The organism is Methylophaga sp. UBA2689, assembly GCA_002354555.1.
Taxonomy (GTDB): Bacteria; Pseudomonadota; Gammaproteobacteria; order Nitrosococcales; family Methylophagaceae; genus Methylophaga.
The window spans coordinates 1-52,818 of record DELT01000055.1; the positions used below are offsets into that span (position 1 = coordinate 1).

Annotated in this window: 53 protein-coding genes; 31 read left to right on the forward strand and 22 right to left on the reverse strand. The window is 41.3% G+C overall.

What is annotated here, in order from left to right; all coding sequences use genetic code 11:
* From B3M51_RS05610 to B3M51_RS05625, 4 genes are all read left to right on the forward strand, one after another.
* A partial coding sequence (locus tag B3M51_RS05610) for an ATP-binding protein (protein ID WP_292757443.1) occupies positions 1-1,110 on the forward strand: 1,110 nt, incomplete at its 5' end.
* Between the two features lie 484 nt (positions 1,111-1,594).
* Positions 1,595-2,224: a DUF5666 domain-containing protein gene (locus B3M51_RS05615; protein WP_292757445.1), complete on the forward strand. Its 630-nt coding sequence runs from the start codon at positions 1,595-1,597 to the stop codon at positions 2,222-2,224.
* Positions 2,225-2,631: 407 nt separating this feature from the next.
* A complete protein-coding gene (locus B3M51_RS05620; protein WP_292483689.1) occupies positions 2,632-2,952 on the forward strand; it encodes a hypothetical protein in 321 nt (106 codons plus the stop codon).
* A gap of 265 nt (positions 2,953-3,217) precedes the next feature.
* Complete coding sequence (locus B3M51_RS05625) at positions 3,218-3,517, forward strand: hypothetical protein (RefSeq protein WP_292757447.1); 300 nt, start codon at positions 3,218-3,220, stop codon at positions 3,515-3,517.
* Between the two features lie 129 nt (positions 3,518-3,646).
* Here the strand turns inward: B3M51_RS05625 and B3M51_RS05630 are convergent, their stop codons facing one another.
* Genes B3M51_RS05630 through B3M51_RS05640 form a run of 3 tightly spaced genes read right to left on the reverse strand, consistent with a single transcriptional unit; the run spans position 3,647 to position 5,004 of the window.
* On the reverse strand, positions 3,647-4,105 hold the full coding sequence (locus B3M51_RS05630) for a hypothetical protein (protein WP_292757449.1): 459 nt from the start codon (positions 4,103-4,105) through the stop codon (positions 3,647-3,649).
* 42 nt (positions 4,106-4,147) lie between these two features.
* Positions 4,148-4,504, reverse strand: a complete 357-nt coding sequence (locus tag B3M51_RS05635) for a hypothetical protein (protein WP_292757451.1) — start codon at positions 4,502-4,504, stop codon at positions 4,148-4,150.
* A 35-nt stretch (positions 4,505-4,539) separates the two neighbouring features.
* Positions 4,540-5,004 (reverse strand): hemerythrin domain-containing protein, encoded by a 465-nt coding sequence (locus B3M51_RS05640; protein ID WP_292483681.1) that lies wholly within the window; start codon positions 5,002-5,004, stop codon positions 4,540-4,542.
* A 380-nt stretch (positions 5,005-5,384) separates the two neighbouring features.
* Between B3M51_RS05640 and B3M51_RS05645 the strand changes: the two genes are divergently transcribed.
* The 4 genes from B3M51_RS05645 to fae all read left to right on the forward strand — a co-directional run bounded on the left by B3M51_RS05645 (position 5,385) and on the right by fae (position 8,394).
* Positions 5,385-5,828: a DUF2383 domain-containing protein gene (locus B3M51_RS05645; protein WP_292483679.1), complete on the forward strand. Its 444-nt coding sequence runs from the start codon at positions 5,385-5,387 to the stop codon at positions 5,826-5,828.
* Positions 5,829-5,902: 74 nt separating this feature from the next.
* Positions 5,903-6,196: a hypothetical protein gene (locus B3M51_RS05650; RefSeq protein WP_292757454.1), complete on the forward strand. Its 294-nt coding sequence runs from the start codon at positions 5,903-5,905 to the stop codon at positions 6,194-6,196.
* Between the two features lie 455 nt (positions 6,197-6,651).
* Positions 6,652-7,560, forward strand: coding sequence for a KPN_02809 family neutral zinc metallopeptidase (locus tag B3M51_RS05655; RefSeq protein WP_292757456.1), 909 nt, complete (start codon positions 6,652-6,654; stop codon positions 7,558-7,560).
* Positions 7,561-7,842: 282 nt separating this feature from the next.
* Entirely contained in the window at positions 7,843-8,394 is a 552-nt protein-coding gene (gene fae, locus B3M51_RS05660; RefSeq protein ID WP_292357016.1) for a formaldehyde-activating enzyme, read from the forward strand.
* Between the two features lie 81 nt (positions 8,395-8,475).
* Here the strand turns inward: fae and dacB are convergent, their stop codons facing one another.
* Both dacB and B3M51_RS05670 read right to left on the reverse strand, forming a co-directional pair.
* Entirely contained in the window at positions 8,476-9,882 is a 1,407-nt protein-coding gene (gene dacB / locus B3M51_RS05665) for a D-alanyl-D-alanine carboxypeptidase/D-alanyl-D-alanine endopeptidase (RefSeq protein ID WP_292757458.1), read from the reverse strand.
* Positions 9,883-10,010: 128 nt separating this feature from the next.
* Positions 10,011-10,382 carry a DUF4870 family protein gene (locus B3M51_RS05670; RefSeq protein ID WP_292757460.1) on the reverse strand — a complete coding sequence of 124 codons (372 nt, stop codon included), beginning with the start codon at positions 10,380-10,382 and terminating at the stop codon, positions 10,011-10,013.
* 820 nt (positions 10,383-11,202) lie between these two features.
* On the opposite strand from B3M51_RS05670, the gene gnd reads away from it, so the two are divergent.
* The 3 genes from gnd to B3M51_RS05685 all read left to right on the forward strand — a co-directional run bounded on the left by gnd (position 11,203) and on the right by B3M51_RS05685 (position 14,973).
* Entirely contained in the window at positions 11,203-12,663 is a 1,461-nt protein-coding gene (gene gnd / locus B3M51_RS05675; RefSeq protein WP_292757462.1) for a decarboxylating NADP(+)-dependent phosphogluconate dehydrogenase, read from the forward strand.
* A gap of 200 nt (positions 12,664-12,863) precedes the next feature.
* Complete coding sequence (gene trkA, locus B3M51_RS05680; protein WP_292757464.1) at positions 12,864-14,237, forward strand: Trk system potassium transporter TrkA; 1,374 nt, start codon at positions 12,864-12,866, stop codon at positions 14,235-14,237.
* A gap of 112 nt (positions 14,238-14,349) precedes the next feature.
* Complete coding sequence (locus B3M51_RS05685; RefSeq protein WP_292757466.1) at positions 14,350-14,973, forward strand: LysE family translocator; 624 nt, start codon at positions 14,350-14,352, stop codon at positions 14,971-14,973.
* A gap of 16 nt (positions 14,974-14,989) precedes the next feature.
* Here the strand turns inward: B3M51_RS05685 and B3M51_RS05690 are convergent, their stop codons facing one another.
* Positions 14,990-15,319, reverse strand: coding sequence for a hypothetical protein (locus tag B3M51_RS05690; protein WP_292757468.1), 330 nt, complete (start codon positions 15,317-15,319; stop codon positions 14,990-14,992).
* 151 nt (positions 15,320-15,470) lie between these two features.
* On the opposite strand from B3M51_RS05690, the gene B3M51_RS05695 reads away from it, so the two are divergent.
* Positions 15,471-15,926, forward strand: a complete 456-nt coding sequence (locus B3M51_RS05695; RefSeq protein ID WP_292757470.1) for a hypothetical protein — start codon at positions 15,471-15,473, stop codon at positions 15,924-15,926.
* A gap of 8 nt (positions 15,927-15,934) precedes the next feature.
* Here B3M51_RS05695 and B3M51_RS05700 read toward each other — a convergent pair whose 3' ends face one another.
* Entirely contained in the window at positions 15,935-16,654 is a 720-nt protein-coding gene (locus tag B3M51_RS05700; protein WP_292757472.1) for an SDR family NAD(P)-dependent oxidoreductase, read from the reverse strand.
* Positions 16,655-16,970: 316 nt separating this feature from the next.
* On the opposite strand from B3M51_RS05700, the gene B3M51_RS05705 reads away from it, so the two are divergent.
* Genes B3M51_RS05705 through B3M51_RS05740 form a run of 8 tightly spaced genes read left to right on the forward strand, consistent with a single transcriptional unit; the run spans position 16,971 to position 25,255 of the window.
* On the forward strand, positions 16,971-17,621 hold the full coding sequence (locus B3M51_RS05705) for a hypothetical protein (RefSeq protein WP_292757474.1): 651 nt from the start codon (positions 16,971-16,973) through the stop codon (positions 17,619-17,621).
* On the forward strand, positions 17,608-18,843 hold the full coding sequence (locus tag B3M51_RS05710) for a hypothetical protein (protein WP_292757476.1): 1,236 nt from the start codon (positions 17,608-17,610) through the stop codon (positions 18,841-18,843). The genes B3M51_RS05705 and B3M51_RS05710 overlap by 14 nt, the downstream gene beginning before the upstream one ends.
* A gap of 27 nt (positions 18,844-18,870) precedes the next feature.
* Complete coding sequence (locus B3M51_RS05715) at positions 18,871-20,307, forward strand: hypothetical protein (RefSeq protein WP_292757478.1); 1,437 nt, start codon at positions 18,871-18,873, stop codon at positions 20,305-20,307.
* Entirely contained in the window at positions 20,294-22,300 is a 2,007-nt protein-coding gene (locus B3M51_RS05720) for a PEGA domain-containing protein (protein WP_292757480.1), read from the forward strand. Before B3M51_RS05715 ends, B3M51_RS05720 begins: the two co-directional genes overlap by 14 nt.
* Positions 22,300-22,440, forward strand: a complete 141-nt coding sequence (locus B3M51_RS05725) for a hypothetical protein (RefSeq protein WP_292757482.1) — start codon at positions 22,300-22,302, stop codon at positions 22,438-22,440. Before B3M51_RS05720 ends, B3M51_RS05725 begins: the two co-directional genes overlap by 1 nt.
* A 2-nt stretch (positions 22,441-22,442) precedes the next feature.
* Positions 22,443-23,231, forward strand: a complete 789-nt coding sequence (locus B3M51_RS05730) for a MotA/TolQ/ExbB proton channel family protein (RefSeq protein ID WP_292757484.1) — start codon at positions 22,443-22,445, stop codon at positions 23,229-23,231.
* 6 nt (positions 23,232-23,237) lie between these two features.
* Positions 23,238-24,308 carry a VWA domain-containing protein gene (locus tag B3M51_RS05735; RefSeq protein WP_292757486.1) on the forward strand — a complete coding sequence of 357 codons (1,071 nt, stop codon included), beginning with the start codon at positions 23,238-23,240 and terminating at the stop codon, positions 24,306-24,308.
* Positions 24,305-25,255 (forward strand): hypothetical protein, encoded by a 951-nt coding sequence (locus tag B3M51_RS05740; protein WP_292757488.1) that lies wholly within the window; start codon positions 24,305-24,307, stop codon positions 25,253-25,255. The genes B3M51_RS05735 and B3M51_RS05740 overlap by 4 nt, the downstream gene beginning before the upstream one ends.
* 88 nt (positions 25,256-25,343) lie before the next feature.
* Here the strand turns inward: B3M51_RS05740 and B3M51_RS05745 are convergent, their stop codons facing one another.
* The 6 genes from B3M51_RS05745 to B3M51_RS05770 form a co-directional block, all read right to left on the reverse strand.
* Positions 25,344-25,679, reverse strand: coding sequence for a hypothetical protein (locus B3M51_RS05745; protein ID WP_292483648.1), 336 nt, complete (start codon positions 25,677-25,679; stop codon positions 25,344-25,346).
* Between the two features lie 140 nt (positions 25,680-25,819).
* Positions 25,820-26,563: a dienelactone hydrolase family protein gene (locus B3M51_RS05750; RefSeq protein ID WP_292757490.1), complete on the reverse strand. Its 744-nt coding sequence runs from the start codon at positions 26,561-26,563 to the stop codon at positions 25,820-25,822.
* A 345-nt stretch (positions 26,564-26,908) separates the two neighbouring features.
* On the reverse strand, positions 26,909-28,999 hold the full coding sequence (locus B3M51_RS05755; protein ID WP_292757492.1) for an EAL domain-containing protein: 2,091 nt from the start codon (positions 28,997-28,999) through the stop codon (positions 26,909-26,911).
* Between the two features lie 319 nt (positions 29,000-29,318).
* Complete coding sequence (locus B3M51_RS05760) at positions 29,319-30,287, reverse strand: sensor domain-containing diguanylate cyclase (RefSeq protein ID WP_292757494.1); 969 nt, start codon at positions 30,285-30,287, stop codon at positions 29,319-29,321.
* Positions 30,288-30,467: 180 nt separating this feature from the next.
* Complete coding sequence (locus B3M51_RS05765; protein ID WP_292757496.1) at positions 30,468-31,097, reverse strand: hypothetical protein; 630 nt, start codon at positions 31,095-31,097, stop codon at positions 30,468-30,470.
* Positions 31,098-31,383: 286 nt separating this feature from the next.
* Positions 31,384-32,790: a TonB-dependent receptor gene (locus tag B3M51_RS05770; RefSeq protein WP_292757498.1), complete on the reverse strand. Its 1,407-nt coding sequence runs from the start codon at positions 32,788-32,790 to the stop codon at positions 31,384-31,386.
* A gap of 361 nt (positions 32,791-33,151) precedes the next feature.
* Between B3M51_RS05770 and B3M51_RS05775 the strand changes: the two genes are divergently transcribed.
* From B3M51_RS05775 to B3M51_RS05820, 10 genes are all read left to right on the forward strand, one after another.
* Positions 33,152-34,939: an ABCB family ABC transporter ATP-binding protein/permease gene (locus B3M51_RS05775; RefSeq protein WP_292757500.1), complete on the forward strand. Its 1,788-nt coding sequence runs from the start codon at positions 33,152-33,154 to the stop codon at positions 34,937-34,939.
* A 607-nt stretch (positions 34,940-35,546) separates the two neighbouring features.
* The gene (locus B3M51_RS05780) at positions 35,547-36,146 is read left to right on the forward strand and encodes a DUF4142 domain-containing protein (RefSeq protein ID WP_292757502.1); all 600 of its coding nucleotides are present in this window, start codon (positions 35,547-35,549) and stop codon (positions 36,144-36,146) included.
* A 36-nt stretch (positions 36,147-36,182) separates the two neighbouring features.
* Positions 36,183-37,010 carry a TIGR02587 family membrane protein gene (locus tag B3M51_RS05785; RefSeq protein WP_292757504.1) on the forward strand — a complete coding sequence of 276 codons (828 nt, stop codon included), beginning with the start codon at positions 36,183-36,185 and terminating at the stop codon, positions 37,008-37,010.
* A 25-nt stretch (positions 37,011-37,035) separates the two neighbouring features.
* On the forward strand, positions 37,036-37,425 hold the full coding sequence (locus tag B3M51_RS05790) for a hypothetical protein (RefSeq protein ID WP_292757506.1): 390 nt from the start codon (positions 37,036-37,038) through the stop codon (positions 37,423-37,425).
* Positions 37,426-37,494: 69 nt separating this feature from the next.
* Complete coding sequence (locus B3M51_RS05795; protein WP_292757508.1) at positions 37,495-37,773, forward strand: hypothetical protein; 279 nt, start codon at positions 37,495-37,497, stop codon at positions 37,771-37,773.
* A gap of 74 nt (positions 37,774-37,847) precedes the next feature.
* Positions 37,848-38,201, forward strand: coding sequence for a PRC-barrel domain-containing protein (locus tag B3M51_RS05800; RefSeq protein WP_292483631.1), 354 nt, complete (start codon positions 37,848-37,850; stop codon positions 38,199-38,201).
* 101 nt (positions 38,202-38,302) lie between these two features.
* Positions 38,303-38,707 (forward strand): hypothetical protein, encoded by a 405-nt coding sequence (locus B3M51_RS05805; protein ID WP_292757510.1) that lies wholly within the window; start codon positions 38,303-38,305, stop codon positions 38,705-38,707.
* A 219-nt stretch (positions 38,708-38,926) separates the two neighbouring features.
* Positions 38,927-39,412, forward strand: coding sequence for a pyridoxamine 5'-phosphate oxidase family protein (locus B3M51_RS05810; RefSeq protein WP_292757512.1), 486 nt, complete (start codon positions 38,927-38,929; stop codon positions 39,410-39,412).
* A 302-nt stretch (positions 39,413-39,714) separates the two neighbouring features.
* On the forward strand, positions 39,715-40,962 hold the full coding sequence (locus B3M51_RS05815; RefSeq protein ID WP_292757514.1) for an efflux RND transporter periplasmic adaptor subunit: 1,248 nt from the start codon (positions 39,715-39,717) through the stop codon (positions 40,960-40,962).
* Positions 40,963-40,964: 2 nt separating this feature from the next.
* On the forward strand, positions 40,965-44,105 hold the full coding sequence (locus B3M51_RS05820; RefSeq protein WP_292757516.1) for an efflux RND transporter permease subunit: 3,141 nt from the start codon (positions 40,965-40,967) through the stop codon (positions 44,103-44,105).
* 192 nt (positions 44,106-44,297) lie between these two features.
* Here B3M51_RS05820 and B3M51_RS05825 read toward each other — a convergent pair whose 3' ends face one another.
* From B3M51_RS05825 to gntA, 3 genes are read right to left on the reverse strand one after another with little or no spacing between them, the layout of a single operon-like run.
* Positions 44,298-44,486 carry a tautomerase family protein gene (locus B3M51_RS05825; protein WP_292401565.1) on the reverse strand — a complete coding sequence of 63 codons (189 nt, stop codon included), beginning with the start codon at positions 44,484-44,486 and terminating at the stop codon, positions 44,298-44,300.
* 36 nt (positions 44,487-44,522) lie between these two features.
* On the reverse strand, positions 44,523-45,131 hold the full coding sequence (locus B3M51_RS05830; protein ID WP_292757518.1) for an urea carboxylase-associated family protein: 609 nt from the start codon (positions 45,129-45,131) through the stop codon (positions 44,523-44,525).
* Positions 45,124-45,831 carry a guanitoxin biosynthesis heme-dependent pre-guanitoxin N-hydroxylase GntA gene (gene gntA / locus B3M51_RS05835; RefSeq protein ID WP_292757520.1) on the reverse strand — a complete coding sequence of 236 codons (708 nt, stop codon included), beginning with the start codon at positions 45,829-45,831 and terminating at the stop codon, positions 45,124-45,126. The genes B3M51_RS05830 and gntA overlap by 8 nt, the downstream gene beginning before the upstream one ends.
* A 466-nt stretch (positions 45,832-46,297) precedes the next feature.
* On the opposite strand from gntA, the gene B3M51_RS05840 reads away from it, so the two are divergent.
* Positions 46,298-46,912: a hypothetical protein gene (locus B3M51_RS05840; protein ID WP_292757522.1), complete on the forward strand. Its 615-nt coding sequence runs from the start codon at positions 46,298-46,300 to the stop codon at positions 46,910-46,912.
* 15 nt (positions 46,913-46,927) lie between these two features.
* Here B3M51_RS05840 and B3M51_RS05845 read toward each other — a convergent pair whose 3' ends face one another.
* The 6 genes from B3M51_RS05845 to B3M51_RS05870 all read right to left on the reverse strand — a co-directional run bounded on the left by B3M51_RS05845 (position 46,928) and on the right by B3M51_RS05870 (position 52,374).
* On the reverse strand, positions 46,928-47,458 hold the full coding sequence (locus B3M51_RS05845) for an REP-associated tyrosine transposase (protein WP_292757524.1): 531 nt from the start codon (positions 47,456-47,458) through the stop codon (positions 46,928-46,930).
* Between the two features lie 152 nt (positions 47,459-47,610).
* The gene (locus tag B3M51_RS05850; protein WP_292757526.1) at positions 47,611-48,561 is read right to left on the reverse strand and encodes a serine hydrolase domain-containing protein; all 951 of its coding nucleotides are present in this window, start codon (positions 48,559-48,561) and stop codon (positions 47,611-47,613) included.
* A gap of 376 nt (positions 48,562-48,937) precedes the next feature.
* Positions 48,938-49,711: an NERD domain-containing protein gene (locus B3M51_RS05855; protein ID WP_292757528.1), complete on the reverse strand. Its 774-nt coding sequence runs from the start codon at positions 49,709-49,711 to the stop codon at positions 48,938-48,940.
* A 245-nt stretch (positions 49,712-49,956) separates the two neighbouring features.
* Positions 49,957-50,610 carry a hypothetical protein gene (locus tag B3M51_RS05860; RefSeq protein WP_292757530.1) on the reverse strand — a complete coding sequence of 218 codons (654 nt, stop codon included), beginning with the start codon at positions 50,608-50,610 and terminating at the stop codon, positions 49,957-49,959.
* Positions 50,611-50,703: 93 nt separating this feature from the next.
* Complete coding sequence (locus B3M51_RS05865; RefSeq protein WP_292757532.1) at positions 50,704-51,006, reverse strand: hypothetical protein; 303 nt, start codon at positions 51,004-51,006, stop codon at positions 50,704-50,706.
* 18 nt (positions 51,007-51,024) lie between these two features.
* Entirely contained in the window at positions 51,025-52,374 is a 1,350-nt protein-coding gene (locus B3M51_RS05870; RefSeq protein WP_292757534.1) for a DnaB-like helicase C-terminal domain-containing protein, read from the reverse strand.
* Positions 52,375-52,818 lie beyond the last annotated feature (444 nt).

Sequence of the window (52,818 nt, forward strand, 5' to 3'; positions counted from 1 at the left end):
GTGGCACATGATTTTAATAATCTGCTCACGGTGGTTATTGGCAACTCGCAAATCCTTACAGAATCATTTGAGGATTCCAACAGACTCAAACCGTTAGCGGATATGATTTTACAAGCCGGTTACCGAGGCGCGGACTTAACCCGCAGTCTATTAGCCTTCGCCCGTAAACAACCGCTTGACCCCAAGCCAGAGAGTATCAAACAACTTATCGATCAGCTCTGGCCGTTATTGGAGCGAGCTGTTGGGGAAGGGATTGCAATCAAGTTTATTGCTGAAGGTCCATTAAAGCACGTCTTGGTCGATGCAGGACAGTTTGAAAATGCTCTGCTTAATTTGTCATTAAATGCAAAAGATGCAATGCCAAAAGGCGGACAACTGGTCATTGAAGCCAAAAATACCCATTTACCGGAACAATATGCTCAAAATAATGACATCAGTTCAGGTGATTACGTTGTGCTTGCCGTTTCGGATTCTGGCTGTGGTATTGATGCAGAAAAACTTGATAAAGTATTTGAGCCTTTTTACACCACCAAATCCAAAGACAAAGGGACAGGCTTAGGGTTGGCAATGGTTTATGGCTTTATTAAACAAAGTAACGGTCACGTTAATATCTATTCCGAGCCTGGACAGGGCACAACAGTAAGACTTTACCTGCCAGTCGCAATTGATAATACACTCCAGCGTAAAGTTAATACTCAAGAACCCAACAACTTACAGATTGGTCATGAAACTATTTTAGTGGTTGAAGATGATCCTATGGTAAGGGAATATGTATTAACGCAATTGACAGCTTTAGGTTATGACGTATTGTCAGCCGCTGATGGCAAGCAGGCAATGGATATTCTGCAATCTGAACAGAAGATTGATCTGCTATTAACAGACGTTGTGCTACCTGAAGGATTTAATGGCCGAAAAATAGCTGAGCTGGCACTGAAGCTGAGACCATCATTGCGTATTTTATATACTTCAGGTTATACCGAAAACTCTATTGTTCACCATGGTCGACTTGATAAAGGGGTATTACTCCTATCTAAACCCTATAAGCGTGAAGAGCTTGCCAGTAAAGTCAGAATGGCGCTTGATGGCGAAGGACAAGTCTCATCGGATTAAACTAAATCAAGTTGATCTATAAAAGTACAATCCTGACAGAATCCTTAGTCTAGTTTTTGTTTGTATTACAAATTCCTTTTTTTGTATGACTCATGTGAAGTTATCTTTTTTACAGTTATTTGTAAAAATTTCATGACGCTTTCGAAATTTTATTTACCTCATAATTCACTCAATTACCTCGCCAGCTACACGTTCAAATCTGTCAATGCCCTATAGCAAGAATTAATGCCAAGTGTGACGTTTCGCAGTTAATTTTTATTCGGATTGGCATAACGGTTGCGTAATATTTTGTGCGAGGAATAATGAGATTAGTGCGCTAAATCTAAAGCGTTTTTAATCATTAAAGTAATTGAAAAGTCGGCTTTAGTATTAATAGTGGTGACTCGTTTGAGGATTGCTAATTTAGAGCCATCAAAAGTATTCCTTGTAAATATATGACTGTTTTTTTACTCAGACTATAGAAGGCATTTATTAGGAGGAAGCCATGAAAAACACGAGAATCCTGACATTTGCTTCTTTTACTCTATTTGCATTGCCAGCAGTCGCTGTAAACCCTTATGCAATGGAAGATAATAGCTGGATCAGTATTAATGGTGAAGTTACCTCTGTCACCGCTGATGCGTTTGAATTGGATTATGGTGATGGTCAGATCACTGTAGAAATGGACGATGGTGATCGTGATGCGGATGGTTACAAGTTAATGATGGGAGATGAAGTCAGAGTCTCAGGCATGATTGATGATGATTTTTACGATCTGACTACTATAGAAGCCAGCAGTGTTTACGTAAAAAATATTGATACCTATTTTTATGCGAGTGCAATGGATGAGGAGGATATAGGTTATTCCATAATCTCACCCAGTGTAACGGACACAGTAGTGCAGGGGACCATTACCAGCGTAGATGTGAATGGAGAGCAATTTACGCTGGATTCTGGACTTCAAGAGCTGACTGTCGAAGTGGATGAGTTGACATACAATCCACTTGATGACGAGGGATTTCAACAGCTGGATGTGGGGGACAGAGTAAGTGTGCAGGGAAGCATTGACCACGACTTTTTTGAGGGTCGAGTTTTTGAAGCGAATTATGTAACGACTCTTTATAGCGCTTCATAATCTTTTTAAATACAACAGGCCATGCTGGCTCAGTCGGCATGGCCTTATTTCTAATGTAACGTTTCAAGCGATTATTCTAGAGTTTTATTTTAGTAAGCCGCTTTTATTGTATTGGCTAAACACCTAAAAAATTTAGAGGTGATTGTAAAAATTACATGACTTCGTCATTGGCTGTACATGAAAAATTCATAAGAGAATTTGATTATAAAGTTAATGTGTTTTGTGTTAATTCTATTTCAACATACTGATTTTAAATAGTAATTATTTTAGTTTTTCCGTGTATTTTATAGTAATAATTATTTTGGCATGAGGCTTGCGACATTGTTTAATACAAGGAAAGCATTCGGCTCTTTCTTTGATTTAATACTTGAATACAAAAATTGCCGTTAAATAAAAAGGAGAATGAAATGTTTAAGCAACTATTTCTTTCAACTGCAATTGCTACAGCTTTTGCTGTTACACCTGTCTTAGCAGATGATCATGAAAAAATGAATAAAGATGATCCTGAGTGGGAACAAAAAGTTAATAAAACCAAACACGACATGGACAAAGATCACAAGAACAAAGATCATAAGGATAAAAGCAGTCAGGATGGTAAAACTGTGACCTATGACGAAATGGATGAAGACATGGACGTGGTGCCTGACAAAGAGGCCTATGATAAGAGTAAGAATGGAAACGATAAGCACCCAGCGCATAAAATGGGCGAGGAAGGATATCCTCAATAAAGTAACTTGAGCGCTAAATAAAATTCTAAGTTCAATGGGAGCGTAGCGTTTTTAATGGAGTAAGTAGCTGGTTGATTTCTCAGTGTTGACCAACTAATTTACTATGGAAGTAACGCTACGTTTTCATTTTTTTATCAAGCTAATTTTTCACCTAAGCACTTCATTTTTAGCAAATGAAATGTTAAATCCTTAAGACATTTAACTTCATATTCTTATTTAACATAAGCCTTAATGCTTTCTTTAGCATTTTGGATAGGAGTTTAAAATGGCTACACAACTCATTAAAATGACGATTTTTGCCAGCATGATTACGAGTCTGCCTTTATTGGCAGATGAAATGAATGATGTAAACGAGATAGAAAATCCTGTTACTCATAGTAATAATATTTCAAGTGACAAATCTAGCCGGGGTACTGTGACACAAGGAGTAATAGGAGCTGAAGCAGATGAAAACAAGAAGCTGGTTCCAGAATCATCCCCCGCTGCGACGGAAAAGGATACTGATCCCAATATCCGTCTGAAAGATGAGATCACTGAAGATATTGAAACATTTGAAGCGGAATAATGATTTAGGGCTTGTTTATCTTTCATATCCACCACTGCTGGCGGCTATTTTGTGTCCGACAAGGCGGAAAGCACGCCGTGTAGTCTTCCTACATAAGTGATTTACAACCCAGGCGGCCAATAATTTATTTTATAACTGTTTAAGTGTCTGACAGGCATTATGTCCCTCACTTAGTAAAATGATGTTTTTGTGTATACAAGCATCGTTCCAGCCATTTACATTATCCGGAGCGGCTCGTTTGGAAAAAAATTCCAAGTCTACGGCCACTGTATCGGTAAATTGATACAGTTCAATTCGTTCACTCTTCCATTGGCCAACCCAACCACCTTCAGCATTTTCAATCAAGGTTTGGCGTTGATACTGCTTTTCAAACCCGGCCGCTTCAACATCTGCAATCTGGATTAACTGATCATTAAACGAGATTTTATAGAGTAGCATCAGGCCTAGTAAAAGTGCCGCAAAACATAGGGTATTAATAAAATGATCTGTGGTGGTTAAACCGGGATTTTTGATATGGCATTGGACACAATTATTGGCTGTTCGTGCTACCTGATATTCACAGTTTCGACATTTAACCAGTTTTGCCATTGTAAATTCCCTTTTTTATATTGTTGGTCAGAACAGGAAAGGTCAGCTGGCAAGCTTGCGATAGTTATCTAAAATCCAATGCACTCTTTCACAGGCTTGAATGTAATCCACGATCATCGAAACAGGGGGGGATTGGATGCCCTCGATACTCATACGGGTATATTCAAGGCTGTGGATTAGACTTCCCAGTCGGGGATCCAAAACTGTGATTTCACCAATATTAAGCCTGCCCTGTTTAATTAAATCATTGTTTGGCTTGTCTGAAGATGCAGATAAATAATTGATTTCCTTTTCTAAAACATCCCAGGCTTTACGCATGGAATAAATGGGGAACACTGTGGCTTCTTTTTTCAGTGACATCCATTCCTTCTCTGCTTTCTTTGCATGATTGTTATTCATAATCATTATTCCCAAATGGGTTTATAAGGCTTGGCCTAGGTTTTACTAAGCTGTTGTTTACGTTCTGTAATTTTTTCACCTAGTAATGCAAGATCCACACTGCTGTCTTGCATTAAAGGAAACATTTCGTCTTCTTCTTCCTTAACATGATGTTCGATGTACTCAGAGAGCACTTTTACTTTGGCATCAAACAATTCTTCATCGGCCTGCATTTGCTGAATTTGCTTGATTAACATCTTGGCACTGTCGTGTTCAACCTGTGCTTCATCGACCAGATCTTTTGCATCAGCAAGTTTTTCACGAAAAGCAGGGTAGATAATTTCTTCTTCTAATTGGGTATGCAGTGTAAGTTCTGCACAAATTTCATCTGCCAGTTTTTTCTTATGAACAAACGCATATGGCCCGAGCTCTTCGTATTGGGCAAACGCCTGTTTAACTTTCTGATGATCTTTTTTCAATAAGCTTATGGCGTTGTTCTGTGTCTCTTTTGCATCAGTCATGTTTTAAAACCTTTCGATTTATGGAAGTAAGTATCAGTCCTTTTGCAAATTATGTACCTGAGATAAATAAATCTTTGCCACAGCTTGGTGCGCTTGAATATAGCGGTGAGTTTTATAAGGGTTATGTGAATAAAAGAAAATAAAATATGGGTAAAAATTACTGGCAGTTACAGAAAAAATTATAGGGATAAAACTGAATTTACTCTACGAGTCCAAGACTGAAGTTTCCCTAACCTCATTAAGGCTTACTTTCGATGTCTGGCATAAGGCTTGCTGACAGTGATTAACATGCACTTCTCAAGTGTGAGTTAAATCAGGTAGGAATTTCCAAAGTTTGTATTGAACGATAAGTTAAATGTAATGCTGAAAGGAAAAACATAATGACTGAAATGAACTCGGAAGATCTAATCAAAAAGCTCAATAATTTAATTGAACTCGATTACGATGCCATTGCTGCCTATAAAGCAGCGATTGAGCGTCTTGAAGACATGCAATTTAAACAACAATTAGCCGCATTTATGGAAGACCATCAAAACCACATTACGGCTTTAAGTGAATCAGTACGCCTAGAGGGTGGTAATCCGGCTGATGGCGGTGATTTAAAACAAATACTGACCAAGGGCAAAGTAGTGATAGCAGAATTAGGTGGAGATGATGCGATTCTTAAAGCAATGAAAATGAATGAAGAAGTTACTAATAAAAGTTATGAAGAAATGGTTAATGAGCCCTTCCCGGGAACAATAAAACTCATTTTACAAAATGGTTTGGCAGATGAAAGACGTCATCGAGCATGGCTTAATGCAACGCTCGAGCAAATTTCTTGATTGCGTACAAATAAACTCAATTCGTTAACTAATCAGACCTCTATGGCAAAGATTAATCATTAGGAGTTAATACTATGTGGAAAGCACTTTTTTTGACCATGACACTAGCTTTCTCGTCGGTCATATTATCTGGATGTTCAGATGAGCAGGATAATCAGATGGGGCAAGACTCTGAGCTTGATGCTGACCCACAGTGGAGCGAAAACCCCTATGGTGACGAGGATGTGGAGGAAATTGAAAACCCTCAATCAGCTGAAGAAATCAACCGCAACAAAGATGATGACGATTTAACAGAACCTCCTCCTTATGATGAAGAAGAAAGTGGTTTAGATGAGGCAACTGAACAAGGTGTTGGGCAGCAATATTAAGATTGCTTCACCGAATTCTGTCTTATCAACGAGAACCCAATAAATCATAGAGGTTTATTGGGTTTTCTTTTAAATTAATGAATTTTTGACCCCCTTTGGACACCTGATTGATTCTGTCTCCATGGTTTACCCTCACAAAAAGCATAATTTTTACAGTCTGCAGTGCAACCACGGCAAGGTAACCGTTTCGATTGCAGGCTGTGTTTCAAATTTGGCTCAGATTTACTATTACGCATATTTCCAACTCGTTTAATAATTGATTATTAAAGTAGCGTTTTCCAGGTGAATATGTCGTGAAAAATTTATTCTTCTGCAAAAAGTAAGCTTTCAAATAAAACCATTGCCACTTATTAAACTGCTTTAGCTTCAGCTCTGGAAAAGACTATGATGTCTGCAGAATTAAATAGCGTTATTTTCATCGACAATTCAGCCGATATAAATAAGGATTTATAACAATGCGTTGGAAGGGAAGACCCAAAAGCAGCAATATTGAAGACAGACGGGCCATGCGAAGTTCAGCCGCAGGTGGTTTTGGACGTGGTGGTTTACGATTATTACCGTTGGTTTTTCGATTTCTTGGTTTTAAAGGTACTTTGTTTGTTATTGTCTGTGTGGTTGCATATGGTTTGTTTACCGGCAATTTAGGCAATATGCTGTATGCGCTAGGACTAGGAGATAGTCCGCCAACCAGTGTTGCTACAGAAACGCTTAATCAAACGCCACAAGAAAAGGAACTGGTGGAATTTGTTTCAGTAATCCTCGCCGATACCGAGCAGACGTGGAGCAGTATCTTTCAGGAAAATGATGAGCAGTATCAGGAGCCTCGTCTGGTATTGTTCAGAGGAGCGGTACGATCGGCCTGTGGAACGGCTCAGTCAGCAATTGGCCCTTTTTATTGTCCAGCGGATCAACAGATTTATCTGGATCTGAATTTCTTCGATCAACTCAAAAACCGATTCAAAGCTCCTGGTGATTTTGCTCAGGCTTATGTAATTGCCCATGAAGTAGGACATCATATTCAGACCCTGATGGGAATTTCAGAGAAAGTTCATACTGCCCGCAGCCGGTTAAATGAAACAGAAGCCAACAAACTCTCTGTCAAACAGGAACTGCAGGCAGACTGTTTTGCCGGTATCTGGGCCAATCATGCAAATGATCAACGTCAGCTTTTGGAAACGGGTGATATCGAAGAAGGTTTAAGAGCTGCCAGTGCGATTGGTGATGATGCTTTGCAAAAGCAGTCCCAAGGCTATGTTAGCCCTGACTCATTTACCCATGGCAGCTCGCAACAACGAATGCAATGGTTTAAAACGGGATTTGAAACTGGAGATATCGCGCGTTGTAATACATTTGCAAACGGTTAATCTCTTTAGGAAAGAATTTTTTATTTTAAAAACTACAGCTTCTCTGCTCACCGGATGCAATTCTTTTGGAAGCTTAAAATTTAATATTCCCCATTTTGTATTGATTAATGTACTTAACACAGACCATTTCGATGCTTTCGTTAGTATTTATGGATGTGATTAATACCAAAAACGGGCTATTTAAATTACGGTCAATTACACCTTTTGGATTATTGCTTGCGGGTGCAGATACCAGCAACATAGAATGGCGCGTTTTTTCTTATAATTATTTGGAGTTTAACAATGTCAGAACCCGTATGGTTTAGAACCGCAGAAGCCACCGTTTTTGCCAGTGAAGATCAAGGCACCGATGCGATGCCGGAAATTTTAATTGGCAGCACCAAAGGTCCGGCAGGCCAGGCATTTGCCAATTTGATGGGGCAGACAGAAGGTCACACCCGTATGTTTGCCATTCGTGCCACCAATCAACAGGTTAAACCTGCAACCATGATCGTGCCTAAAGTCACCATCAAATCTAGCAGTTATGTGGAACTGTTTGGTGGTCCAGTACAATCCGCGGTGGCTGATGCGGTATTGGATAGTGTTATTGAAGGCGTAATACCAAAAGAACATGCCGATGATTTGTGCATCGTGGCGATGATTTGGATCGCTCCAGATGCGGCTGCTAATCCGGATGTTGATCGCAAGGATTTATACCGCACTAATTACGAAGCCATGAAACTGGCCATCAAACGTGCGATGTCAGGTTCACCAACAATTGATGAGCTGATTGCCAACCGCAATAAAATCCATCATGAAATGTATGATCCTGAGACTGGTGAATCAGCCTGGTAAGTTAAACCCGTATTCACTAAAAAACCCTCTTTGTGTAAGCAAAGAGGGTTTTTTTATGGTTGAAGGGCAAATAAAAGCCTATCAATGCTCGTTAAATAACCTTTCATAGAAACCACGTTCAAAATCGCGTAGTGGCTTACGCGCTACATTGCGGTTATCACTATCTGAATGGTAATTGGAAAGTAACTGTACAAAGTACAATGACTTACCTGATTTTGTATTGATTTTGCCGGCCAGATTGTAAACGCCATATATAGAACCGGTTTTTGCCGTTACTTTACCACTCAATGGGGTATTGATCAGGCTGCTGCGGTATCGCAGGGTTCCTGACTGGCCAGATACGGGAAGCGTATCAACCAAACCTAGTTCCTTGTTGCTGAAGATGTACTGGACCACCTGCATTAATTGCTTGGCGGTGACCCTATTGTTACGTGATAACCCTGAACCATCCATGATGATGGCACGAGATAAATCAATACCGGCTTTTTCCTTAAATACCGCTTTGATGGCGGCCGCACCATTCTCATAACTACCAGGTTGTTTGTAATAAACTCGCCCTACCGTTTTAAGCAGATTATCAGCAATCAGGTTATCAGACCGTTTCATCATCAAATCGATTAGTGTCATCAATGGTTCAGATTGATGCAAGGCAATAACGGTTCCGTTTGCGGTATCGTCACGAATAATTTTGCCACGTAATCTGATTCCGGCACGATCCAGTTCCTCTTGAAGAACCTCTTTGAGATATAAGGTGGTGTTTTGTACTGCGAGATGGAAGTTTACCGGTAAACGATGCGAGCCAACGCAGCCGTTAAGAGAGAAGTGATTTTTATTGTCGGCAGTCAGCTTGAGATCACAATCAATATTCTGATTTTCCAGGCCTTCGCGGATGATGATATCGTCAGCACTGATACTGATATACGGCGAGCCACTGGCTTTCAGACCTTTAACGGGGGCTGGGGAAGTACCCTCTATTTTTCCGTAGATACAGTTACCATTCATGGTAATGCTACTGGAAGGTGCACTGTAACAGACACCCATAATATCCCATGGTAAGCCAACAGCACGCTCAGAGGTGTCGAAGGCGCTGCCATTCAAATAGAGGTTTCCATCGATAGTAGTTTGCTTGAGTTTAAGCTTTTCGACCAAAACACGCAGATGGGTACGAGTAAAAGTCGGGTCACCACTGAAATTGATTATGGCATCTTTTTCAGTCGTTTCCATTGTGGTTTCAAACCGAAAATCTTTATCCAGAACCAGGCGAGCTCCGAGACCGGTAATGATTTTCTGCAAACTGGCAGGTTGTTGGAACTGTTCAGCACGTTCAGAGTAAATTTCCTTGCCACTTGCAGTATCGACAACATACAAAGCAATATCTGCACCTTCCGGTGTAGGCTTGCCATTCAATGCCGGGTCAGAGAAAGTTTGTGTAGCTTGAGTTGAAAAACTAAATAAAAGCAACATTGCCAGGGTGAGATATTTGGTCATACAGTCCAGTGATACTTGAGTTTAAGGTTGAAAGATTGCAAAGCCTAACATGAAAATCAGCATTTGATTTGAAACAAAAAGCTGTCGTTGGAGAAACTCTCACAACAACAGCGTATGGCAGGTGAAACTTAAGTGTACATCGGTTTGTTTTCGGCTACATTCATCCAGCCTTTGGCTATTCGATAGATAACCCAAATCGCATTTGCCAGCAGAATGAAAACACCTATAACAACGGCACTCAATAAAGCACCAATCAAGCCCCACAAAAGACAGAACCAGAAGGTACGGATCTGCCAGCGAAAATGTGACTCAAGCCATGTACCACGGACATCATCACGTTTGATGTAGTTCATGATAACGGCCACCAGGAAGGTTAAACCAACAATAAATGATGCTGCTTGCAGTGCATAAATGACAATCGTCAGTGTTTTGGCTTGATTAGAATTATTTTTCATAACGGGATCTGGGGAAGGAGTTGGAATGACTCTGGGTTCAGACATGAATTATCCTTTGGTTATCTGCCTGCAAGGATAAATCTTTTGCAGGCAGATACCAAAATTTTTATCTCAGGAAAAAGTTAAGTTAGGAAAAGTTTTGTACCGCTTAGATTAGTTGGTTTGATTAATTAAGCGTTTCGTGAGGAGTGGAATTGTTGCAGTGTGCACATCCATCAATTAAATGAGCATGATTGTAAAATTTTCTTCTGGCTACATGTATTGCGGTTTTGCTATCCGGCAGGTCACCCAAATGAACCCGTTCTACCGGAGGTGGCAGGTTAGGGCATCCTTCTGGACACACATGATGAATATCGCATCCGTTGTTAGGTAAGTTAGGATTTGAATCTAAGTAATAACTTGCCATATCGATATCTCCCTGATTTCAAAAACATCTTTGTTTTCCGTTAGGCCAATATTGAACTAACAGGTAAGTCACATAATTATTAATACTCCTATAACTCTATTCAACGTAAATGAATAATTCCTGTTTTCACAGGAAACTTTACCCATCAATACCTAAGGAAAACGGAAAACCTATTAATTAACAGTAGGTTGAAGCTGTAAATTTAGATACTTAATACAATGTTATTTAAACAAAATAACAATCCTCCATAGAAAAATGATAACTAAGTCACGCTTTTCGCGCAATAACGTAAAAAATAATTCAAAAGTGTTAAATGTGTCACGTTTATTATGCTTATAAATCGGTTTTAACGATTGTTTTTATATGAATAAACTGTTTTACAGCTCAATTCGTTGTCAGTATTGTGACAATCCTAAACAAATTAGCCACTACAACGAAATTATATAGGGATTTAATCATATGAAAACAACCAGCCAATTAGCTGATATTGGTGTCGTCGGCCTTGCTGTAATGGGCCAGAATCTTGCTTTAAATATAAACGATAAAGGCTTTACTGTTGCAGTTTACAATCGCACAAGCACAAAGGTAGATGAATTTATGCAGGGCCCTGCAAATGGCACCAGAATCATTGCCTGCCACGATTTGAAAGCATTTACTGAGTCTTTGCAAAAGCCCAGGAGGGTGATGCTGATGGTAAAGGCGGGGAATGTAGTCGACAGCTTTATTCAGCAACTTTTACCTTATCTGGAAAAAGGTGACATCATTATCGATGGTGGTAATTCTTTGTTTAATGACAGTGATCGCCGTACTCAGGAATTACATCAGCAAGGCATTCTGTTCATTGGCAGCGGTGTGTCTGGTGGTGAAGAGGGTGCCCGACATGGACCTTCGTTAATGCCTGGTGGTAATAAAGCCGCATGGCCAGCAATAAAAGACATATTCCAATCAATTTCTGCACAGGTAGATGGTGAGCCTTGCTGTGACTGGGTAGGAAATGATGGCGCAGGTCATTATGTGAAGATGGTGCATAACGGCATTGAATATGGTGATATGCAACTAATCTGCGAAGCTTATCAAATGATGCGCGAGGGCATGGGCCTGTCGGGAGATGAAATACAGCAAGTCTTCGCAGAATGGAACGAAGGCATACTGGACTCCTACCTGATTGAAATTACTCGTGACATTCTTAAAGTAAAAGAACCCGATGGCAGTTTGTTAATTGACCATATTCTGGACACTGCAGGCCAAAAAGGTACCGGCAAATGGACAGGTATGAACGCATTGGAGTTAGGTACGCCGCTAACCTTAATTGGTGAGGCAGTATTTGCCCGTTGTTTGTCAGCCTTGAAAGATGAACGGGTTACGGCTTCTCGCGTATTGCCGTCCAAGGCAACCGCATTTACCGGGGATAAACGTGAAATGATTGATGCGGTAAGAGATGCACTTTATGCCTCGAAAATCATTTCCTATGCCCAAGGCTACATGTTAATGCGTGAGGCAGCGGCAACCTATGGTTGGCAGTTGAACTATGGTGGTATCGCGATGATGTGGCGTGGAGGCTGTATTATTCGGAGTCAGTTTTTATCCAACATCCGTGATGCATTTGAGCGTGATCCGAACTTGCAGAACCTGTTGCTGGATGAGTTCTTTATTGACGCCATTAGCGAAGCATTACCTGGCTGGAGAAAAGCGGTCGTTAAAGCGATTGAGATTGGTGTGCCGGTACCGACATTCAGCAGTGCTTTATCATTTTATGACGGTTACCGCAGTAAACGTTTGCCAGCCAACCTGTTACAGGCACAACGCGATTATTTTGGTGCGCATACCTACGAACGACTCGATAAACCCCGAGGTGAATTTTTTCACACCAACTGGACAGGGCGCGGCGGAAACATATCTGCAAGCAATTACGATGTCTGAATGAATTCAATGCATTAGTGATATGTTTGCCGGTTTCCAACTGGTGTGGACGTTCAATATAGAACCTGCAATGTTTTCGATTTGGTGGATTATGTACTTTATATTGTCACTGGGTTGGGATTGAACGTTGCGATGATGACAGCCGGTCTTGATTCTATTTCTGCCAGCCTATTGGCGCAATTAACAGAGAGGTTTTGCAGATGAAAATTATTATTCTGGGTGCGGGACAGGTCGGCAGTTCGACGGCAGAAAGTCTGGTCAATGAAGGTAACGATGTCACGGTGATTGATCAAAACCCGGTATTGCTGGAGCGATTGCAGGAGCATCTGGATATTCGAACGGTGGTCGGATATGCAGCACATCCTGGCACCTTGTTAAAAGCAGGTATTAAAGACACCGATATGCTGATCGCAGTCACACATAATGATGAGATCAACATGATTGCCTGTCAGATTGCCAGTTCACTATTTAATACGCCCAAAAAACTGGCACGGATACGTGCCGCAGATTATCTGGAATACCCGGCTTTATTTGCGCTGGATGCCGTGCCAATTGATGTCATTATCAGTCCTGAACAATTAGTTACTGATTACATTACCCATCTGATTGAGCAACCTGAAGTTTTGCAGGTTCTGACCTTTTTTGAAGATCGTGCACGACTGGTCGCCGTTAGAGTAGATGCCGGTAGTATTATGGATGGTAAAGCGATCCATGATTTGCTGGATCTGCTCCCCAAAATTCAAATGCGTATCGCGGCCATTTTCCGCAATGAGAGTGCTATTCCATTGGGTGGAAAAATCATTTTGCAGGCTGAAGATGAAGTGTTTTTTCTGGCCGAAAAACATCAAATCAGTGAGTTGGTAAAAGTATTCAAAAAAGATTACCAACCCTATAAACGAATATTTATTGCCGGTGGTGGACAGATTGGTAAACAACTGGCACAGCGACTGGAAAAGTCGCATAACGTTAAAATTATCGAACATAATGAAAATCGGGCACGGGTGATCGCCGAAGATCTGCATCACAGTCTGGTATTGCATGGTGATGTAGGCGATGCCGGCCTGCTTAAAGAAGAATATATTCATAAAACGGATGTGTTCTGCGCCGTGACTAACGACGACGAAGCTAACATTTTGTCTGCGATGTTGGCCAAGCGTCTGGGAGCTCGCAAAACCTTTTCCATTATCAGTAAGGCCAGTCATGTTGAACTTGTTGAAGGAACCAGCATTGATATTGCCGTATCGCCCGCACAAATCACCATTGGGACCTTATTGACCCATATTCGTCGTGGTGATGTGATTACCGTGCATTCCTTAAGACAGGGGGCTGCAGAAGCAATAGAGATTGTGGCACATGGTGATAAGCAAACTTCTAATGTTGTGGGACGCAAGCTCTCAGAACTCAAACTACCTAAAAGTGCTACCGTCGGAGCGATATTACGCAAAGAAAAGATTTTGTTTGCCGAAAAAAATATTCAGATTGAAAGCGGCGATCATCTGGTCATCTTTTTGACCGAACAGCAGGATGTCGATGAGGTTGAAAAATTGTTTCAAGTGGGATTTGAGTTTCTGTAAATCAGTTTATTACAGATGTAGGAGCTTCAGTTTGTATCATCCGTCTTGAATATTTACTTTTTCCTTAAAAGTTCATCTTGATAATGAAACAATATCTGTGATTTTCTAAAGCATGCCAATTGAAGTCTATGCAGTTTTTATATTCACCTCAGCGTTGCTGGCCCTAGCCCCCGGGCCAGATAATATCTTTGTGCTTACCCAGTCAGCACTTTATGGTAAACGCAGTGGGATTCTGATTACCTTAGGTCTATGTACTGGCTTGGTTTTTCATACCTGTTTAGTGGCATTTGGTGTTGCCACTATTATACAAACCTCTGACTGGGCATTGAGTGCTTTGAAGGTCATCGGCGCACTCTATTTGGTCTACCTCGCCTGGCAGATGCTTAACAGTCAGACAGAAGATTTATCAGGTAAAGACGTAGTATTAAGTGATACAAACTTATATCTGCGCGGCATTGTGATGAATGTAACTAATCCCAAAGTTAGTATTTTCTTTTTGGCCTTTCTACCACAGTTCGCCAGTTCAAACTATGGTGCGATTACCCCACAAATTATATTGCTCGGGACTATATTTGGTGCTGTTTCACTCTTTATCTTTAGTGGTATTTCCATATTAGCTTCCAAGCTTGGTGACTTGCTTAAAAGAAAACCCAATGCTCAGGTTTATCTCAGTCGTATGACAGCACTGATTTTTGTTGTGTTGGCGTTTAATCTTTTGATGGGCCTAATTAGTTGAGTCAAAACGCTAAAAGTCAGTAAATTGACTCAGTGCCTTGTTGACGTTTAACGCAGGCATCAAAAATCTGGTCATGAATAAAATCCGCTGATTTACTGGTTGGCTGGATAAATACCTGTTTGGCAATTTGCAGTAAATCATCACGGCCTTGAGATTTTTTGTAAATCGATTTTATCTTGGTTTCAAACGTTTCCCAGTCGTCGCCCTCGGTTTGACGGATTTTCTGGATTTCATAGGCAGTACCTGCCTGATAGGCACAACTTGTAATGGTCCCATGCTCAAGATTTTCTGCCTGGACTGAACCTATGCTCACACAAACAATTGTCATCATGACTAAGTGTTTCATCTGACATACCCCACTACTAAAACTCACACAGAAACCTTGCTAAATGCTTTGAATCATCATGACATATTATGTGCAGAATAATACTAGGGCTTGTATGAAAGGACGTTGCTATGCTAACAAGGGTGCAAGAAGTCCAAAGGAGCTGAAGTCTATGAGCAAAGAAATAGAACAAAGCATGATCATTCTGGCCCGACATCGTTTGAAATGGTTGAGAGTTGCCCTGGCGGGACGGAATGCCGATCTGAATCTGGTACAGAACACCTTTCATCAACTGACAGGGTTAACGAGTTTAAGATTTGTCCAGGATAACGGCCTTAGTCAGGCGACAGCAAAAGAGCTGGCTATTATTGATAATCTGGCGATATTGAATGTTCAACAGAAACACCCTGAAGTCCTGGAAAAGTTTTCCAATGAATCGCAGGAATTGTCTAAATATCTGGATATGCCTGCCCGGGATTTACTTGATTTGCTGTTTAAGGAAGGAGGCCGGTTTCAGAATCAGGAGGCCATTTCAGTGGCTATGCACCGGGGCTTGATCAGTGATATTCATCACGAGAAAGAAGCCTACGACAGATTGGATGCACGTGAGCAGAAACAGGACATGTGAAAACCTGTTTACCAGTCTATGATTTTTCCTTGCCAATCCAGAAATGACAATTCACCGTCAGTTGGTAAACCCTTTAGAATTTCAAATAATCTATCGGCAACAAAATCCGGGGTGAATAACTTATCGTCAGGCACATTTGTATTATATGGACGAGACAGTGGAGAGTCAGTGGTACCGGGATGGAAGGCCAGTAACTTGACCATTTTGGCGCGACGGGCATATTCAATGGCAGTGGATTTTAACAGCATATTCAACGCTGCCTTGCTAGCGCGATAGCTATACCAACCTCCCATATGATTATCATTAATGCTGCCAACCCGTGCACTGAAGATGGTTACCTGACAGGTTTCAGCATATTTGAGTACAGGTAAAAGCTGTTTCAGCCACAGTACAGGCGTAATGGTATTGATATTAAACACATGGTTGATGGAAGCTGCTGTAAGTTGTTCCAGACGCTTTTCAGGTTTTACTGATGCATCATGCAGAATGCCATGACAGATGAAGACTTTTTCAAAGTTACGTTGCTGTTCATAAAACTGCATCGACAGATTGCTCATACTTGCTTCGTCGTATTCCGACTGATACCAGATGACACCTGCAAACTTATCAGGTTGTGGCCCACGACTTACAACCACAATATTTTCAGCAGTTAAGTAGGTCAATAATTTTTCAATGATGGCCTGAGCAATCTGCCCACTGCCGCCAATAACTAAAGCGGATGTTTTCATTTGTTGATTATGCGCCTGATGATGTGAATTTTGTGTGTTAAAAAATTTACTCGTTCACACGCTCCTGCGTGTGAACGTAAGTAAGATAATTTCATTAGGAGCAATTTCTGAGATCCATTTAAATGCTTTATAAATTGCAAAACAAATTAGACTATTCAGTCAACATTCATTAACAATGCTTTAACGTCTCATACTTCGAGCTCTATAAAGCAGTGAAAACTTATCACTGCCGTCTGCTGACAAATGTTCTATCGGATACATAGTGGCGATAGACTTCTTTTTTTCTGTAGGTATTAATGGATTAGTGCACAATCTTATGAAAATACTCAAACAGCGATATCTGAATTTACTCAGTTTATTTTCACTGAATAACCTTATGAGCCTGGTCTTGTCAGTTTTAGTGACAGGTTTGCTCACGGTTCAGGCAGAAGAGGCGACCACTCCCGCTGAGGACTGCGGTGAAGCGGAAATTCGTTACAGTGATAGCCCGGAGCTTACTCGCGCAGAAAGAATAGCGTTAATGGAAAAAGCTTTTTTTGATTCGGTCAACCGCTTTGAGTCATGCAATTTGTCTGATCCAAATAATACGTCTGCAACTGGCAGCGATGGTGGAGAGAGTGGCGAACAGGGCGGTGGAGAAAATCAGGGTGGTAACGCTGGTAATAGCTCAGTCGCCAGCCAGGAAATGCAGGGCACTGAACCTGAGACAGAAACGGAAAGCTCAATGCCAGCTCAAGCCGGTACAGCAGATTCAGTTGAGCCATCTGAAAATGAGGGTGGTTCGGTGGTTTCTTCTGGTGGAGCAGATAACGGTGCTATCCCGGAAGATATTCCATCCGCCAATAATGACGATGCCATTGCTGCACAAATCAGGCTCGCTGCTGAAGCTGAACAAGATCCAGAGATTAAAAAGAAACTCTGGAACGAATATCGTAAATATAAGGGGATGAACATTGTTGAAGACTGAATCATTTAGAGCCCCCTCCAGGTTTCTTATTTATCTGATTATTCTTACCCATGTGCTGACGGGGTGTGCTACTACATCCTCAGGCAGTTTAAAAACTGGTCCACAGCTGGCTTCTGCCCAGGAACAAAACAAAGAAATACCCTATCAGGGCGTTAAACTGGACGTTATTATTCCGGTCTTTTCGCCAGGGCTTTCCGATTCAGCCGCTGAATATGAAGAAGAAGGTATCTGGCCTGAATTGAGACGAGCGGAAGCCAACCGATTTGCCTATAAATTAAAAACGGCTTTGGATGAAAGTGGTAAGTTTGGTGCGGTTCGAGTCGCCCCCAACAGCACTGCCTCGGGTGATTTATTTACCGTTGGTGAGATCATTGAATCAAATGGTCAAGAGCTTGAGTTTAGTCTCAGAGTGGTCGATGCTAGCGGCAAACAGTGGCTAAATGAAACCATTGATCACGAAGTTGGTGAAGGTTTTTACAAAAATCCCAGAAACGATGGCAAAGATCCTTACGATCCGGCTTTTGATAAAGCGGCCCAGGCGATAATTGAAGCCTTGCTCAAACAAAAGCAAAGCGAACTGGCTCAATTGCAAAATATTAATGATCTTCGTTTCGCCGCCAGCTTCAATGAACAGGCCTTTAAGGAATATCTCGACACCAGTGGTCAACAAATCAAGCTGGTAAGTATGCCAAGCGATGCTGACCCAATGTTTGAAAGAGTCAAATCAATCCAGGTTCGTGAACAGTTATTTGTTGATAATCTGCAGCAGAATTACAGTGCATTTTCCCAGCAAATGGATGACAGCTATCTGGCCTGGCAGGAAGCAAGTGCCACTGAAATGCAATTACGCAAAGAAGCCAAAACCAAAAGCATCTGGAAAATGATTGGTGGGGCAGTTTTGATCGGTGCAGCTGTTGCTGCCGCCACCTCAGGCAGTTCCAACGATCCTCGTTTTGGCCGTGATCTCGCTACGGTTGCCGGTGGTATTGGCGGTGCTGTGTTGATCAGCAGTGGCTTTAAATCCCGTGAGGAAGCCAAGTTTCATCAAGAGGCATTAAACGAATTAGGTGAATCGGTGAACTTGGAAATGGCACCACAGGTGATGACTTACGAAGAAGAATCGGTCGAGTTAACAGGTGATATTGATGAGCAGTTCCGCCAGTGGCGAGCTTTTTTGAACCGGATGTATCAATTAGAAGCTACGCCTGATGTACAGCTGTAAATTACACTTGAGGTTCAGCCCTAGATCATGATCCATCAGAAAATCGCTGAGGCTAAACTCGCTAAACGAAAATTATTTTTCAAAACATTGCTTATTATCATTTTGCTTAGCGTGTTTTGCGTGGCGTTAATCTTGTGGGCATCAGCTCCCAAAAACAGTTTCAATAATGACGAAACTGACCAGCCAATGGATATTGTTGATATTTCATCACAGGAAACTGTCAGCGAGGACCAAGAAACCTTGCGTCAGCAATATCTCGATGCCTATGCACATTTTGAAAATACAATTAAACCCGAGTTAAACAAGATCGATCTGCCCACGTGGGATAAACCGCTGGCCGACCGTTTAAATGCAAATGAAAGTGCTGCAATAAAACAGTTTGGTGAAGCTAAATATGCTCAGGCTAATGCGACTTTAGAAGCTCTGATTAAACTGGCTGAAACAACTATCGCAGATAGCCAGAATCAATTTGAATCGGCAATGCAAACTGCTCAACAGGCTTTTGATAACAATCAGTATGAGCAGGCTAAAGCCGCGATTTCCAAAGCATTGATGTTGGATAGTAGCTCTAATCAGGCTTCGGAATTAGCAGAAAGAATTGAGCTATTACCGGAGATTGCAGCTTTAGTTGAGCAAATTGAAGTCGCTAAAGTCGAAAATAATCGCCAGACCGAGCTGACATTAATCAATCAGTTATTAACGCTAACGCCAGAAAGAGAAGCGTTGAAGCAACGTGCTCAGGCGTTGCAAACCACACTCAATAATCAAAAATTTCAATCGCTTATCTCCCAATCCTATGCTGCAATTGATGACGGTCGCATTGAAGCCGCCAAATCAGCATTGAGTCAGGCCCGAAATATCTACTCCAATCGCTCCGAGCTTAGTGATGTAAATACAGCGATACAACAATATGAAAAAAACCAGCGGATTCAGTCGGGTCTGACCATCGCCGCCCAGGCCGAGTCCAAAGACAACTGGCAAGCTGTAAAAACCAATCTTGAGCAGGTGGTTAAGGAAAACCCCAATAACAAATCAGCCACAGAAAAACTGGCCATGGCCAACAATATATTGTCACTGAATAAACAGATTGATGACTATTTGGAATCGCCTTATCGACTGTCAAACAACCAACTGGCAGCACAGGCGCGTGCTGCCATAAATGCTGCTGCAGCATATCGTAATCAAAGCCTCTCGCTGACCCGTAAAAGCCGTGAACTGGAAACAGTATTAACTGCAGTGAACCAGACGGTTCCTGTTGAAGTTCGTTCCGACAATCAAACGTTTATTCAGGTGCGGGGTGTTGGCAATGTTGGTGAGGTTGATTCAAAAGTGATTCAGCTTAAACCAGGCCAATATACTTTTGAAGGTAAACGCAAGGGGTACAAGTCAAAGTTAGTTGAAGTCACTATTCCTTACGATGTGAACCGTTTTAGTTTGACACTGGTGTGTGATGAGCCAATTTAATCAGCAACTGGAACTTGCCCGTAAACGTCAACACCGAATGTATCTGTGGTTACTGACATCATTTGTGCTGGTTTTCCTGATTATAGTGACGGTGATCTTTGCATCACGTGGTACCCGTGTTGAAGTTCAGCCGGATGATGCTTCTGATGTATCAATTAATGCTGAGTCCTGGCTGGCAATGGTTATTTTGGATTCAGTTTATTCGCTTGCCGAATCTACCCAAATTCAGGTGACTGCGGAAGGCTTTTATCCTCACAGCAAAACCATTGAACGAGCTGATACAGGCAAAGTCATTACGGTCACATTAACCCCGCTGCCGGCACAGGTTGTATTGTCCACATCGCTTGACGATAATCTCACTCAATGGCTGATAGACGATGAAATCATCGCAGTAGCGAATCACCTTGAATATGAACTTCCTGCGGGTGAGCATCAGCTCATTGCACAGCATCCACATTATCAAACTACGACGATCGATCTCACACTCAGTCGTGGTGAAACAGTCATTCAGGATGTTGAGCTGCCACCGTTGCAAGGTGAATTTGTTGTAAATTCGGTGCCAACCGGGGCAATGGTAACGGTAGATGCTGTTGAGGTTGGCAAAACACCACTCACAATACCACTTCAAGGCGGTTTTCATGATGTGCAGTTAACATTGCAAAAATATGAAACCACCGAAGAAATTATCGAGATAAAAAATTCCAGCCCAACAATAGAAAGAAACTATCGTTTGTCTGCAGAAACAGCGGCTGTGTTGTTAAATCTTCAACCCTCAGGTGGTCAACTGACTTTGAATGGGCTGCGGATCGATAATCAGCATCGCATTTCGGTTGAAGCAGGTAAACAAAATCGATTGAACTATTCCAAGCCGGGTTTTTTCTCCAAAACTGAAACGTTCACGTTGGATACCAATGAAAAAAGAACCATTGGTCTCACCTTGGAAGAAGAAATAGGCAAGGTAGAAGTTCTATCCACACCATCTGCTGAAGTGAAAATTGATGGAAAAACGGTAGGGAATACGCCAATTGAGCTGGAATTAAATGCCATTCCACATGATGTACAGCTGAGCCTTCAAGGATATCGAACGGTCTCGAAAAGCATTACTCCGTCAGCTGCTGCACCCCAAAAAATATCCGTTACTTTAATTCCCGAAGCCCAAGCCAAAAAGGCTGAAGCTCCAAGAGTGTATAAAACCAAAGCCGGTGGTGAAATGGCGCTGTTTTTCCCCAACGACATTATTAAAATGGGGGCAGGGCGTGATGAGCCGGGGCAACGTGCCAACGAGTTTTTAAAACAAGTTCGACTCAACCGACCGTTTTATGCCGGTACACATGAAGTGACTAATGCAGAATTCCAGCAGTTTGATAGCAGCAAATCTGGCGATGCCCAATTACCGATCACCAATGTGAGCTGGCTGGAAGCGGTCAGATTCTGCAACTGGTTAAGCCAGCAGGAAGGCTTAACACCTGTTTACCAGCTGCAAGGTAATCAGCTTATTCAAATTAATAACAATGCCGATGGCTATCGATTATTAATGGAAGCTGAGTGGGAATGGCTGGCTCGAAAAGCGGGTAAACCCGAGCAAACTTTGTTCGTATGGGGCAATGATAAAACCATCCCAACAGAAGCCGTGAATATTGCTGATGAATCTGCCAAAGGCAGTGTAAAGCTATATGTGCCAAGATTTTATGATGGTTATGCCGGAATTGCTCCAGTGAAGAGCTTTGACCGCGAAAAGTCTGGGCTTTACGATTTGGGTGGCAATGTCAGCGAATGGACTCATGACAGTTATTCACTAATAGTGCCAAAACTGGATACCGTTTATCCTCATATTCTTGATAGATCAACCATAGCAATGCGGGTGATAAAAGGCGCAAACTGGCGTTCAGGTTCACTCAGTGAATTAAGAGCGTCCTACCGTGATGGAGCAGAACAGGGACGCGATATTCTGGGCTTTAGAATCGGCCGATTTTTATCTGGAGGAAATGAGTGATGCTATTAAAAAGAATCTTACTGATTGGGGCTTCAATCATGCTTTTAGTGGTCTTATCGTTGATGATTCACAATGCCTGGGCAGGCGGTAAATCCGTTATCAGTCTGAACTCACCCGTTTCGTTCCCAGTGGATATCTGAACATGAGTGATTTGATGAAAAGCTTTGCTGCCTTAATCGTATCGATCATTGTGGTACACATGATTTATATCGGCTTTATCCGGCCAGAAGCTGCACAACTGGTTGAGTTTGCCTTGCAACAGCAACAGTCCTCACCACGTAATATTGTGGTTATCATCAAAGACTACGAACAGGAAATCTGTTTTATTCTGATGTTTTGGGGCTGTTTTTTAATTGCCAGCTCTTACCGTGAGATTCTCAAAACAAAATACCTGTACAGCGTCGATTTGATTGAAGATCCAACCAACAGTAATGAACCACCAAATGATAAATCTGAGCATAAAGAACTGGATGTAAATCGTATTATTCAACGGTTGGATAGTGAGATTCCCCAGGATTTAATCTCCTCGCCACTGGTTCAGACTTTACGCGCATCCTTATGGCGTTACAGTTCGACTAATAATGTACAAAATCTCTCGGATGCTATTGAAAGTAATCTGGAAGCGCTGGCCGTCAAACAGGATTCCGAAAACTCCATGATCCGTTACTTGATCTGGGCCATTCCTTCTATCGGCTTTATCGGCACAGTACGTGGTATTGGTCAGGCGCTTTCACAAGCTGATCAAGCACTTGCTGGGGATATTTCCGGCATGACTGATAGTCTTGGTCTGGCATTTAATTCGACATTGGTTGCCTTATTGATCAGTATCTTTCTGATGTTTTTGTTCCATCAACTGCAACGTATGCAGGATAGTCAGATCGTTGATACCCAAAGCTATTGCGACAAATATCTGTTGAGACGCATTCGCTAACAGCAAATGGCCTATCGACGTAAAAAAACTGAAGGTTCCAGTCTGGCATTCCTGGATATCATGTCCTGTGGCCTCGGTGCGGTTATCCTTGTGTTTATGCTGGTCAAGCAGAAAATTGATGAAACCCCGGTTGAAATCGATAACCTTAAACAGGACATCAGTCAGCTTGAACAGGTGCGGGATGATGCTGAGACTACATTGGGTCAAATAAGAGAACAGCTAAGCAATGAAAATGCGCGTTATCAAGAGTTAAAAAAACAACTGGATGACAAGCAGTCGACACTGGCGAGTCAGAGTCAGCAGGTTCAACGATCTGAAAGTGAACTGGATGAGCTCAAATCCAGTATTACTTCCATCGAAGTGCCACAACAACAGCAGGATTTGGTTGAATCTCCTCGCATTAATGAAGAAAACTATCTGTTAGGACTAAAAGTTGAAGGTCCAAAAATAGCGATTCTGGTTGATACCAGTGCTTCAATGACCAATGAAAAACTGATTGATATTATTCGCACTAAAAGCAGTTCCCAGCAAAACAAGCAGAATTCCGCCAAATGGCAACGCACTAAAAATGTTGTTGAGTGGTTACTGGCACGAACACCGGAAAACAGTGACGTTGTGGTGGTGGCTTTTAGCGAAGATGCCAAGGTGTTAGGTAATAACAAAGGTTGGCAAAAAGCCAGTGCATCACAAACGACTGCTTCAATTATGAGTGATTTGAACTCCATTGTTCCGGAAGGCGCAACCAACCTGCAAAAAGGCTTGAATACCGTAAACCAGTATTCGCCATCCAACCTCTACGTGATTACTGACGGTTTACCGACCAAAGGTGAATCCCAATATCGTAGCCTGAATCCTTTTTCCAGTTGCAGTTCGCTCACCGGAGATGCCCAGACGATTTCCGGTGAATGTCGGGTAAAACTGTTTCAGCAAACCATCAATGAAAGCGGGAAGCGGGGAGTGCAGGTGGATGTCATTATGCTGCCACTTGAAGGGGATCCTGATGCCGTTAATCAATACTGGATTTGGGCTGCCACTACCGGTGGATTACTGATCAGTCCGGCGAGTAACTGGCCATGAAACATCGTAGAAAAGGGATCGATATATTCAGTCTGTCTTTTCTGGACGTGATTTCCTGTGGGTTTGGCGCAGTGGTAATGCTGATTTTGATCTCTAAAACCGATGTCGATGTTTCTACCGCCGGTGCTGATGATGTCAGCAGTTTGCTGGCCTCGTTGATTGGTCTGGAAAACTCGGTGGCTGAAGTCAGTCAGCAAATTGAGCAGGAGCTTTCGACGTTAGAAGGCTTATCGGGTGAAAAACAGGCTATCGCTCAGGCTGAATCTTCTTTGGAAAATCAGCTCAAAGCACTGCAGCAAAAAAATGCCGCACTGGAAGAAAATATTTCTGGATTAAGTCTGGTGGAATCACGCCTAAAGCAGGCAGCTTTGCCAACGCCAAGGAAATCTGCTGATAAGCGTTCCGAAGAAGTCGGGGGTATTCCGGTCGACAGCGATTATGTGGTGTTTATTATCGACACGTCCGGAAGTATGAAACAGATATGGTCGCGGGTATCCAGAGAAGTGGTGAACGTGTTGAATATTCACCCTGAAGTAAAAGGCTTCCAGATATTAAATGATATGGGGACATCGATGATTTCCGGCTACGATGGCCGTTGGATGCCGGATACGCCCTCAACAAGAAACAGTGCCATCAGAATGTTTGAGAATTGGTCAGTAGTCTCCAACAGCAGTCCGGTGGAAGGCGTGGAAATGGCGTTGAGAAAATATGCCAAACCCAATATCACTACTTCAATCTACGTATTTGGGGATGATTACACCGGATCATCATATGACCCTGTTATTGACCGTTTAACCAAACAGAACAAGCAACTCAGCGATGGGCGACGATTAGCCAAAATTCACGGTGTGGGCTTTTTATCCGTTAACAGCACTGACAGATTCAGCATATTGATGCGAGAGTTGACCAAACGTAATGAGGGTACTTATATCGCTTTACCACCTTGAGGTCTGTTTATCGGTTTCCCCCGGTGAGGACAATCGGAGCCAGAATGTGTAATACCTCGTTGCCACGCTCCAGCGTGTGAACACATATCTAATCAATAAAATCATACTTCCAGCGAATCTCATCCGGCTTCATCATCTGCCCAACACTAAAACGAATCATACCTGTCGGATCGGAAGCTTTACCAAGCAAAACATAACGACTGCCATCACTATCAAATCCCACGCCGGTTTGATCATTGAATTCGGTAATAGCACTGCTGTTTTGCAAGATAAAGGGTAATAAATCATCGGCTGCATCGGGTGGTGCGAATGGCGGAACAGTTGCTGGCCGATTGCATAACCCAACAAAAATTTCTTCATCGCTTGGCAGGATCAGAATATTCCAGTTGAACAGGGTATAGACTGATTTAGCTGTGTTATTCATTATATGGACAGCTCAGTTGAGTGATTTCCACAGAGTGCGTGCAATCAGATTAAAGAGGCTCCCACGCAGAACATGGGAGCCAAATGTATTTAATTAATTTCGTTAACTTCGTTCCCATGCTCTGGGTGGTAACGCCGCGTTTAACGTAATGTTCTGCTAAATAAATTCAACGCCAGTTGATAACCAATCTGTGCTGTCTGAGCATCATAACGACCGTCATCACCTTCATCACGCATAAACGCATGTTCGGCATTGAATTCATGCCAGGTAAATGGAATGTCAGTTTCGTTGAGTTTGCTGTAAATCAGAGTACGGCCTTCAGATGGAACATGGTTATCCTGTTTGCCCCAGATCATCAACAATTCGCCTTTGATATCTGCCAGACGTTCCATGCTGTGTTGACCAGGCTTATTCGGGATTTTCTGAATATGTAAATCGGTAGCATAAAAACAGGCAGTGCCTCTCACTTCAGGTTGCAGTGCTGCACGGAAAGCCAGATGTCCGCCAATGCAATAACCCATTGCACCGAACTGCCCATTGCACCAGGATTGTTGCTTGGCAAACTTGATTAACGCTTCATTATCCGTGTCATAGCCCTGCACATCTTTGTTTTCTTTATCGGCATTGCCTTTATCACGACCAGCATCGTCATAGCCTAGGACCGTACCAATCGGATTCAGCTCATGAAATACTTCGGGGACTAATACGGCATAACCATGACTGGCCATTAGTCTGGCAGCACGCTCAATTGGACCGGTTTGTTGGAAAATCTCTGAATAAAACAAAATGACAGGGTAGCTGCCTTCGCCAACAGGTCGATGAATATAGGTACGCATCACACCGGTGGGTGTATCAAGATCGGCAAAATGGCTTTGAATCTTCATGAAAGCTCCCTTGAAGTTGGATGGAAAAATAATACCGTTATTGTACAACGAGTGATGGAATTCCAGAGGCCTGATTAATCGGGCTCGGATTTAAACGTTGATTAAAAAACGTATTAAATATTGATGATTTTATAACGGCAGAGAGTTTACTCTTCGATGGTTCCAAATGGGAAGTAGTATTCAAAAGTTTACTGGTGAATATAAAAATAAACTTTATTGATAAGGTTGTTAAAAGTACCCAGATGGCTATAAAGTATTTTGCAATAATTAATAATCTATTGAAAAATCAAAGCTTATGGAAGTTTAATGTACGATTATTAGATCTAACTAATGAATCTCAAACAATTAAATTGAAAGCTTTCCCTGCACTAAGCCATTGTGCAATTGGAAGTAATCCTGACAATCAGTTTCTGCTATTGGTGGGCTGTGATAATAACCTTGAAAAATATCGCAACCCATTTCAGACAGCACTTCGCGTTGTTCTTTGGTTTCAACGTATTCTGCCACTACATGCACTTTTTGTGCTTTTCCCAGTGAACATATTGTCCTGACAATATCTGCATTAGTGTCATTGACCAAAACGTCCCGCGTAATTGATCCATCAATTTTTATGGCATTCACCTGAAAGCGTCGCATATATAACAATGATGAATAGCCCATACCGAAATCATCCATTGCCAGATGCACACCGGTTTCGACCAGCTGTTGCAAAATCAAATCTGTCAGATTGGTATCTGGAATTTCAGAAGATTCGGTAATTTCCAATTCAAGTTCTTCTGCCTCTATACCGTAATCATTAATATATTTCGTAATATAAAAAGGTAAATCTTTATCTGTTAACTGAAGTGGAGAAATATTTACCGCGACAGTTAATGCTTTATATCCTGCGGTATTCCAGCGAGCTTTGCAGGCACAAGCCTGTTTGATTACCCATCTGCCCAGGTGATGTATCAATTCACTGTCTTCAGCGACGGCGATGATTACAATCGGAGAGATAAAGCCATATCTGGGATGCGTCCAGCGAAGCAGGGCTTCAACACCAACGATGTGACCCTGACGATCATGCTTGGGTTGATAGACCAGTGTCAGCGAGTTCTGTCTAATAGCATTTTGCATATCAACAGCAAGATCCCGGGCAATCATGCCAACTTTATCCTGTCGGGTGACAATTTTTTGTTTAGTGTTTCCTACCTTGATAATCGTATCGGTGGTCAGTTGGAATGCTTCCATGGCATGTTGGTGACGTTTTTCTTCGGCTTTCCTGACAAAGGGGATATAACACACAGTGCTGAGTGCGATTAACAGGATTTGCAAGGCCACCCCACGCCACGATTCGGTAAGTAACCAGCCAGAGAGTAAAGGAGGTGTTGTCCAGCTGACGACGGCAGTTTCATAAATAGTAATAAAACCAAACTGTAATGCCAGTAAAGAAATCAACATCAGCAGCAATGGAATAAGTACAAATGGGATCAGGTAAAACGGGTTGAAAACAATTGGCAGACCATAGATCAATATATCGTTAATATTGAACAGGGAAGGGATAATCGAAATTTTTGCGATTTTATTCTGTGAACCTCGCCGCGTTACGATAAAAATGGCTATTAATAATCCCAACGTTGCTCCTGAACCGCCAATCAGCACAAAATTACTGAGCATGGTTGGTAATGCCAGATTGGATTCAAATCCGGCAACGGTCGAAGCCGCGAATAATGCACCATCAGCAGCTCCTTGCAAAAAAACACTGCCATGAAGCCCAATAAACCAGAATAATTGGTTTACCAGGACCACAAAGGTACTTAAAATCCATGTGCCATTTCCATCGGATTGTGCCCAATCGATAATCCAACGGGTAACCTCAGGAAATTCGGGTGTGGAGGACAACAGCATGCCGATGCTAAAAAAGACAAGTCCATTCAGAATAATAGAAGGGCTTAAGCGCATGGCATGATAAAAGGTAGTATCACTGTCAACGGGCAGGTTTAACCAATCAAGATAAGATTGTTTTGCTGCCCAAAGCATTAGTTCTGCAGAGAATAATCCGATGACAATACCTATAATAATAATCTCAGCACTGAATTCAACGGGTGAGACATTTGGTAATGAAACGGTAATGATAAGATAGTTTATAACAGCACTGAGCGCCACCATCAACGGGGGAGCAATTTGACGCTGCTTGGTTAAGCTTGGAAGACGAAAAACAAGCTGGGCAGAGACGATAGCTGCCAGTAACAAACCAAATAATGTAAACGAATTATCGATGATTTGTCTTAATGGTTCACGCCAGTCTGAACCCAGCCAATGGTCCATTGACTGTTGATAATAAAGCCAGGGGAAGTTCAGTATAAGTTCGGCAATAACGCGAAGAAAAGTGAGCGGCAAAAGTGCAACAAAGCTGTTTCTCGTTGCTATCATCCATAAAAGCAAACGTGCTTTCAATCCCTGCTCCTTTTTTCCAGAATTATCAGGTTTGGTTGTATGAATTTCTCAAAAGCGACGACCATTAACATTAACCTGATGTTCTAATTATTCCAGCATATTTACATATAATCAGTTCGGCATTCAATTTTATGTGACACTTGCCAGAAAAAAATATTAAAGGAGGGGCTCAATGATTCGCATAAAAGCCAAATTATGCCAAATCTTATCTATTTACCCAAGCAGATTGCTTCTACTTTAAGCGCGAAATTAACTATATTTTAAAAGCAACATTAATTGATTTTTTAGCAAATTTAAAAACTCAATATCTGTGTGATTATTAACGAACCTTATTACCTTTTTCGGCATACATTTCTTTATCTGCAGCAGCTAAAAGATCGTTAACATCGATATTGTTTTCTATCAGGCTGTTTACAAAACCCACACTGTATTCAATATCATATCCCCGAGCTGCTTCCTGATTATAGGTCTTTACTTCACTATTAAAGCGTTGAATAACCCGTTGAGTATTTTCAGCATCGACATCCATCATTAACACGGCAAACTCATCACCACCAAGACGGCCGAATACATCAGATTCACGGAAAACTTTCCGTAAAATATTTGCAAATACGATTAGCGCTCTGTCGCCCTCAGCGTGACCAAATTTATCATTTATGGGTTTAAACTTATTTAAATCAAATAACAGGATAGAAGCTGAAAGCCCTTTACGTCGGCAAACATTCAAGCTGTGTTTAGCCAGCTCAGTAAAACCTCTGCGATTTGAGATTAAAGTTAGATCATCCAAGGTTGCTAATTGTAATGCTGCAATTTCCTGTTCGGCCATTACCCCTAGATCTCTCAGTAATTGCAAATCTTCGGGATCAAATTCTCTTGGTTTATCATCAATGATGCATAGTGTGCCAAGGGCGCTGCCGTTATTTACTTTTAATGGATAACCAGCATAAAAACGGATATTAGGATGCTCTGTGACCAAAGGATTATCTTTGAATCGGTAATCCTCCAGAGCATCTTCGATAACAAATACGTCATCACCTAATATTGCATGGCCACAAAAGGAAATTTCTCTCGTTGTCTCATCTGGAAGTTCGTTTTCTGAAGCTTTGGATTTAAACCATTGACGCCCATCATCAATCAAGCTCAATACTGAGATATCTACCCCAAACATACGTTTGGCCATGCGGGTCAGTCGGTCAAATCGTTCTTCAGGTGCCGAATCCAGAATTTTAAGCGCTCTAAGCTTTTCAAGTCTTTGTTTTTCATCTTCGGGAATTGTTGGTGAAATCATTATTTTCTTGCTGTCTCCTAAGAATGTACTTTGTGAGAGTCACTAGCAGAAGGCAACCTTATTGCTCTTGCCCATTCAAATCAAGCAACAAGATCACACAAATATAGATTCAAGCTGAAGAACAATCAGTTTTAAATTAAAACGTTATTCAGCGAATATGGATAAGGTTAGTAATCAAGGCTATGCATCTTCTGGTTGGTAACCATCCCTAATCGTGATGTCAGTGTCTTTTGGGTGTTTTTCCAGAATCATACTGTTTTCACCAATGGTGATTTTGAAACTGTCCCGTGTAACTTCGGAAACTGTATAGGGGGTCAGATCAAGTAACAACATATTGCCACGAAGGCGCGTAATGCTGTCATCTGTCTGAGAAAGATAGGTCATATCGTCATCGTGATAAGTCACCAGTTCGGAAACCGTTTCCATGCCCTTGTCGGTCATGGTGAACGTTAAAGCAAAGCTATATTGACCCTGCTGTCCGATCCAGGTCGTGTCTGCAAGCATCGCATAATCGACACCACGAGTCAGTGTCATATCAGCAATTTGCAGATGATCTTCATCTTTAACGGTAAGGGTATCAGTAGGTAAATCGTCTTCGGCTTTCAGCTTAATCAATTGTTCGCCACTATCATATTCGTACTCGGCAGTAGTGACATCTTCCCCCTGATGAATCTCAAGCGTTCCATCAGTATTGAACTCATAACTGACATTACCTTCCGGCCCCACAAATCTACCCTGAAACTCATCATAATCACAGCCAGTTAGCGTAATAGATAGAATTAAGGCGAACAGCCCGATTAGTTTGTTCATTGAATAAGTTATCCTTGTTTATAAATCATATTTAATGAAGCAAAGGATACCGTTAAAGCATTAAGACGCAAAATCAATACGTCGTTATTGCATCAATCACAACACTTGTGAAAAATTAAATGTAGGTGGGGCTGAATTTATGATGCCCAGCAGATGAAATACCATAACTGTTGGGCTTCGTGCCTCAGCCCAACCTACAAAAATAACAGCTTATTAATTTTATGTAATTTGATAACTGTTGAGTTTGATTCTTCAACCCAGGCAACCACGGTTATAGTATTTCCAATTAATCTGCAGGTTTATATCCAAACAACTGCTGCGCTTTAATTTTCTCGGCAACTACCTCTGGAACTAAATTTTCCCAACCGTTCTCGTTGCTGGTGATCTTTTTTAATACATCGGGTGAGAAGATATGCAGATAATCTTCGTTGAACGCTTCAATCTGCTGAATGTGATCAGCTTGTTTCAGGTATTCATATAGATACTTTTGTTTCGGATCCACATTGAGATTTTCTACCTTGAACAGGGTATTGGTTGCAGCGTCTTTGAAAGGATAGATATAGAGTTTGACGTTATTCTTAAACAGTCTGCCAAAGCCTTCCAGAATACCGCCATGCAACGCACTGTAATACTGGTCATTGAATAACTCAATCAAACTATGAGCGCCCATGGTCATACCAATTCGACGATTGGTGTAACGTGATAAATAAGTGGCTAGTCGGTAATATTCAGGATAATCAGAAATCATCACGGTGTGCCCTGTAGCTTCTAGCACCTCGATACGACTGATAAAGTCTTCCAGATCGACACTATCATTATCATCGCGCAGATTGTGCATGGTGATTTCCATAATGGAGAGGGTTTCTTGCGGGTCAGAATTATCCTCGGCTTCAAACTGCTTCCTGGCCGCATTCAACATATCAATATTGACGTGAGTGACAGGGCGGAAACGGCCTCTTTCAACCAGGATGTTCTTTTTACGCAAGTGTTCAGATGGTTGCAGCACTTTGCCGTCTGCTGAAAACATGGCCGCATCACTTAAACCGAGCTGTACTAAACGTAAACTGATAACACGGTTATCAACATGCATAAATGCATCACCATGGAAGTCGATCATATCGACTTCAATACGATCCACAGTCAAATTATCCAGCAGTGATTTAACCAGCATATCCGGGCTGTGGCTTAGATGAAATGCACCATAAATCAAGTTAACACCGATAATGCCCAAGGCTTCCTGCTGTAGTGAGTTTTCATGATCCAGCATTCTGACATGAACAATGATTTCACTCGGTGCAGCATGTGGTTCAGTCTGAAAGCGTATCCCTAACCAGCCATGACATTCATTGGTGCCATGATAATTACGAGCAGAAACAGTGTTGGCAAAGGCAAAAAAAGCTGTGTTATCACTGCGTTCTTTTAAACACTCAACGTTTAGGTCATATTCAAGCTCAAGCATGTCCTCCAAACGCTCACGCGATACATATCGAGCGGCTTTACCATAAATATCATCACTGATTTTCATATCATAAGCAGAGATGCTTTTGGCAATCGTGCCCGCGGCACCACCGACTCGAAAGAACCAGCGAACAACCTCCTGACCGGCCCCAATTTCAGCAAAGGAACCATAACGAAGGGCATCAAGGTTTACTTCAAGCGCCTTTGCGCCAGTAGATAAGGTTTTGTTTTCCATAGAATCCCTACTGATTGTTTTTTTTCGTATTGATTTATATCGCTGAGCCACAAGGCTGACAACTGCATTTAACGGTAGTTTGATTGTAACGGCTTTGATCGTGAACTTGAAATGTGAAGCAATTTGGTCGGTTGGGATGATATGCAAAGCGAAATAAACTGATGATGCTCGAGTAGGGCTTATCGACCGGTAAAGGCATCATCTGAAAGAAATTAATTTAACCATGTTGCACATCTTCTGAGTTTTATTGGGGATAGATGCTGGTTGATAAAGGTCATATGCACGGTCAAAGACGATACTATTGTCGTTATCAATTCATCATGAGTGTTTCATACACTTAAGCCAATAATAAGGATGCCTAATGCGTTCGATGCCTCCACCTGCAGACGCAGAACCGGCAAAGCTAAGCTGGAAAACTCTGAAATCGCTATGGCCATACCTCAACGAATATCGCGGCAGAATTGTCATCGCCATGATGAGCCTTGTTGCCGCCAAGCTGGCGACTATTGTGGTGCCATTTATTCTGAAATATATCGTGGATGGCCTCGACAGTAATCAACTGCCGGATAAGGTGTTGGCGTTGCCATTAGGCTTATTATTAGCTTACGGTTTAGCCCGTCTTTCCACGACATTATTCAATGAGCTCCGTGACACGGTGTTTGGTCGAGTGACTGAACGAGCCATGCGTCGTGTTGGCCTTAAAGTGTTTCAGCATCTCCACGCATTGGAACTCGATTTTCACTTGAATCGTCGCACCGGTGGTTTGTCTCGCGATATAGAGCGTGGCGTCACCGGGGTGGGGTTTTTACTTCGAGTTCTGGTTTTCAATATCGTGCCGACAGCGCTGGAAATGGCGTTGGTTATTGGTATTTTACTGCTTAATTATCACGTTGGTTTTGCGTGGATTACCTTGTTGGCAGTGATTAGTTATGTGACTTTTTCAGTCGTCATAACCAATTGGCGGTTGGCATTTGTGCGTGAAGCGAATCAGGCTGACTCAACCAGTAACACACGGGCGATTGATAGCCTGTTGAATTATGAAACCGTCAAATTTTTTGGTAACGAAGCATTTGAAGCCAATCGTTATGATGACGAACTGGCGAAATGGGAGCTAGCCCGCCGTAAAAATCGCTTGTCGTTATTTTTACTCAATGGTGGTCAGGCACTGGTTATTGCTTGTGCAATGACCGCGATGACTGTCCTGGCAGCGTCCCAGGTTATTGCAGGGCAAATCACGTTGGGTGATTTTGTCCTAATCAACGCTTTTACTATGCAATTATTTATCCCTTTAGGATTTTTAGGCTTTGTTTACCGCGAGTTGAAAAGTTCAATGACTAATATTGAACGGATGTTTGGTTTATTAGATAAATCACCACAGATTAACGATAAACCAGATGCAAAGCCTTTAGTTATTTCCGATGGCGCCATTGAATTTGATGCAGTGAGTTTTGGTTACAACGATCGTTTGCCGATTCTTAATGACTTCAGTTTTAAAGTGTTACCGAAACAAAAAGTTGCAGTAGTTGGCAGCAGTGGTGCAGGTAAATCCACCTTAATTAAGTTGTTATTTCGCTTCTACGATATTCAAGGCGGTAGTATTCGTATTGATGGTCAGGATATTCGTGATGTCACACAAGCCTCACTGCGACAAGCTATCGGTATCGTGCCGCAGGATACGGTCTTGTTTAATACCACGTTGGGTGAGAATGTTCGTTATGGCCGTATTGACGCCACCGATGCCGAAGTAGAGCAAGCTATAAAACTGGCCCATCTAAAAGACTTTATTACTGAATTACCAGACGGTTTAAATACGCTGGTCGGTGAGCGAGGCTTAAAGCTTAGTGGCGGTGAAAAACAACGTGTTGCCATTGCCCGTACAATTTTAAAACGTCCCCCAATATTGATGTTTGATGAAGCAACATCCTCGCTGGACAGTCATTCAGAACGCATTATTCAGGATGCCATTCGCGACATTTCAAAAGGCCAGACCAGCCTTGTGATTGCTCATCGTCTGTCTACGGTAGTGGATGCCGATGTGATTGTGGTCATGCAACATGGACAAATCGTTGAGCAAGGAACCCATGAATCTTTATTAAAGCTGGGTGAGGTCTACGCTAAGCTTTGGCGGTTGCAACAACAAAAGACATGACCCATTTCGAATAGTGACTTTAACCTATTAGAAACAAGGGTTTGCTTAGCACCTCTGGGCGCGAACTTTAAATTGTCATGTCATCCGGCAGGATCAAGATACTAAACCTTCTCAGAAACCAGCCTTGTTAATGCTCATCTAACCCCAAATAACGAAAAAAGCCTGTATCTCTGTAAAACCAGTCCGTCAGGAAGGCTACTGTGATATTGAAGATTCATGAAGCAATTACGTGATTTCTGTTGTAAAAAATTCACATCTCTCTGAATTTTCTTTTCACCCTTTATGTAATAAATAAAAAAATAAGGCCAGTTCAACCGATTTCAAATTAAGTGATGAAAGTTTATTTATCTCCTTAACTGCCCATTCACCCTCATATTTTTCCTTATACAAATCTGGGTGATCGCTAAATTGTGCTATCAAATTTTGGGTTGGCATTCATATTGCGTTAACCATAGTAATTAACCTTTTTATCTTATTTAAAGGGGGGGAATACTTATATTTATGCAGCTTCTCAAGCACTCCCTCTGCTAAATATTTATAACTTTAGGAAAGCACTCTCATTTGTCTTACGTATGGGCGAGAGTTTTAAATGAAATGGAGAATTTATATGAAAAACAAACTACTTAACATTGCAATTTTAACGGCTTTGGGGCTTACGGCAGCCCAGCTTCAAGCTGACGAAAGTGAAATTGATATACCAGATGAAAATACTATCAGCGCTAAATCAGCAGAAAACGCTGCGAATGAACCAAATCCTGATTGGGAGGATGATATGACGAGAGAGCCAATAGATGTTGAAGATTTCGTTGAAACAGCTTCTGCAAAAGGAATTGCCGAGATTGAAACAGCACGTATGGCACTTGATGAAGGTACTGAACAAGTACACGAATTTGCTAATCGGATGATAGAAGATCATACAAAAGCGAATAACGAGTTGAAAGACATTGCAAGACAACAAAATCTTGAAGTCGCTGATGATCCGACGCTGATGGATCAGGCCAAAGCCATGATTCTGAGCATTAGAGATAATGAATCCTTCGATGAAGCTTACATCGAAAACCAAATCAACGCTCACGAAGAGACTATCGAGCTGTTTGAACGAGCAAGCCATTCAGATAATGATGCAATCCGTGCATTTGCCCGCGAAAAATTGCCAACCTTACGAGAGCATTTGCAGATGGCGAACGAACTCGAAGAACAGTATTGACGTTAATTCGAAGCCTTAAAGTAAGTGAAATTTAAAGTGTCTCCTACTTCCTCAACTGAAAACTCAGCTGGACGCTCCCACTGGATTGGGGTGGGAAGAGCGGTTGGGGGCGCTTTTGTTTTTGGTTTGCCATTGATGATGACAATGGAAATGTGGTGGATGGGATTTTACATCGAACCACTACATTTGTTGGTATTAATACTGATAAGTTTTCCTGTGCTGGTTTGTGTCTCAAGCGTCATTGGCTTCAGAAATAGTCGTGAGTGGCTTGATAATATTATCGACGTATTTGTTGCTTATGCCTTTGGCTTTGTCATCTCGACTATGGCGTTATTACTCTTTAATACCATTACTTGGGATAATTTCATTGAGATTAATTACAAGATAGTCATGTTACAAGCCATACCTGCGAGTTTTGGGGCGTTACTGGCTAGAAGTGAAATTGGCAGTGGGGAGCATGATAGTTCTGCCGAACAAGGCGGTATCGATCATCTGGCAGTGTTAGCCATTGGGGCGATTTATCTTGCTTTTAATATTGCACCAACAGAAGAAATACAACTTATCGCTTTCCAAATGACCTCATGGCATCAGCTCGCACTCTTTATCACCACCTTAGTAGTTATGTGTATTTTTAGTGAGGCTGGCAGTTTCTCTTCCGGTTCAACATCCACTAAAACGACAAAATTGAAGGTGACTTTATCTTATAGCTGTACCGCATTTTCCGTGGCTTTGGTGGTCAGCATTTTGATGTTATGGGTCTTTGGTCACACCGATGGGCTGGCTTTTCCTCAGATAGTTTCCAATACGATTGTGATGTTGTTTCCAGCTGGTATCGGTGCGGCGGCAGCAAGACTGATTATTTGAAACTGACATTAAGGCATGAAGTCGAATGAAACATAACCTAGCAAACACGCCGTTGTGGGAAAAACTCGTTAGCTTGATGGGCTTTCTGCTGATTTGCTTTACGGTTGTTTACTTGGTGTGGTCTGCATTCAGCAATACCGACCAACCACCCAGTATTCATTTTAATGTAGCCAACATTGAAGCGTTGGAACATCAATATCTGGTACTTGTTGATGTCAAAAACAGCGGTGATAAAACGGCTTCGGAGCTACATTTGGAGGGTCGTTTGATAAGTGCCAATGGAGACATTCAACGTTCTACTACCAAGGTGAGTTACCTCGCCCCGGAATCAAACCAGCGGGTCGGTTTTTATTTCACATCGGATCCAGCTGATGGTGAGTTGACCATCAGCCCCATGGGGTATCAGGAGCCCTGATTAGCCTTTTAAATTAATTTACCTATTTTCATCTTAAGAGATGTGTTTTGTCACTGAAAGGAGAAAATTATGATTCCCGAAAAGCTTAAACAAGCAAAATCTATCGAAGAAGTTGTTCAGATCATTGATAGTGGCGGCACAGAATCAAGCTCTCCGGAAGAGCTCGCCGCTGCCTATGCTTATTTACAAACCATAAAAAAAGAAAACCCAGACAAGGAAGATCTCCAAGTAGAGTTTCGCAGACTTATGGAGGAGGGGGCAAAGTTCGATTATGCGTTAGCGTTGGAATATGCCGAGTCATGGCTTATTGATGCGTTAAATAAAGCAACAGCGTCTCAAGGTTTATAAGCAACGCTATGTTACGTGCTCTTAGAAAAGATGGGAGTATTTAACCCGTAAAGCTAATGAAACGGAGAATTGCTATGAAATTCAATAATATAGTTTTATCTGCATCTTCACTTGAAGGCGACAAAGTTAAAAATGCTCAAGGCGAAGATCTGGGAAATGTTAAAGACATAATGATCAATACCGAACGTGGTCAGGTCCAATATTATGTTTTATCTTTCGGCGGAATTTTAGGGATGGGAGATAAACTTTTTGCCATTCCACCACAAGCCATCGCAGTTGATACACAAGAAGAATGTCTCATATTAAATGTGGATAAAGACAAATTAGAAAACGCTCCCGGTTTTGATAAGGATAACTGGCCGAATATGGCTGAGGAAGCCTTTAGGGATGAGATATACGCTCATTATGGCTATGAATATCGAGTGTAATACACACCTGGAAAAGTCAGCCAGTCATGACAGAATTGGTCTGTCAATCTTATAAATATTTCACTTTTCCTAATTAGAAACTAATTCAAAGGATATATCGTATGAAATTTCTTAATTCAAATACATTTGTTTTCAAAAAAAACAAATTGACAATGGCATTTATATTCGCATTGGGCAGTGCCAGCCTTTTGGCCTGTACGCCAGATGATACAAATAATGAAGTAAACGAAAGTTTAGACCAAAATGAATTTATTGATCGTGTAAGCGAACGTAACGTCTTTGAAGAATGGGATGATAATGATGACAACCAGCTAAGCGAAGACGAATGGAGCAAACATGATCAATATAATTTGATTTATGAATCATGGGATGAGGATGGCGATGGCCAACTCTCAGAAAATGAGTTTCATGATGGGCTTTTTACTCACTACGATAGCGACAATAGTGATGCCATCGAGTCAAATGAATGGGATAAGGCTAAAAGTGCTGGTTGGATGGACGTATAGAACAATCAGTTATGAATTAAAGCGCTTAGCTTTTAATAGCCCGGAACAGGTCCGGGCTATTTATTATTTCTATTTTTAATAAAGAAAATAACCTTTAATAACTTTCTCTTTTAATTTTATTTAATTATTGATTTCCAGAGAACTTATCGCGTTATTTTAGTATCGGAAGTAGTGTAGTAGTTACATTTTGCTTACCGTGTTTTACAGGAGATTAATATTATGTCCAGTCCAGAACACAAGAAAAAAATTTGGGAAATGATAAAAGATATTAAAGTCGGCATGTTAGTCACGCTTGATGATGATATGCCTCGTGCCAGACCAATGCATCTTGTTCAGGATGCGTATGATGGCACTCTTTGGTTCTATACCCGTCGCAGTGCCGAGAAAGTCACTGAAACTGACCTTGACCATGATGTCTGTCTGACCTTTTCTGATCAGGATAAAGGTGTGTATGTTTCACTCTCCGGCAAGGCTCAGCTCAGTAGTAACCAGGAACTGATTGATAAATATTGGAATCCGTTCATTGGAGCCTGGTTTCCCGAAGGTAAAGACGATCCCGAAGTCGCCTTACTGGAAATTAAGGTAGAAATGGGTGAACACTGGATGGCGAAGGAGAGCAAAGCATTCCAGCTCTATGAGTTTGCCAAAGCCAATATCAAACACACCACGCCGAATATTGGCGAAAATGAAAAGTTTGGTGGCTAAAAATGCTGGTTAGTACAAAGGGTCATGCTGTATTGAGTTTCATTTCAATCGGGTTTGGCCCTTTTTATTAAGTTCGAGGTTTTTTACTCTGACTAACGACTTTCACATTACTCACCATCGATTTGATTTAAAGGTTTTATTGTTTTTTTCATTAAATCAACACTATTAAAAAATGTCTGTTGAATATCATAACTATGAATTTTAGATTTTTTTCTATTCTTACTTTTTTTGCTTTTATTATCTCGATGTCGGCATGTGATAATCAGGAAAATAATCAAAAGAATTCATCAGGACAAGGCGGAATGAGTCAACAGGCTATTGACGTCGGTTTTGTCGAAATTAAGCCAGTAATGATACAACGTACAAACCAGCTTCCTGGTCGTGTAGTGTCTTATCAGGTTGCTGAAATCCGCCCGCAAGTCAGCGGCATCATTCAGTCGAGATTATTCAAAGAGGGATCCTACGTAGAAGAGGGTCAACAGCTTTATCAGATTGATCCCGCCCGTTATGAAGCTGATTATGAAATGGCTACTGCCAATCTGGAAGATGCTGAAGCGCGTAAACAAAACGCACAAAACCTGGTAAATCGATATAAAACGTTGATCGCTTCAAATGCAGTAAGTCAGCAAGAGTACGACAATGCTCTCGCGAGCCTTGCTCAAGCACGGGCTGCAGTGAGCCTGGCAGAAGCTGAAGTTAAAACTGCAAAAATTAATCTGGATTACACTCGCGTATACGCACCAATAAGCGGTTATATAAGCCCCTCCAGCATAACAAAAGGTGCGCTCGTTACCTCCCAGCAAGCTATGCCGCTTGCCACTGTTCGTCAGCTTGATCCGGTTTACGTTGATTTGTCACAGTCAGCAGCAGAAGTGCGGGATTTGCAAGAACGTCTATCTGCCTCACGGTTGAATAAAGCATCTCAATCCGAATATGAGGTTTCGCTTTATCTCAGAAATGCAAAAAAAATATACCCGCATAAGGGAGTATTGGATGCAACGGATGTCGCCGTCGATGTACAGACCGGTTCAATACGATTGCGCTCAGTATTTGATAATCCGGATACGGTGCTTTTACCTGGAATGTTTGTCTGGGCCTCCATAAAGGAGCTCGGCAGTTCAAAACAGATCGTGATTCCTCAAAAAAGCGTGGTAATAGACGCTAAAGGCATGAAGAGCGTATGGCTAATTGATGCTGAGAATAAAGCTGCCAAGACGCCTATTCGAACGGGAGCTGCTTATGGAAATAATTGGATTGTTCTTAATGGGCTTGAAACCGGCGATCGTTTGATTGTAGAGGGCACGATGATGCTACGACCGGGAGACTTGGTAAAACCCAAACCAATCGATGCTGGATACGATGATATGAATACTGACGTACCGCCGAATTCACTTAAAAATCAATCGCCGCCACCGAACGAACCAAAAACCAATTCGGAGCAGAGTCAGCAAGATAGTTTAGAGAGTTCCGTAGTCAATGGATCAGAAAATAGCATGGAAGGCAAAACTGACCATAGCGAGACTAATCAGCACACGATTGAGAAACGTTAGCAATGATCTCACGCTTTTTTATAGCGCGACCAATTTTCACATGGGTTATCGCGCTTTTCATCATAGGGTTTGGTTTATTTTCGCTCTTTCAATTGCCGATTGAACAATACCCCAATATTGCTCCACCGAAAGTATCGATTACAGCGACCTACCCAGGTGCATCTGCTGAAACACTTGAAAATACCGTTACACAGGTTATCGAGCAAAATCTAACTGGGATCGACAATCTTCGTTATATACAAGCGCAAAGTTCATCCTCCGGTAATGCAACGATTACATTAACGTTTGAGCCTGGAACAGATTCAGATATTGCACAGGTACAAACCCAAAACAAAGTCTCTAAGGCGTTATCTTCCTTGCCGACCATTGTTCAACAATTAGGTGTTCCTGTTGAAAAAGCAGGAAACAGTGAGGCGTTGATCATCGGATTTTATTCCAAAGGCGGCGCCATGAGCCGGAATGATATATCCGATTTTTTGGCATCAAATATTGAAGAGCCTTTGAGCCGTGTTGACGGGGTCGGACAAATTCAGAGCTTTGGTTCCGAACATGCCATGCGGGTCTGGCTCGATCCGCGAAGTATGAATAATTTCAATATCACGGCGCTGGATATTATTGATGCGATAAAAGAACAAAATGTTCAGCTTGCGACAGGCGAAATAGGTGGCACACCACAAGCAGAGGGGCAGCAGATTAACGCCACCATAACCTCGCAATCTCTGCTCTCTTCGCCAGATGAGTTTAAGGCTATTTTATTAACCGTTCTCGAGGATGGTTCAAGAGTCACATTAGGAGATGTTGCCCGGATCGAAATCGGGGCCGAAAATTATAATATTATTGGTCGTTGGAACCGGAAACCCGCATCGGGTATCGCTATTCAACTTGCTCCCGGTGCGAATGCGCTTGCGACAATTCAGAACATCAAGGACCGTGTAAAAGACTTCGAAAATATTATTCCTGCCGACCTTGAAGTGATTTACCCAATTGATGTCTCATCTTTTATTGAAACATCGATCTTCAATGTCGTTAAAACGCTTTTCATGGCCATCGGTCTGGTCATTCTTGTCATCTTCATCTTTTTACAAAATTTTCGTGCGACATTTATTCCAGCAATTGCTATTCCCATCGTTCTGCTTGGATCCTTCGGAGTTATATTCATACTCGGTTATTCGATCAATGTTCTAACGCTTTTTGCCCTGGTTCTTGCAATCGGTATGCTGGTCGATGATGCCATTGTGGTAACAGAAAATGTAGAAAGTAAATTAGAAGAAGATCCAGAACGCGACCCAAAGGAAGCGACAAGAACGGCTATGAAAGAGCTTTCAGGAGCCCTTGTAGGAACCACAGCAGTGATCTGGGCTGTTTTTTTACCCATGAGCTTTTTTGAGGGCTCGGTTGGCGTTATATATCGCCAATTTTCGGTGACTATCTCAGTCGCTATGGCAATATCACTTTTTATAGCACTGACTTTGTCACCGGCTCTCTGCGGCGTGATTTTAAAAGCGAGAAAAGGTGAAAAAGATAAAGGAATTTTCGGTTCATTCAATCATGGATTCAATGCTTTACGCCATGGTCACAAAAAACTGTTGGATGGATTGCTTGAGAATAGAGTTTTCTTACCCGCTTTGTTTCTTGTATTTATTGCTATCTCTGTACTAATTTTCCTGCGCATCCCTACATCATTTCTCCCTGATGAGGATCAGGGGCGCATGTTCACACTCTTAAACGGACCGCCCAGCTCTACGCTCGTGCAAACAGTCGAAAAAGTGAAGGCTATAGAAGATTTCTATCTTGAAGAAACAGGAGATGCAGTAGACGGTCTTTTTGCCGCTGCCGGATTTAGCTTTTCCGGTCAGGCACAAAATGTAGGCATCGCTTTTATCAAAATGAAAAGTTGGGAAGAACGTGGTGAAGAAAACAGTGTATTCAATATAAAAAACCGAGCGACACAATCTTTATCACAAGTCCGCGATGCGATGATTTTTCCCATCGTGCCGCCTCCTGTTAGTGCGCTTGGTAATTCTGGTGGCTTTGAATTTCAGCTTGTTGACCGCGCAGGTCTTGGCCATCAAGCGCTTGTTAATGCGACCAATCAGTTTTTAGGCCTGGCAAATCAAAGTCCTCTTTTGACGCAAGTTCGGTTTAACGGGTTAACCGACAGCCCCCAATATGATCTAACGATTGATAACATCAAGTCGCGTGCTTTGGGTGTTCCTATAAGTACTGTCAACCAGACGTTAAGCACCGCACTTGGTGGAACCTACGTGAATGATTTTTTAGAAAACGGGCGTATAAAACGCGTTTTTGTTCAAGCTGACATACCTTTTCGCATGCTGCCTGAAGATATTGATGACTGGTACGTCCGCAATAATGATGGCGATATGGTGCAGCTTGTAGAAGTTGCTTCCGGTGAATGGACTTATGGATCGCCAAAACTGACCCGCTTTAATGGTGCAGCCTCAAGAGAGATACAGGGGTCTACAACGCAAGGTGTGAGTTCGGGGAAAGCCTTGCAGGAGGTTTTAAGATTGGCTGAAAAACTTCCTGATGGTGTGGAGGTGGCATGGACAGGTCTGTCCTATGAAGAAAAAGAGGCAGGCACCAATACGCTTTTACTTTATCTGGTGTCTGCGTTAGCCGTTTTTTTCATCCTGGCGGCGCTTTATGAAAGTTGGGCTATACCGGTGGCTATTATCCTAACGGTGCCTCTGGGAATTTTAGGCGCTGTATTGGCAACCTGGAGCACAGGACAAGCGAATGATGTCTATTTTCAAGTTGGTCTTTTAATTACGATAGGACTTGCTGCGAAAAACGCCATTTTGATTGTTGAGTTTGCGAAAAACAATTTTGAAGAGGGCCAAACGGCTTTTGATGCGGCTTATCAAGCTGCACAACAACGGTTTAGGCCAATTTTGATGACGTCTCTTACTTTCATACTGGGTGTGTTGCCATTGGCTTTTGCTTCCGGCCCTGGGTCAGGTGCACAGAATGCGATCTCTATTGGTGTTCTTGGCGGGATTATGACCACCACACTCTTTGTGGTTTTCTTTGGGCCCTATTTCTTCATCTGGGTTTACCGTCTTTTTAAAAAGGACATTGTCAAAAAACACCAACACTCAAGTCAAGATCATAAAAAGGCATGAAGCGGGTTTCATCAGTACCGTTCGGATTGTGCTGGGAAACACCACCCATTCAATGTTAAATCCTTTTTTATATCCATTATCATGATTCATGTGAATAAAAACGTAGGTTGGGTAGAGCCTGCGAAACCCAACAAATCCAAAATGTTATTTCATTTATAACTGTTGGGTTTCATGCTTTACCCAAAAAAACTGTCACTTGTGATCTTCGGACAGATTTCCACCGACCGCCCAATCGGCTTGAGCGACTTCCTCGAAGATGACGGATATTGAATTAGCTTCAGCACCGGTATTTCGGACAATACTTTCGGTAATTTCTTTCGCTACGGCTTTTTTAGCTTTATCGTCTTTATTTTCAAACCATGTCACACGAACGACTGGCATAAGTAACTCCTTCAGAAAATATCAAAATCGATTTCATCAGTTTCCTTGTTTCAATACTTGAAAGTCGATTGGTTTATAGTGAAAGTTATTCGATTGACCAGCTGAACAGGCTGTCATAGCCACTATTAACGGCATTTCTGCCCGAAAGCGAACAAAATCACCAGCCTTACTGAGTGGTGGTAACACTTGAAACTCACCTGAATCCGCATCAACCGCCACGTGCATAAAAATATTAAAAGCAATCGGTATACGATCAACGCCAATATTGTAAGGCGCAAGTGCTGCAACAAGATTCCCTTCACAGCCCGGCCGGCCTTCATCCTCGCCGTAAATGATCTTGAAGGTATCTTTGGAGCAGGGGGTTAATGTAAAGTCATGTCGCCCGCAGGTATCCTCAAGAATAGTGAACATGGGACGGCTACGATTCGAGTATAAAATGTCGCCTGTGGTGAGCCACATACGTGAGGCATAATCCAGTGAACGTCCCGAAGACAGGTACTCCTCACGATTACTCCGTTCAAATGCGACGAGATCACTCACTTGCTGGCCTTCTGGATCGATGATTATCAATTCATCACCTTTATCAAGTTCGACGCTTTGGGCAGAGCAAGGTGAAATTCTTATCGTCTTTGTAGCGTTATTCATTCGTTCTCCTGAAATCATATGGACACTGCCATTGGTCTTCCACCTCACGGCCACTATATTGTCTAGCTTCACTCGCTTCACCGAAGTCAGCCAGATTGGGATTAATCGAACCTTGCAACTCAATATCTCGAGCACGAGTAGCCGCTTGCATTTTTTCAAAACGACCATCTTCTCTGAGCTTATCAAACTGACGGTGAGAATTAAAAACCATGGCCGGATGACTAAAGCGTCTGGCCAGACGTGAGGCATGCGGATGCAAGCCAATAATAAAAAAAGGATGAACCGATAGGCTCAGACTGAAGTGAGGATTGTTGGTATCGCTACTGACATCTTCTGCGGGCGAGTTGCCTGCCTTAATATCAAGCTTGTGAAGCCGCCACAGTTGTGACCATAGCTGAGATTCGAACTCATGCTCATTCATATTAAAAGGTCCATCAAACAGAGCCACATAGGAATGCACTGTCGAGCTGTCATCATCATTCACGTCGAGCATTTCAACAAATCGGGAGAGTCCATCAGCAATGAGTTGGTCATTTTTAGGATTACCCAACATATCGAATTCATGAGTTTCTATCGATCCATTGGCTAAAGCGGCTTTTGCCCCTACACAGGGAAAAGCATTGTCATCGATAAATTCTAAAAAACTCTCGCTTAAGGTCGCCTCAAGCAGATTATTATTTTTTGCAGTTTGAAGATCCATGTTTGGACTCATTTATTACCTTCAATTAGTAATGAAAATATGGATAGCCAAATTAGAAAGAGGAATGTTTTCTCATATGAATAATGAATCAGTGAGAGACTATGCCAAACAAAGGAGGAGCAATATAAATGCCAAAGCAAAAGAATCGAATTTGTTTAAATTTTTACACTAACAACCAAAAGTATTTCGATTGAGATAGCGTAAGGCATAGCGCTCTAAAAATAGCGGGAATATATGCTGAATAACTAAAATCACTATTCAGTATTTATAGAATGAGGGAGTTATATATGTTGGGAATATGTGAATTTTTTACAGACTCATTTATAAAATATTTAAAAAACGTAAGTGGGGTTTCACAAGTTCTACCCAACCTACGAAATTATTAAAAAAACTTGTAAATTTTCATCTCACAAATCTTTCCATTATGATGAAGACGAAAGCTATCCTCACAACGATAGGAGAATGAATGATGAAAACCATTCTATTTATACTGTTTACAGTCCCTTTGGTTGTGATGGCTGATATAACATTCAGTGATAAACCTGCTCCACCCTCTATAGATGGACAGTTTATTCAGCATGATTCAACAATAATCCTAAGCCAAGCTAATCCCAATGATTCAAGTCAAACATTAAACGCCTCCCCAGAAGCTATAAAGGAAATGGAGCAGGTTTATCAAGAGTGCCAAAAAGATTCCACGCTTTCTGCCCATTACGACTGCAAATGCTGGAGCAACCGTTTTTTGGAAGAGAGGCTAAAAGCTGGACCCAAAACTCCCGCTTATAACATCAAGTCAGGCATTTCTAATCAATGTTTCAATATCCCTGGCGCTGCTGAATATGCTTTGATCAAATGTGATGGCTATGGCAAGTCCAGCTATGACCTTGGTTACAATGAAGAGTCGGGTATGAGTTTTGATGAATATTGCCAATGTGTATCAAATAATTACGCGATACAATTAGATAATCATGAAGATCGCTTTACGAGACAAACCTCCAATAAATTTCTGACATCCTCGCATTTGCGTTGCCAAATCCCACAGCCAGGTGACAAAAATGTCTGGGAACGTTTGGACCAATAGAACGATTCTATAAAATCAACGAATTCGTAAACTAGTCAACATTATCGATTCACCAACACCCCAATCACTTGAAATGATGCCTTTCTCAATAAACCGATGAATGCTGGAATAAGGCCAATCAAACGCCTTATCGACATAACCATGCTTCACCGGATTGTAATGAATGTAATCAACATGGCGTTCATAATCCAACTCATCACGAATTAAATGCTCCCAATAACGGCGTTGCCATATTCCACGTTCAGATTTTTGTTTTCGTGAATTATTGATTCGTTCGGTAGAGGGAAGACCACGAGAAAAATGGGATTTGATTAATCGCCAGCGAGTGGCGAAATCAAAGTCATTTTCAGGTAAAGTCCAGATAACATGAAGATGATCAGGCAACACCACGATGGCATCAATATCAAAAGGGTGGGTGGATTTAACTCTACGAAAAGCGGTTTTAAGCAGATCAATATGATCAGTAAGCAGTGATTTATCTCGTTCCAGCAGATTGACCGTAAAGAAATACGTACCACCAGCAACAAAAGCCCGTCGATATTGCATCAATCACCATCCATGTGATTAAAAAAATAAATAAATGTAGGTTGGGTAGAGCTTGCGAAACCCAACTAATACAGAATGTTATGTCGTTTATAAAACGTTGGGTTTCATTCTTCAACCCAACCTACGATCTACGATCCAATCAAAGGGTGTTTTCAACTGCTCTCAATAGTCTCAACAATCCCCTCAAGCAATTGCTCCAGGTCACCAAAATGTCCATCACTGCGGGCGGGAAGGGTAGGGTCAGAGGTAATAACAATGGATAATTTCAGCTCTGGAACAATCACCAGCATCTGCCCACCATACCCCCGTGCATAGACTGCTTTCTGACCTGTATATTCAGTCAGGAACCAACCATAGCCGTATAAATCATTTGAAAAGGGTGATAAGCCACGAGGCTCCCAAGACGTTTCAATCCAATTTTGGCTGACCACTTCCTGACCATTAATTGTTCCACCATTCAAAACCATATCGCCAATCCTGGCCAGACCAAGTGGACTCATAGCCATCTGATTACCACCCATATACCGCCCTTGTGGATCAGTGGTCCAGGGTGGAATAACAATATCAAGCGGATTCCCCAACCAGTCTTGTGCCAGATGATGCAAGCTGTGTCCGGAGGCTTTTGTGAGCGCTGCACCAAGGATATGCCAACCACCTGTGGAATAAATAAAACGGCCTCCAACCCGATCCACTAATGGTTGATTCAGAGCATAGTCCACCCAATTGTTGCTGTTGACCCATGCCCCATAATTCTTGCCGGATGTGCTAGCCAGCCCGGTCTGCATGGTTAACAAATGTTTGATAGTCAGTTTGTCACGAGCATCACCGAAAGCGGATTTCCCCAACAAAGGTAATACACGCTGATCAGTTCCCTCAATAATGCCACGGTCTATAGCGATACCCGTCAAGAGAGCCACAATGGTCTTTGAAACAGACTTGATATTAACCGGCGCATCCAAAGCCGGACCACGAAAGGCATTAGCGAATAACTGCTCACCATTTTGATGTATGACCAGGGATTGCAGCTGATCAAGTCGTTTCGCCTCATCTGCGATCGGTTCAAAATCAGGTTTTGCCTGAGCTGCACCATTCGTCAGGGCCATCGTTAATATTGCTGTGCTGGTGATTAAGATCTTTTGCAGGGATATTTTTGGCACGAGTAAATACTATCTCATTTGATAAAAATCAATTCTTAAGTAGGACTACTCAGTAATCTAATAATTTAGTTCAATTCAAAAAAAAAATGATTAACAAAAGTATCATCCCAATCAGCTTAGGGCGATATAACGCTTTAATTACAATCCATGTGAAAAAATCATTGTAGGTTGGGCTGAGTTTATGAAGCCCAACAAGCGATTTTTGATTTTAGTTTATGATGAGATTTTATGTAATGTTTGAACATGATGGGCTTCGTGCCTCAGCCCAACCTACGGGTTACATTGCTTTGAAAAGTTGGGTTTAACGTAAACAATTAAAACATTAGTTTATTGCTTTTATCGTTCGACATTTTGGGAATGTTGAACATCCCCAGAATTGTTTACCTTTATTCTCACCTTTTTTCGTTTCTCTCAATATCATCGTAGATCCACATTTAGAGCAATATTGTTGGCTTTCCTTATCAACAATAATAGTTTGCACATGCTGAGTATGTTCACGATGGGTTTTAAAAGATCGTTCTAATCGACCAGATTCAATTGATTGAGTGATTTCAACAACTTGACTCGGAGATAACACCGGGTCGGTTTTAGAAAGAATGTAACGAATATAGCCCATTCCATAGGTCACATTTTCTGGCACATCGGTTTTAAAAGTACTGTTACCAATAAAAATCACTACCGAATGCAGTTGATGTTCATCAAGATTCAAAAGTGCTTGTAACGTTTTGGTATGTTTATAATTTTGGTGCAGAGGGTTTTGAAATTTAGTTTTGTGTTTATATATTTGTTGTGTCCAGGTTTTTTGTTTAGCTGAACCAAAAATCCAACCTCTTAAATTTTTGGTTTCAACGACAAATACACCATAAGCTGACACGATGATGTGATCGATTTGCGTGGTGCCATCCTCAGTTGGCAGGGTGACGTTTTTAATAAGATGATATTCCGATTTATCCAGTTTCCACTTTGCAAAAGTATTGATGATTAACTCACCAAAAATACCTTTAAACCAAGCTGACTTAATCACTGTTGCAAAGATAAAAATTGGTATTAAATACCATAATGAAAACAAAGCCTGATAGATTGGTGAAAAGTCCATTTTTTAATCCAATATAGAGGCCCATTACAGAGCGTTAAGTCAATAAAAATGGGCATTTAAAGAAATCTTAAAAGTTATAACCCATGGGTTAAATCAATTGTGTTTGCCTCCGTTTGATTTTGCAATAAAAGCACGTCGATATTGCATCAATCACCATCCATGTGATTATAAATAAATGTAGGTTGGGTAGAGCTTGCGAAACCCAACGATTCGATATTGTTATGTCATTTATAAAATGTTGGGTTTCATTCTTCAACCCAACCTTCGAGGCTAAGCTTATATTCAATTGATTCATTCAAAAATAATATTTGCAACTCAAGACTATTAGATAGTTTTTGTATTAAAAATACACCTAAATACATTCCTACAATTAATGCAATAAGAATGTTAGAAAAGTTAGGAGAGATTTTTTCAGAAAATTGAAATGAGGCAAGAAATATTGCAATGAAAGCAGGGAAAAGACCAACCTTTTTGATACTTCCCACTAAGAAAGATGTTCTATTTTGTAGTTGTTGAAGGTCCGTTTCCATTCCTTTCTTAACTGCTTTGAGAGCATGAACGCTAAATTTATTTAATTTACTTATATATTCTTCTTTTTGTTTCATACGAATGTTAAACAATTCAAAATACTCATTTAATGGCATAAAAAATGAGCGTCTGATTGAAACGGAGCTAAGCAAAATAAAAATAACCGATGAAAAAAGAAATACTAATAAAGCTAAGAGAGATAATGTTTTATTGAAATCAATGATCAGCAATACGGCGGCTATAATCCCACTGAACATTGTAGTCTTGGTAAAAAACTCTTCTTTTTTTTCTTGTTTAAATATATTGTTGAACCTATATAGTTTTTCACTACTGGATATGAATTTTATAAGTTCATTTACTTCCTGGTCCATTTTTCAATTCTCGCCATAAATTTTTTTGGGGTAGTTATGGTTTGTTATCAAAAATATTTAATCCTGTAAAATTGCCCAACCTATCTTGTTAACTTAAAACATATCAATGTAAGTGCTTTTAGGGGAAGGCCAGTTTTGAGCGATAACGGTATAAAGTGCTTCAATCCATGCTTCATCGCTAGCTGCGTATTGCCCTACATAATTATTTCCAGCACAGAGCGTTTCCAGTCTAAAAGAGATGTTTTCGATATTTATATTTCCAACCTCATCAGAAAGATATAATTCACCCAATTGAGTAACCCTCAATTGACGATGTTGAGAATCATCTTTGCTAGCTATGAGTTTGGCAAGATTCTTTTTGTTGAAATCCTCTGGTTTATTTAAATTAATTTTCATAATTCCTCACTTTAAATCTTATGATTTAATTTGGTCTGAAAAGGTAGAATATTTTTTTTGGTACATCAACTTGATAGTACCGGTGTGACCATTGTTATTTTTGGCTATGATAATTTCTGCATTAGCGTTATCTGTGAAATCATAGTCTTCGTAGACTTCTCCTCTATATATGAAACCAATTATGTCAGCACAGTTTGTTAGGTTTTCGAATTCGGAAAGGTCATTCAAATGAGGACGCTTATTTGGTCTCTTTTCAACCGATCTAGGTAGAGATACGGTTAAAATTATTGGCAATTGAACTTCCATCGCTAGGTGTTTAAGTTTATGTGCATATTCAGAATATGAAAGCTCAATATTCAGTGATTTTTCTCGGTAGGCTAAGTCTTGTAATGAATCAATTATCACCGCTTTAAGGTTGTGTTTTTGTTTGAACTTTACCAGCTTAAGGCGAAGCTCATCCACAGAGGATAAGATGCTTTCATCTATAAATAGTGGAGCTTCATTTAGCAGTGCAATTACTGATACCAATCTAGGCCAATCATCATCTTGTAGATTTCCTCTGAGTAGATCTTTACTATCAATTCTTCCGACTAGAGACATTAATCTCCTTGTAGTATGTTCTACAGGTGTGTTCATCGAAAAATAAGCTACGGCTTCTTTTTCATGAATAGCTATATTCGCAGCAATATTCAGAGATAGTGCTGTTTTACCCATTGTAGGTCTAGATGCTAGTACTATTAACTCTGCAGGGTGAAGGCCGTCAATAATATAATCTAGATCTGAGATCCCAGTTGATAGGCCGCTACAATTGCCCGAGTCCGCTTTTTCAAAAACTGTATCAATACGATCAATTTCTCTTGACAGAACATCCCGCATGCTTAGTAAACCTGCACCTTCACCAACTCTGTTTTTAAATTTTTTTATTTCGGTGATAGTTTTCTTTATTCCTTCAATAACGTTAAGGCAAGCGTCATCCTCGTTGTTCCATTTTGTTATTGGGAGGCCATCTGTTGGAAGACCTTGAATTTTCGCAAATGATGTTTCATGCCAATCACAAGGTCTTAGTATTATTGGCAGAACCACAGATAAATTTGAATCATGTCTTTCTAAAGCTATGGATAATTCATTTTCATAACAATAATTGGAAGCAATAAAGTCTGAACTAACAAGTAAAAGAACTAAATCAGCAGTCCTTATTTTATCGTCGATTTCTTTTTGCCAATCTTTGCCGGGCACAATTGCTCTATCGTTCCACTCATCAATTAGCTTTTGTCTTTTCAAAGTTGCTAAGTGATTAAGCAGCTTATTTTTGAGCTCCTCGTCTTTATGAGAGTAACTACAAAAAACAGAGACAGCGTATTCATTCATAAGCAATCCTTGGCGAATAAAAAAAGCCGACATAAAGTCGGCTTTCTAATCTGTCAGTGCAAGCAAAAACTGCAAAGACAATTCTCATTTAATCAATGGGTTAGAGTTATTTTAGGCTGAGATATAATGATGTTATGCAACCATAAGTTGCAAAAAAAGGGAGGATTACAACCATAAGTTGCAAAGTTGGGAGGAATTGATTTAACTTATTGTTTTTATTGTTTTTTTACGTGCGTTGCGTAAGTGTTTTTATGTGTTTATTATTAACGATACCAGCAGTGACATACTGTGTAAACAGGCAATTAAGTTATTTAATACCGGATATGGGTTTTAAACCCACATATATTATTAAGGTGTTGAATTACAATACATTATTGCAACATAAAGACATGCTAGGTAAGAGAAGTGCCTCAAATTGGCGATGACCTGCCCCCAACATCTAGT

What these genes read in the sequence shown, in the direction of transcription:
- B3M51_RS05615 (WP_292757445.1), top strand. Translation starts at nt 1,595, where the DNA reads ATGAAAAACACGAGAATCCTGACATTTGCTTCTTTTACTCTATTTGCA.
- B3M51_RS05620 (WP_292483689.1), top strand. Translation starts at nt 2,632, where the DNA reads ATGTTTAAGCAACTATTTCTTTCAACTGCAATTGCTACAGCTTTTGCT.
- B3M51_RS05625 (WP_292757447.1), top strand. Translation starts at nt 3,218, where the DNA reads ATGGCTACACAACTCATTAAAATGACGATTTTTGCCAGCATGATTACG.
- B3M51_RS05630 (WP_292757449.1), bottom strand. Translation starts at nt 4,105, where the DNA reads ATGGCAAAACTGGTTAAATGTCGAAACTGTGAATATCAGGTAGCACGA.
- B3M51_RS05635 (WP_292757451.1), bottom strand. Translation starts at nt 4,504, where the DNA reads ATGAATAACAATCATGCAAAGAAAGCAGAGAAGGAATGGATGTCACTG.
- B3M51_RS05640 (WP_292483681.1), bottom strand. Translation starts at nt 5,004, where the DNA reads ATGACTGATGCAAAAGAGACACAGAACAACGCCATAAGCTTATTGAAA.
- B3M51_RS05645 (WP_292483679.1), top strand. Translation starts at nt 5,385, where the DNA reads ATGACTGAAATGAACTCGGAAGATCTAATCAAAAAGCTCAATAATTTA.
- B3M51_RS05650 (WP_292757454.1), top strand. Translation starts at nt 5,903, where the DNA reads ATGTGGAAAGCACTTTTTTTGACCATGACACTAGCTTTCTCGTCGGTC.
- B3M51_RS05655 (WP_292757456.1), top strand. Translation starts at nt 6,652, where the DNA reads ATGCGTTGGAAGGGAAGACCCAAAAGCAGCAATATTGAAGACAGACGG.
- fae (WP_292357016.1), top strand. Translation starts at nt 7,843, where the DNA reads ATGTCAGAACCCGTATGGTTTAGAACCGCAGAAGCCACCGTTTTTGCC.
- dacB (WP_292757458.1), bottom strand. Translation starts at nt 9,882, where the DNA reads ATGACCAAATATCTCACCCTGGCAATGTTGCTTTTATTTAGTTTTTCA.
- B3M51_RS05670 (WP_292757460.1), bottom strand. Translation starts at nt 10,382, where the DNA reads ATGTCTGAACCCAGAGTCATTCCAACTCCTTCCCCAGATCCCGTTATG.
- gnd (WP_292757462.1), top strand. Translation starts at nt 11,203, where the DNA reads ATGAAAACAACCAGCCAATTAGCTGATATTGGTGTCGTCGGCCTTGCT.
- trkA (WP_292757464.1), top strand. Translation starts at nt 12,864, where the DNA reads ATGAAAATTATTATTCTGGGTGCGGGACAGGTCGGCAGTTCGACGGCA.
- B3M51_RS05685 (WP_292757466.1), top strand. Translation starts at nt 14,350, where the DNA reads ATGCCAATTGAAGTCTATGCAGTTTTTATATTCACCTCAGCGTTGCTG.
- B3M51_RS05690 (WP_292757468.1), bottom strand. Translation starts at nt 15,319, where the DNA reads ATGAAACACTTAGTCATGATGACAATTGTTTGTGTGAGCATAGGTTCA.
- B3M51_RS05695 (WP_292757470.1), top strand. Translation starts at nt 15,471, where the DNA reads ATGAGCAAAGAAATAGAACAAAGCATGATCATTCTGGCCCGACATCGT.
- B3M51_RS05700 (WP_292757472.1), bottom strand. Translation starts at nt 16,654, where the DNA reads ATGAAAACATCCGCTTTAGTTATTGGCGGCAGTGGGCAGATTGCTCAG.
- B3M51_RS05705 (WP_292757474.1), top strand. Translation starts at nt 16,971, where the DNA reads ATGAAAATACTCAAACAGCGATATCTGAATTTACTCAGTTTATTTTCA.
- B3M51_RS05715 (WP_292757478.1), top strand. Translation starts at nt 18,871, where the DNA reads ATGATCCATCAGAAAATCGCTGAGGCTAAACTCGCTAAACGAAAATTA.
- B3M51_RS05720 (WP_292757480.1), top strand. Translation starts at nt 20,294, where the DNA reads ATGAGCCAATTTAATCAGCAACTGGAACTTGCCCGTAAACGTCAACAC.
- B3M51_RS05725 (WP_292757482.1), top strand. Translation starts at nt 22,300, where the DNA reads ATGCTATTAAAAAGAATCTTACTGATTGGGGCTTCAATCATGCTTTTA.
- B3M51_RS05730 (WP_292757484.1), top strand. Translation starts at nt 22,443, where the DNA reads ATGAGTGATTTGATGAAAAGCTTTGCTGCCTTAATCGTATCGATCATT.
- B3M51_RS05735 (WP_292757486.1), top strand. Translation starts at nt 23,238, where the DNA reads ATGGCCTATCGACGTAAAAAAACTGAAGGTTCCAGTCTGGCATTCCTG.
- B3M51_RS05740 (WP_292757488.1), top strand. Translation starts at nt 24,305, where the DNA reads ATGAAACATCGTAGAAAAGGGATCGATATATTCAGTCTGTCTTTTCTG.
- B3M51_RS05745 (WP_292483648.1), bottom strand. Translation starts at nt 25,679, where the DNA reads ATGAATAACACAGCTAAATCAGTCTATACCCTGTTCAACTGGAATATT.
- B3M51_RS05750 (WP_292757490.1), bottom strand. Translation starts at nt 26,563, where the DNA reads ATGAAGATTCAAAGCCATTTTGCCGATCTTGATACACCCACCGGTGTG.
- B3M51_RS05760 (WP_292757494.1), bottom strand. Translation starts at nt 30,287, where the DNA reads ATGATTTCACCAACAATTCCCGAAGATGAAAAACAAAGACTTGAAAAG.
- B3M51_RS05765 (WP_292757496.1), bottom strand. Translation starts at nt 31,097, where the DNA reads ATGAACAAACTAATCGGGCTGTTCGCCTTAATTCTATCTATTACGCTA.
- B3M51_RS05770 (WP_292757498.1), bottom strand. Translation starts at nt 32,790, where the DNA reads ATGGAAAACAAAACCTTATCTACTGGCGCAAAGGCGCTTGAAGTAAAC.
- B3M51_RS05775 (WP_292757500.1), top strand. Translation starts at nt 33,152, where the DNA reads ATGCGTTCGATGCCTCCACCTGCAGACGCAGAACCGGCAAAGCTAAGC.
- B3M51_RS05780 (WP_292757502.1), top strand. Translation starts at nt 35,547, where the DNA reads ATGAAAAACAAACTACTTAACATTGCAATTTTAACGGCTTTGGGGCTT.
- B3M51_RS05790 (WP_292757506.1), top strand. Translation starts at nt 37,036, where the DNA reads ATGAAACATAACCTAGCAAACACGCCGTTGTGGGAAAAACTCGTTAGC.
- B3M51_RS05795 (WP_292757508.1), top strand. Translation starts at nt 37,495, where the DNA reads ATGATTCCCGAAAAGCTTAAACAAGCAAAATCTATCGAAGAAGTTGTT.
- B3M51_RS05800 (WP_292483631.1), top strand. Translation starts at nt 37,848, where the DNA reads ATGAAATTCAATAATATAGTTTTATCTGCATCTTCACTTGAAGGCGAC.
- B3M51_RS05805 (WP_292757510.1), top strand. Translation starts at nt 38,303, where the DNA reads ATGAAATTTCTTAATTCAAATACATTTGTTTTCAAAAAAAACAAATTG.
- B3M51_RS05810 (WP_292757512.1), top strand. Translation starts at nt 38,927, where the DNA reads ATGTCCAGTCCAGAACACAAGAAAAAAATTTGGGAAATGATAAAAGAT.
- B3M51_RS05815 (WP_292757514.1), top strand. Translation starts at nt 39,715, where the DNA reads ATGAGTCAACAGGCTATTGACGTCGGTTTTGTCGAAATTAAGCCAGTA.
- B3M51_RS05820 (WP_292757516.1), top strand. Translation starts at nt 40,965, where the DNA reads ATGATCTCACGCTTTTTTATAGCGCGACCAATTTTCACATGGGTTATC.
- B3M51_RS05825 (WP_292401565.1), bottom strand. Translation starts at nt 44,486, where the DNA reads ATGCCAGTCGTTCGTGTGACATGGTTTGAAAATAAAGACGATAAAGCT.
- B3M51_RS05830 (WP_292757518.1), bottom strand. Translation starts at nt 45,131, where the DNA reads ATGAATAACGCTACAAAGACGATAAGAATTTCACCTTGCTCTGCCCAA.
- gntA (WP_292757520.1), bottom strand. Translation starts at nt 45,831, where the DNA reads ATGGATCTTCAAACTGCAAAAAATAATAATCTGCTTGAGGCGACCTTA.
- B3M51_RS05840 (WP_292757522.1), top strand. Translation starts at nt 46,298, where the DNA reads ATGATGAAAACCATTCTATTTATACTGTTTACAGTCCCTTTGGTTGTG.
- B3M51_RS05845 (WP_292757524.1), bottom strand. Translation starts at nt 47,458, where the DNA reads ATGCAATATCGACGGGCTTTTGTTGCTGGTGGTACGTATTTCTTTACG.
- B3M51_RS05850 (WP_292757526.1), bottom strand. Translation starts at nt 48,561, where the DNA reads ATGGCCCTGACGAATGGTGCAGCTCAGGCAAAACCTGATTTTGAACCG.
- B3M51_RS05855 (WP_292757528.1), bottom strand. Translation starts at nt 49,711, where the DNA reads ATGGACTTTTCACCAATCTATCAGGCTTTGTTTTCATTATGGTATTTA.
- B3M51_RS05860 (WP_292757530.1), bottom strand. Translation starts at nt 50,610, where the DNA reads ATGGACCAGGAAGTAAATGAACTTATAAAATTCATATCCAGTAGTGAA.
- B3M51_RS05865 (WP_292757532.1), bottom strand. Translation starts at nt 51,006, where the DNA reads ATGAAAATTAATTTAAATAAACCAGAGGATTTCAACAAAAAGAATCTT.
- B3M51_RS05870 (WP_292757534.1), bottom strand. Translation starts at nt 52,374, where the DNA reads ATGAATGAATACGCTGTCTCTGTTTTTTGTAGTTACTCTCATAAAGAC.